General features: G+C 45.7%; 39 protein-coding genes, 2 pseudogenes and 1 CRISPR repeat array. Of the genes and pseudogenes, 20 read left to right on the forward strand and 21 right to left on the reverse strand.

The genetic code is table 11. The annotated features are described in order from the left end of the window. Positions 1-117: 117 nt before the first annotated feature. Entirely contained in the window at positions 118-1,092 is a 975-nt protein-coding gene (locus RH949_RS11775; protein ID WP_446353267.1) for an MDR/zinc-dependent alcohol dehydrogenase-like family protein, read from the reverse strand. A 58-nt stretch (positions 1,093-1,150) separates the two neighbouring features. On the opposite strand from RH949_RS11775, the gene RH949_RS11780 reads away from it, so the two are divergent. Next, complete coding sequence (locus tag RH949_RS11780) at positions 1,151-1,678, forward strand: hypothetical protein (RefSeq protein ID WP_446353269.1); 528 nt, start codon at positions 1,151-1,153, stop codon at positions 1,676-1,678. 141 nt (positions 1,679-1,819) lie between these two features. Here the strand turns inward: RH949_RS11780 and RH949_RS11785 are convergent, their stop codons facing one another. Further along, a complete protein-coding gene (locus tag RH949_RS11785) occupies positions 1,820-3,958 on the reverse strand; it encodes an EF-hand domain-containing protein (RefSeq protein WP_006105450.1) in 2,139 nt (712 codons plus the stop codon). Positions 3,959-4,176: 218 nt separating this feature from the next. On the opposite strand from RH949_RS11785, the gene gatB reads away from it, so the two are divergent. The 4 genes from gatB to RH949_RS11805 all read left to right on the forward strand — a co-directional run bounded on the left by gatB (position 4,177) and on the right by RH949_RS11805 (position 7,487). Beyond that, on the forward strand, positions 4,177-5,661 hold the full coding sequence (gene gatB, locus RH949_RS11790; protein ID WP_006105433.1) for an Asp-tRNA(Asn)/Glu-tRNA(Gln) amidotransferase subunit GatB: 1,485 nt from the start codon (positions 4,177-4,179) through the stop codon (positions 5,659-5,661). Positions 5,662-6,059: 398 nt separating this feature from the next. Then, a complete protein-coding gene (locus tag RH949_RS11795; protein ID WP_044210625.1) occupies positions 6,060-6,350 on the forward strand; it encodes a nucleotidyltransferase family protein in 291 nt (96 codons plus the stop codon). Continuing rightward, positions 6,340-6,696, forward strand: a complete 357-nt coding sequence (locus tag RH949_RS11800) for a HepT-like ribonuclease domain-containing protein (protein ID WP_446353271.1) — start codon at positions 6,340-6,342, stop codon at positions 6,694-6,696. The genes RH949_RS11795 and RH949_RS11800 overlap by 11 nt, the downstream gene beginning before the upstream one ends. A 44-nt stretch (positions 6,697-6,740) precedes the next feature. After that, positions 6,741-7,487, forward strand: coding sequence for a type IV pilin-like G/H family protein (locus RH949_RS11805; protein WP_446353273.1), 747 nt, complete (start codon positions 6,741-6,743; stop codon positions 7,485-7,487). 51 nt (positions 7,488-7,538) lie between these two features. Here the strand turns inward: RH949_RS11805 and RH949_RS11810 are convergent, their stop codons facing one another. From RH949_RS11810 to RH949_RS11820, 3 genes are read right to left on the reverse strand one after another with little or no spacing between them, the layout of a single operon-like run. Then, positions 7,539-7,904, reverse strand: coding sequence for a hypothetical protein (locus tag RH949_RS11810; protein ID WP_446353275.1), 366 nt, complete (start codon positions 7,902-7,904; stop codon positions 7,539-7,541). Between the two features lie 19 nt (positions 7,905-7,923). After that, on the reverse strand, positions 7,924-8,364 hold the full coding sequence (locus RH949_RS11815) for a hypothetical protein (protein ID WP_446353277.1): 441 nt from the start codon (positions 8,362-8,364) through the stop codon (positions 7,924-7,926). Between the two features lie 32 nt (positions 8,365-8,396). Continuing rightward, positions 8,397-10,730, reverse strand: a complete 2,334-nt coding sequence (locus RH949_RS11820) for an ATP-dependent helicase (protein WP_446353279.1) — start codon at positions 10,728-10,730, stop codon at positions 8,397-8,399. Between the two features lie 428 nt (positions 10,731-11,158). Here RH949_RS11820 and RH949_RS11825 point away from each other — a divergent pair, with 428 nt between their 5' ends. From RH949_RS11825 to RH949_RS11835, 3 genes are all read left to right on the forward strand, one after another. Beyond that, positions 11,159-12,001 carry a serine/threonine protein kinase gene (locus tag RH949_RS11825; RefSeq protein WP_446353281.1) on the forward strand — a complete coding sequence of 281 codons (843 nt, stop codon included), beginning with the start codon at positions 11,159-11,161 and terminating at the stop codon, positions 11,999-12,001. A gap of 129 nt (positions 12,002-12,130) precedes the next feature. Beyond that, complete coding sequence (locus tag RH949_RS11830) at positions 12,131-13,366, forward strand: serine/threonine protein kinase (RefSeq protein WP_446353283.1); 1,236 nt, start codon at positions 12,131-12,133, stop codon at positions 13,364-13,366. 247 nt (positions 13,367-13,613) lie between these two features. Continuing rightward, positions 13,614-13,835 carry a hypothetical protein gene (locus RH949_RS11835; protein WP_157453388.1) on the forward strand — a complete coding sequence of 74 codons (222 nt, stop codon included), beginning with the start codon at positions 13,614-13,616 and terminating at the stop codon, positions 13,833-13,835. A 53-nt stretch (positions 13,836-13,888) separates the two neighbouring features. Here the strand turns inward: RH949_RS11835 and RH949_RS11840 are convergent, their stop codons facing one another. Continuing rightward, positions 13,889-14,671, reverse strand: a complete 783-nt coding sequence (locus RH949_RS11840; RefSeq protein WP_446353285.1) for a hypothetical protein — start codon at positions 14,669-14,671, stop codon at positions 13,889-13,891. Positions 14,672-14,675: 4 nt separating this feature from the next. Then, complete coding sequence (locus RH949_RS11845; RefSeq protein WP_446353287.1) at positions 14,676-15,965, reverse strand: DUF389 domain-containing protein; 1,290 nt, start codon at positions 15,963-15,965, stop codon at positions 14,676-14,678. Between the two features lie 184 nt (positions 15,966-16,149). On the opposite strand from RH949_RS11845, the gene RH949_RS11850 reads away from it, so the two are divergent. Beyond that, entirely contained in the window at positions 16,150-17,562 is a 1,413-nt protein-coding gene (locus RH949_RS11850; RefSeq protein ID WP_446353289.1) for an adenylate/guanylate cyclase domain-containing protein, read from the forward strand. A gap of 195 nt (positions 17,563-17,757) precedes the next feature. Then, positions 17,758-23,544, forward strand: a complete 5,787-nt coding sequence (locus RH949_RS11855) for an AAA family ATPase (RefSeq protein WP_446353291.1) — start codon at positions 17,758-17,760, stop codon at positions 23,542-23,544. Positions 23,545-24,155: 611 nt separating this feature from the next. Here RH949_RS11855 and RH949_RS11860 read toward each other — a convergent pair. The 4 genes from RH949_RS11860 to RH949_RS11875 all read right to left on the reverse strand — a co-directional run bounded on the left by RH949_RS11860 (position 24,156) and on the right by RH949_RS11875 (position 26,095). Beyond that, positions 24,156-24,527 carry a hypothetical protein gene (locus RH949_RS11860; RefSeq protein WP_071777275.1) on the reverse strand — a complete coding sequence of 124 codons (372 nt, stop codon included), beginning with the start codon at positions 24,525-24,527 and terminating at the stop codon, positions 24,156-24,158. A 76-nt stretch (positions 24,528-24,603) separates the two neighbouring features. Further along, positions 24,604-25,008, reverse strand: a complete 405-nt coding sequence (locus RH949_RS11865) for a ribosomal maturation YjgA family protein (RefSeq protein WP_006105376.1) — start codon at positions 25,006-25,008, stop codon at positions 24,604-24,606. Positions 25,009-25,030: 22 nt separating this feature from the next. Then, positions 25,031-25,552, reverse strand: a complete 522-nt coding sequence (locus tag RH949_RS11870; protein WP_446353293.1) for a TM2 domain-containing protein — start codon at positions 25,550-25,552, stop codon at positions 25,031-25,033. A gap of 369 nt (positions 25,553-25,921) precedes the next feature. After that, complete coding sequence (locus tag RH949_RS11875; protein WP_446353295.1) at positions 25,922-26,095, reverse strand: hypothetical protein; 174 nt, start codon at positions 26,093-26,095, stop codon at positions 25,922-25,924. 247 nt (positions 26,096-26,342) lie between these two features. Here RH949_RS11875 and RH949_RS11880 point away from each other — a divergent pair, with 247 nt between their 5' ends. Genes RH949_RS11880 through RH949_RS11890 form a run of 3 tightly spaced genes read left to right on the forward strand, consistent with a single transcriptional unit; the run spans position 26,343 to position 31,205 of the window. Further along, a complete protein-coding gene (locus RH949_RS11880; protein ID WP_446353297.1) occupies positions 26,343-29,354 on the forward strand; it encodes a CHAT domain-containing protein in 3,012 nt (1,003 codons plus the stop codon). Positions 29,355-29,386: 32 nt separating this feature from the next. After that, on the forward strand, positions 29,387-29,740 hold the full coding sequence (locus RH949_RS11885) for a hypothetical protein (RefSeq protein WP_006105476.1): 354 nt from the start codon (positions 29,387-29,389) through the stop codon (positions 29,738-29,740). After that, the gene (locus tag RH949_RS11890) at positions 29,730-31,205 is read left to right on the forward strand and encodes a hypothetical protein (RefSeq protein ID WP_446353299.1); all 1,476 of its coding nucleotides are present in this window, start codon (positions 29,730-29,732) and stop codon (positions 31,203-31,205) included. The genes RH949_RS11885 and RH949_RS11890 overlap by 11 nt, the downstream gene beginning before the upstream one ends. Before the next feature lie 66 nt (positions 31,206-31,271). On the opposite strand, the gene RH949_RS11895 is transcribed toward RH949_RS11890, so the two are convergent. Beyond that, positions 31,272-32,000, reverse strand: a complete 729-nt coding sequence (locus RH949_RS11895) for a phosphatase PAP2 family protein (protein ID WP_446353301.1) — start codon at positions 31,998-32,000, stop codon at positions 31,272-31,274. A gap of 559 nt (positions 32,001-32,559) precedes the next feature. Then, positions 32,560-32,901, reverse strand: coding sequence for a divalent-cation tolerance protein CutA (gene cutA, locus RH949_RS11900; RefSeq protein WP_006105373.1), 342 nt, complete (start codon positions 32,899-32,901; stop codon positions 32,560-32,562). A gap of 72 nt (positions 32,902-32,973) precedes the next feature. Between cutA and RH949_RS11905 the strand changes: the two genes are divergently transcribed. The 6 genes from RH949_RS11905 to RH949_RS11930 all read left to right on the forward strand — a co-directional run bounded on the left by RH949_RS11905 (position 32,974) and on the right by RH949_RS11930 (position 38,132). Further along, positions 32,974-33,297: a hypothetical protein gene (locus RH949_RS11905; RefSeq protein ID WP_446353303.1), complete on the forward strand. Its 324-nt coding sequence runs from the start codon at positions 32,974-32,976 to the stop codon at positions 33,295-33,297. 99 nt (positions 33,298-33,396) lie between these two features. Then, entirely contained in the window at positions 33,397-33,942 is a 546-nt protein-coding gene (locus RH949_RS11910; RefSeq protein WP_446353305.1) for an RNA 2'-phosphotransferase, read from the forward strand. A 37-nt stretch (positions 33,943-33,979) separates the two neighbouring features. Beyond that, positions 33,980-35,185 carry an AAA family ATPase gene (locus RH949_RS11915; protein ID WP_006105464.1) on the forward strand — a complete coding sequence of 402 codons (1,206 nt, stop codon included), beginning with the start codon at positions 33,980-33,982 and terminating at the stop codon, positions 35,183-35,185. Between the two features lie 39 nt (positions 35,186-35,224). After that, positions 35,225-35,503: a hypothetical protein gene (locus tag RH949_RS11920; protein WP_446353307.1), complete on the forward strand. Its 279-nt coding sequence runs from the start codon at positions 35,225-35,227 to the stop codon at positions 35,501-35,503. A 175-nt stretch (positions 35,504-35,678) separates the two neighbouring features. Then, positions 35,679-36,620 (forward strand): lysophospholipid acyltransferase family protein, encoded by a 942-nt coding sequence (locus tag RH949_RS11925; protein WP_446353309.1) that lies wholly within the window; start codon positions 35,679-35,681, stop codon positions 36,618-36,620. 105 nt (positions 36,621-36,725) lie between these two features. Continuing rightward, positions 36,726-38,132: an amidase gene (locus tag RH949_RS11930; protein ID WP_446353311.1), complete on the forward strand. Its 1,407-nt coding sequence runs from the start codon at positions 36,726-36,728 to the stop codon at positions 38,130-38,132. Between the two features lie 638 nt (positions 38,133-38,770). Here RH949_RS11930 and RH949_RS11935 read toward each other — a convergent pair. Beyond that, complete coding sequence (locus tag RH949_RS11935; RefSeq protein WP_446353313.1) at positions 38,771-38,998, reverse strand: LapA family protein; 228 nt, start codon at positions 38,996-38,998, stop codon at positions 38,771-38,773. On the opposite strand from RH949_RS11935, the pseudogene cas2 reads away from it, so the two are divergent. After that, positions 38,996-39,213 (forward strand): annotated as a pseudogene (gene cas2 / locus RH949_RS11940) (CRISPR-associated endonuclease Cas2); the annotation flags it as partial. The gene RH949_RS11935 and the pseudogene cas2 sit on opposite strands and share 3 nt — an antisense overlap. A gap of 1,459 nt (positions 39,214-40,672) precedes the next feature. Next, positions 40,673-40,999: direct repeats of the CRISPR family, unit length 37 nt; unit sequence GTCGAAATCCTCTATAATCCCTATCAGGGATTGAAAC. A 165-nt stretch (positions 41,000-41,164) separates the two neighbouring features. Here the strand turns inward: cas2 and RH949_RS11945 are convergent. From RH949_RS11945 to RH949_RS11975, 7 genes and pseudogenes are all read right to left on the reverse strand, one after another. Continuing rightward, a complete protein-coding gene (locus RH949_RS11945; RefSeq protein ID WP_446353315.1) occupies positions 41,165-42,604 on the reverse strand; it encodes a phosphoglucomutase/phosphomannomutase family protein in 1,440 nt (479 codons plus the stop codon). Between the two features lie 123 nt (positions 42,605-42,727). Further along, the gene (locus RH949_RS11950) at positions 42,728-42,928 is read right to left on the reverse strand and encodes a hypothetical protein (RefSeq protein ID WP_044210598.1); all 201 of its coding nucleotides are present in this window, start codon (positions 42,926-42,928) and stop codon (positions 42,728-42,730) included. Between the two features lie 26 nt (positions 42,929-42,954). Then, positions 42,955-43,125: pseudogene (locus tag RH949_RS11955) on the reverse strand (FAD-dependent oxidoreductase); the annotation flags it as partial. 144 nt (positions 43,126-43,269) lie between these two features. Continuing rightward, a complete protein-coding gene (locus tag RH949_RS11960; RefSeq protein ID WP_006105478.1) occupies positions 43,270-45,753 on the reverse strand; it encodes an ATP-dependent Clp protease ATP-binding subunit in 2,484 nt (827 codons plus the stop codon). Positions 45,754-45,984: 231 nt separating this feature from the next. Further along, complete coding sequence (locus tag RH949_RS11965; protein ID WP_006105383.1) at positions 45,985-46,149, reverse strand: hypothetical protein; 165 nt, start codon at positions 46,147-46,149, stop codon at positions 45,985-45,987. 20 nt (positions 46,150-46,169) lie between these two features. Then, positions 46,170-47,057, reverse strand: a complete 888-nt coding sequence (locus RH949_RS11970; RefSeq protein ID WP_446353318.1) for an isocitrate lyase/PEP mutase family protein — start codon at positions 47,055-47,057, stop codon at positions 46,170-46,172. A gap of 133 nt (positions 47,058-47,190) precedes the next feature. Continuing rightward, positions 47,191-47,712, reverse strand: a complete 522-nt coding sequence (locus tag RH949_RS11975; protein ID WP_044210604.1) for a hypothetical protein — start codon at positions 47,710-47,712, stop codon at positions 47,191-47,193. Positions 47,713-48,224 lie beyond the last annotated feature (512 nt).

Below are 48,224 nucleotides of genomic sequence, written 5' to 3' on the forward strand. Positions count from 1 at the left end.
AAAGTCCCACGGTGTAATGCTTGTAGGTTGGGTTGACGAAGGAAACCCAACTAATTAAGCGATTAAGCTAGGTTTTCTTCAAATCAAGCCAATCGCTACACATATAAGGAAAATTTATCACCTTATGTACGGGAGAGCCTCACTCATATCCAATAAAACCTTTAATACGCCCTTACTTTTTGCCTGTTCAACGGCTTTAAGTCCCTCTCGTAACGGATAATGACCCTGAATCAGCGGTTCCACATCCACCCGTCCTGACGCCAGTAACTCCAAGGCGGGGGCAAAAGGACCACAACGCGACCCAATTAGGGTAATTTCGTCTACAACCAGAGATGATGCATCAAAGGTTAACTGACCCGCGTAGGTACTTTTAAGCACTAAAATACCTCGTGGACGTAAAGCGCGGCGGGCGAGTTCAAATCCAGCCGGATTCCCGGTACACTCAACCGCAATATCAAACGCTCGTTTGGCGATCGCATCGGCGAATCCCACATTAATCCCCCGTGCCGATAAATTTGCCAACTTATGCCGATGACGCCCCACCACAAACAAGTCACATCCGGTTAGGGCAAGGGTTTGGGCGACTAATTGTCCCAGTTTCCCATCGCCCACCACCAACACTCGTTCCGTCGAACTCACCATGACTTGCTGCTGAATTTCCAAGGCGGCGGCGACGGGTTCGGTAAAGGTAGCTAAATCTGTGGGTAAATTATCGGGGACTCGATGCAAATTCTCTATTGGTAAACTAAGATAGTCGGCAAACGCCCCATGGCGGTTGGCAATTCCCAATACCGTGCGGTTTTCGCAGTGGGTTGATTGTCCATGTTGACAATAGTGACATTGCCCACAGACGGCGTTAATCTCGCCAACAACTCGTTGTCCCTGTAATTCAGTCGGTCCTTGTTCAACAACACCGACGAATTCATGACCTAAAATACCCTTATAAGGATAATAGCCTCGAATTAATTCCAAATCCGTGTTACAGATACCCGCCTGGACAACTCGTACCAAGGCTTCCCCCGGTGGTGGCTGCGGAATGGGGACATCGTGGCGGAGTTGCAGTTGATTGTTTTCCAGCCAAAGTGCTTGCATTAGGATTAATTTTCGATCAAGATAACTTGACTAGCATTTTATTACGAGACGGAATCAGGTGGATATTCCAGAAGACGTGACCTTTGACGACGCGATCGCACTCACTCAGTCGCTGATGACGCAACTGTCATCCGGTGAACTCTCCCAAGTAGACGCGGCGGGTGCGATCGCCCAGTTGGTGAAAACCACAAATGGTGCTAGAGGGTTCTTTGTCACCTACCTCACCGCTGACAACAGTTTAGCGGATACTCCCTCGCCAGAGGTAATTCAAGCCCTGCAATCCTCACCGGATACCGTCGCTGAACTGTTGGTGAAAAACTTAGCCATGTCCGCTGCGATGGCGATTACCCACCGGCGGAATCAGAATGAAGACTTGGCGCAAGGATCGGATCGAGTGCGAATACGAACAATCCATTTAATTGAACAAATTAATCTACCTCAAGTGCAGGAAAAAGTAGTGGCGTTACGGGAAAGTGCCATAACTGGAGAAGGAGAGTATAAGGCGTTTCTGGAACGTTGGCAATATGATGCCCAACAACGGGAGATTATTCGCCACACTCTCGATCGGGTAATTGTGGAGGGTTGATCATTAATTTTAGCCCTGTCAGTCCAGTAGTTTGAGTTCTTTAAACGTCAGTAAATCCTTTTCAAAGAGTAACCCAACGCTATAGTTAACCTGTTGCGACTAAAGACTAAATAGAGATTACTTTGTAGTAATTGATCATAGCTAGTCTAGAAGATGCAAAATTTCCCTAAACTCCTCATAACTAATTTGGCGATCGCGGTTTGTGTCGGCTAGCTTCAGCATTGCCTCAATTTCAGCGTGAGTAACTTGGGAATTAATCTCTCGCAAACAAACTTCTAATTCTTCGCCACTAATGTAACCTGACTCATCCTTGTCCAAAAGCCGAAAATATGCCATTAGGCGCTCGTCTTCGTCTAAATGTTTGAATGAATCAAAAGTATAGCTGATCATGCGCCACAACTGATGCGGATCAGTTTGTTTAATAATCTCAGCTTCCTCCGTTGTGGTAACCCCGTAATCTTGGCGAGCCTGCTCAATGCTTTTTGATTCACGTTTCGATAATTGCTTGAGTAACGTCTCCAAATCAGTCATCGGCTTTTTACCATTAATCACTTCAGCTAACTCGGTGACTAAGTGTTGCTCTGGATGATTCTGGGAAAACTCCAGAATGAGCGTCAAGATGGCTTCACGATAACTTTCTTGACGCCACCAATCTTCACGACTCCTGTGGTTTTGCGGATCAAGCAGATTAGGAGCTTCAACTCCAAGCTCTGTTAAAATCTGCTGATGTTCCGCCTCAGAAATATCGAGTTCCCGCCGCATGGGTTGAAGAATATTCAAACTGCTTGAAATGTCAGCATACCCTTCATTAATAGCTTCTGTCAAAATTCCTTTATAAGCCTGAAGCCGTTTTTCCTTGGTAAAATTTGGCAAAATCTTAGCTAAAACATAAACTTCATCAGCATTTAGAGAATCGAGCGATCGCCCTTCTAAAAAACTTGAGATATCTAAGTTTAATTTACTGAGCTGTCGCCGCAGTCGGCTGGCTAGACTTTCTTGGCGGTAGCGGTGGGGATGGCGTTGCCATGTCCGGTAGAGCCATAGCGTACTACAGATGGCAATAAGTAGTGGAAATAAATATTGTATCGGTGCAGGTAACAACCCGATAAAATTTCGTCCGGCAAAGACAAAGAATAGATTAAAGACAAAGAACGTACAAAGGGTAAACATCCGGTGACGGATTAGTTCTTGACTTAGGGGTTGCTGCTGGCGTCGCTGAACCGCATTATAGCGTTTTTCTATACGACTTCCTATGCTAGATCCGGCAAATGCAAATGCGGCTAATGTCAGCGGAACAGCGACTAACTTAGGCAGGGGAATTGGCTGATTTACCAGATAAAATCCTGGACTCATTAATGTAGCTAGCTGATTTTCTTGATGCGCCCAAACGCCAGAGAAATAGTAGTCCCAATTCCCGGCATAAAGATAATAATAAATGAAGTAACCCAAGACCAATCCGACATAACCGTAGTAGAGCCACTGTTGTTGCGGTTGCATAATCGTTTCCCAGTAGGAACGCTCCGCATCAATATCAATACAGGGACTCTGACAAGCCACACAAGCACTCTGTTCTTCGCCTTTTTTGTTTAGGGTGCGACACATCGATTGCGTAATCTTTTGGCGCTCTTCTTCATGAGCTGTTCTTGTCAACAATCCTCTAGGTTCAGCATAAATTTTTTGCACCGGAGCCATGGGACAGAAATACTGACACCAGGATTTACCCTCATAGAGGTAGCCCACTACAATTGCCCCGACAATAGTTGTTAATAAAAAAATTGCCAAGGCTGTGCGATCGGAATTGACGAACAAAATTCTGCTACATAATCCTAGATAAAATAGTCCAAATTGGAGATACAAATGATTCCGACCTAACCAGGAATTTTGAGTCACTTTTACTCCCTGATAGCGTACTTTCCCAGTTTGAGGATGAACTAGTCGTTGTTTCCGTTGCCATCCCAAAGCGCGAGGAATTTGGGACAGAAATGACAATGGACATATCCGACGCCATAATTCATGTCCAAATACCAACAAAATGAAAATAGCGGTGGGGACAATTATGCCCCAAAAAATAGGCGCTCCCAAGGCATAAGGACTCTCTTCTATACAAGTTCCCTGAACATTGACACAAATAGTAGGGTCAATTCTTAAAGGACTAATTGTATTGTCAGGAGTGGTTAATCCAGGAGAGAAAGGGTCATAGAACAACGAAAGAATTAGTAACAACCAACCAATGGTCAGCACCCATCGAACTCGGTGCATTTGGCGTTCCGATATTTGCATCCTATTTGTTTTATAACTTAGCTAGACAAATAGTACAGTACCATCAATACTCACCTTACTCCACATCCCACCCTCGCCCACCCCTCTCTTGACCTCTGCGCTTTCCCTCTGCGCCCATCTGCGTTAAAAAACAATCCCGCCACCAACAAAAATCCCTTAACCCCTCACCCCCTCACCCCCACGCTAAAATAGACCAAAACTATGACAACGAAACACCTATGACCACCGCAGCACCCGCCAAAACCAAATACGAAGCCATCATCGGTCTAGAAACCCACTGTCAACTCAACACCGCCACCAAAATATTCTCCCACTCCTCCACAGAATTCGGCACTCCCCCCAACACCAACATTGACCCGATATGCATGGGACTTCCCGGAGTGCTACCGGTTCTCAATCAAAAAGTCCTAGAATCCGCCGTCAAAGCTGGATTATCCCTCAATTGCCAAATCGCCCCCTATAGTAAATTTGACCGCAAACAATACTTTTATCCCGACTTACCCAAAAACTATCAAATCTCTCAATATGACCTCCCCATCGCCGAACATGGCTGGTTAGAAATCGAACTCATCGATGACGACGGAAACCCCATTGACAAAAAAATTGGCATCACCCGCTTGCACATGGAAGAAGACGCCGGAAAACTCGTCCATGCGGGAAGTGATGGACTCTCCGGTTCCACCTACTCCCTCGTCGATTTCAACCGCGCAGGTATCCCCCTCCTAGAAATTGTCTCAGAACCCGACTTGCGTTCTGGCAAAGAAGCCGCCGAATATGCCCAAGAATTGCGCCGGATTATGCGTTACCTGGGTATCAGCGATGGCAATATGCAGGAAGGTTCCCTACGCTGTGACGTGAATATCTCCGTGCGCCCCGTTGGTCAAAAAGAATTTGGCGTGAAAGTTGAAATTAAAAACATGAACTCCTTTAACGCCATTCAAAAAGCCATTGACTACGAAATCGAACGGCAAATCGAAGCCATTGCAACTGGGGAACCGATAGTTCAAGAAACCCGCCTCTGGGAAGAAGGAAGTCAACGCACGATTAGTATGCGAATTAAAGAAGGGTCTAGCGATTACCGCTACTTCCCCGAACCCGACTTACCCCCGATTGAAGTCTCCAAAGAACAATTAGACCAATGGCGCAGTGAACTCCCCGAACTTCCCGCCGAAAAACGGCATCATTATGAAGAGAAATTCGGGCTTTCTGCCTATGATGCCCGCGTCTTAACTGAAGATAAACTGGTTGCCGAATATTTTGAAGCTGCTGTAACTGCAAATGCCAATCCTAAACAAGTGGCAAACTGGGTGATGGGAGATATTGCTGCTTATCTGAATACGGAGAAACTGGCGATTACCGAAATTGCGATCAAACCGTTGGTTTTGGCAGAACTAATTCAGTTGATTGAAGATGATACGATTAGCGGCAAAATCGCCAAAGAAATTCTCCCGGAACTCCTATCAAAAGGTGGTTCAGCCAAGGAAATAGCTGAAAGTCGGGGACTGATTCAAATCTCTGATGTCACCCAACTCGAAGCCATCATTGATGACGTGATTGCTGCTAATCCCAAGAAATTGGAACAGTATCGCAACGGTAAAACCAAGCTGCAAGGGTTTTTTGTCGGACAGGTGATGAAGGAAACCAATGGACGGGCAAATCCCAAATTAACCAACCAACTTTTAGGCAAAAAGTTGAAAGGATAAATTGTAGTGGCGTGACCCACCTAAAATGGTGAAATAGATTTGGTTCGTAGTGAGGGCTTTAGCCCTCTCCAGCTAGGCATTAAAGCACTAAAGTGCTTACTACAAACAAAGTCCTATTTTAACCCGGTCACGCCAGTAGGGTGCGTTAGCGGAGCGTAACGCACCATTGCTCAGGAAAAATGTACCCTTGCTCCCCCAGCTCCCAGACGTGCCATGGCACGTCTCTACCTTGGCTTCCCCAGCTTCAAGAGCTCCCCCTCACCACAACACTTATTCAGCAGCCCCTAGCTATAGTGGGCAAGCATTCGTTTAAAGAATAAGGTACAATTCCGGTTAAAGGTAAAGATGAAATGGTAATTTTTATCGGTTGTATTGGCTGAATGAGTGGGGGGATACCTGTGAAACGAGAGGATGTGTTAGCGATTGTTAAAGCTCATCAATTGAAACTTCAAGAACTTGGTGTCAAGTCGTTGGAGTTGTTTGGTTCTGTGGCGCGGGATGAAGCGAGAACCGACAGTGATGTGGATTTTCTGGTCGAATTTTCTCAACCGATAGGATTATTTGGTTTTAGTCGCATCCGGCTTTATCTAGAAGATATTTTAGGCTGTCCTGTCGATTTGGGGACTCAAGATGCGTTGCGAGAGCATTTGCGTGAACCTGTTTTGGAGGATGTGATTCGTGTCTTCTAGACGTTGGCAACTGCGAGTTCAAGATATTTTGCAGGCAATTTCGAGTATTCAGCAACGAACAGCCGGAATAACGTTTGAGGAATTTGCCGCTGATGAAATGCTGTTTGATTCGATTCTTTACAAGTTTGTGGTTATTGGTGAAGCCGCTAGAAATGTTCCGCCGGAAATCCAGAGTCGTACTCCTGATATTCCTTGGCGACTTATGACTGATATGCGAAATGTAATCACTCATGAATATTTTCAGGTTAAGTTAAGGATTGTATGGGATGGAATTCAGACGGAACTTCCTCCGTTAGTTGAACCCCTGCAACGGTTATTGGCAAGTGAAGCGGGGAATGAGTTGTAGTCGCCAGTGGGATGGTTCAAGTTTATATAGGGTGAGTCATGTAATTGCCTTCTGGAAAAATTATTACAGTGGTGTCGTTTAATAACATTGCGTTGCCCGATAAGATGTCTAAGCTGAAACAAGTCCTAAAATTTAGCCTAATAAGTTTGAACAGCATAATTTTAGCTAGCGCTATTTTTTTGCTATTCTGGCATAAAAAATTGATTTATCAGTCAATGACTGCATCTTATGAACAACAAAAAGCCATGAATTATTTGTATTCAATAATCCGCGCACAACGGGCTTATGTTCTAGAAAAACAGGAATTTTCTGATTCTTTTGAAGACTTAAGTATAGAATTTTCTAGAGATGTCAAAAATTATACCTATCATATCTATACAGGAATTCAGACTACCTTGAATGATTATCTGTTTTTGAATTTAGATAAAGGTCAAATAGAACAATTGTTAAAAATTCAAACAGAGGCAACGTTTATATCACCCAAACAACTGCCCAGAGTCTCCTCTTATATAGTAATGATTACCGCTCAACCTAAACAAGTTGGACTCAAAACTTACATCGGATTTATATTTAGTTGCGATGACCCGTCAACAGGTGGAAGTGACTGTGAACATGAATCATTAACTTTTGCTATGACTTATCAGAGCGAACAATCCTTGACTCCACCTCCGACTCGATTGAAATTGAAAGTGTCCTTACCCTTTGCTTATTGTGCTAAAAGCGGATGTCTACATCAGCAAGTTCCTACACCAGAAGGGTTCCGTCCAATTGAGGATAACAATCAAGAATAGGTGACTATCTGTAAAAAAGCTGGAAATAGGCACTATAGCCCTAATTTAAGATTACTCCCTCTGCAAGTAAGCAAAACTACTATTTTTACAGCAATCTAAGAGTTCCAAAAGTTTTTTTAATCGATACGTTCTTTCTCCTAATATTTCTTTTGAGATGGTTTTATCTAAATCTACTAACATGGCTGCTGTTTCTTTCAATATCATTTCATTGAAACAGGCAGCAAACATACTTCTTGTGGTGCTGGATAAATGAATTAGTGGTAGCTCTACTTTTTCTCCATCAAGACAAATTGTGGTCATTTTAGAACGCCCGACTTGAGCAAAGTCTGAATAGGCTAACCACTGATAAAAATCTTCTCCCATCCGAATACTTTGAGAAGATTGTCCATTTTCCCCATAGAAATTAATGTTGAACATGACTTTTTCCTATCTCATATCAGTAATTACTAAATATTGATTCAGGTATAGTTTCAGCAAAAGCAATACCCGCCTGGTTCAATTTTTGCTTACTCGGTTGGGAAATTCGGTTAGCGCTGACAATTCCGATGACAGTTCCTTGGTTAATAATTATATCCACTTCCTTGCCATAGAGATATTGAGTTTTAATTTCCAGATGGGGGTTACTGATTGACGTTACAGTCGCCGTGGAACCAATCGAGTCATCCTGATTAAAGTCCTGATGGATTTCTTGAATGAGTTGTTTGACTTTAAGGGTATCGGCTGAGTTGATAATCTTTATATCACCGTTCTCGTCGTTACCATAGGTTTCCTGACAGGGAATGTTATGGGTCGTTAATTGAACGATGACCCAGCGTTTCAAGTTCCTGTGCTTTTGGAGTATATTTATCAGTCTGTCTTCATCAGATTGTTGTTCCATACTAAATCACTGACCATCACTCCGGCTAACTCTTAATTTACCCTCGTCGCGAGAGAAACCACTGAATCGGGGAAGCGACGACTTAATACCGGTAACACGGGACAAGGCTTTTTCATCTGTAAGTTGTCTGAGGCTTGTCCACTAAAGGTATTCCAGCGAAAGGGTCCTTTTTGTGCCGCTGATATCCATAAAAGTCGTTTGGCGCGAGTCATGGCAACGTATAATAACCGATATTCTTCGGCGGTTTTGAGTTGTCCGGCTTTCTCCCAGGCTTCTAAGGCGGTGGGTAAAGGATGGTCATGCAAACTGGCGCGAATTTGCGCCCGGGCGACTTCAGCTAGGGTAAAATCGCCTAAGAATTGGGCGGCGGTGGGTATCCAAGGATTACCGGGAATGGTGTCTTCGTGGAGAAAGGGGAGAAATACGTAGTCCCAGTCTAATCCCTTGGCTTTGTGCATGGTGATAATTGTCAGTTGACGGCGACGTAGATAGCGGGAGTCGGCGTCTTCGGTTTCGACGGGTTCAAACCGTTCCGAGGAGACAATTTCACTTAAAGCGGCTAAGGTAGCAGGCATGGCGCTGCTACTATAGGTTTGTTTGACCACTCGTTCGGCGAGTTTATCGGCTGTGGCGAGTTCGGATTGGTCGTACTGTAAGGTGAGGGCTAAAAAGGAAATAAGCTGGTAATGGGGTAGTTCTAGACGCGCCCGTAATAGACTGCGACAGTATCTGGCGGCTTGACTGACTGCGGGTGTGGGATGGGGGTCAAGGGGTCCGGGATAGAGGAATTGTTCGGGATAGGTGGCGAGGGCGTTTAAGTCTTGGGTGGGAATGAGTTGGCGTTTAACTAGAACGTCTAATGCGGCTTTTAGGTAGTCGGGAGAATGGGGACGGTCGATAAATTGCAATAATGCCAGAATTTCTATGGGAATATGTGAATGGCGATCGCTCCCTTGAACATCATACACGTCAATCCCATGCTGGCGCTTGAGATAGTCGAGTTTCTGGGCGATAAAATTACCTTGGCGATTTTCTCGGACTAAGACGGCGGCGTTATGGTTTGGGTTGCGGGTGAATAGGTCTATTACCCGTTGTCCCAATAATTCTACCGTTTGATAAATATCACTGGGTTGATAAATCTCTAACCCTCTCCCCTCTGGCTGGGGATTGGCGTCGGTTTGGGGGTCATCGGGGGGTACGGGGTGGATGGTTTGGGGACGAAAGGGACGAGTGGATTCATCCTGGTTTTGCGTATAGGTTTGATTTACCCAATTGAGGATAAAGTTAGCCGCATCAATAATAATCGGTGTACTACGACCCGCTTGATCCATCGTAGCAAGGCGCTGTTGTTCCTGGCATTCGGTACAAAAGCGATTAAAGTAAATGGGGTCAGCAGGAGTAAAGGTGGAGTTAATCGCTTGATTGGGATCACCCACCCGGATTAAATTGAGGGGACTGTAAGGATTAGTCGGATCAGCGGCTAGAGTTTGTAATAAGCGATATTGGAGGGGACTGGAATCCTGTGCTTCGTCTTCAAAGACGGCAAAAAATTGCCTCTGCCAGAGTTGGCGCACGGTGTTATCCTCTAGCACTCGCAAGGCTGCCAGAATCATATCATCATAATCAATAAAGTCTCGCGATCGCGTCACTCGTTGATAGTGTTCGTATAATCCCGCCGCGATCGCTAATATGTCATAAGGGTCATTGGTTTGTTGACTGATTACCCATAAGTCTTCCGGTAATAGTCCCGAACTTTTGGCTTCGTGAATCACGGTATAGGCTAAAGACGGTAGCACTTCGGTTCGCAATACCGATTGTCGCCGCAATCGTTCCGTTTCTTCCCCATCAAAACTTACCCCTTCCAATAATAGGGAATAGCGGCGCGGATTTGATGCAATCCACTGTTCCACACAAGCGCGAATTAAGCGGTGGCTTTGATTCGGGGTGACAACGGTTAGCGTATCTAAATTAATCCCGGATAAATCGGGATGGCGGTTGGCAATATTCAGGGCTAATCCGTGCAGTGTATACACCACAAAACTATTTTGGGGTAAGCGTAGTGGCTTCAGATACTCGCGAATTTTGCCCTTAATTGAAGCCGCCGCCGATCGCGTAAACGTGACCACGACTAATTGTCGTTTACCATGAAGTTGATACCGTGCGATCGCAATAGCCGCCGCGACAGCCATTCCCGTAGACTTCCCCGCACCGGGTACCGCCGACACCGCCAGAGAACCTCCCTGCCAATCTGCCATCGGTTGTTGTCCCTGACGTAAGCTGTTGTACAGGCGCTGCAATTCCTGTTCCTGTAAAGCAGCTAGGGACAGTTGTACGGTGTCTTGAGTCGTGTTGGGATTATCTGGCATTGTTTAGAGACAAGGGCGATAGATAATTATCGGATAGTTTCAATCATGTATCGATGCATCTGTAGAGATTCAGAAAAATATTTGCGATCGGATCATCAGACATTCATTCTAATTGGGTATTAGTAGCGAGCAAGATGCTCGCACTACAAGCTGTCATGCATTTAAATTGGGTATTAGTAGCGAGCAAGATGCTCGCACTACAAGCCTGCGCGGACAAATAGAACCCGCGCTAGCGAAGCTTGCCAAAGGCTAGGCAGGTTTCGTTTGTGTAGCTGCGGTTTCAACCGCCTAGCTTGTAAAATTATAGACTTAAAATCCTCTGAAGGTGACAGAATTGGCGGCAAATTTGGGCATACTCTGAATAGAGCGAGTCATTGCCATAGCAAATATGCGACGACTCCATCAATCAGGTTACAGGTTACGCCGCGATGGAAAAACTACAAGCGTTAGAGGAGACGATCGCTAAACGTTATCGTATTTTAGCACCCTTGGCACAGGGAGAGAGCGGTATCACCTATCTGGGCGAAGACGGGGAAACCGGGGAACGAGTTATCCTGAAAGCCTTATCACTGCGCCAGATTCATGACTGGAAAGCACTTGAACGGTTTGAACGAGAAGCGCAGGTGTTGGCTCAACTGAATCATCCGGGGATTCCTCGGTATCTGGATTATTTCCATCTCGACACACCGCGCGATCGCACGTTCTATATTATCCAACAATTTGCCCCCGGATGCTCACTAGCAGAATTAGTGCAAAACGGGTGGCGGGGGAATGAAACGGAGATTCGCCAGATTGCCATTCAAGTCTTAGACATCCTGGTTTATTTACAGCAGCAAACACCCCCTGTAATTCATCGAGATATTAAACCCGATCATATCATCCGAGGCGATAATGGGCGGATAATGCTTGTGGATTTTGGTGCGGTACAAACTACCTATTACAGTACCTTAGCCAGAAGTCATACTGTGGTAGGAACGTTTGGCTATATGGCACCCGAACAATTCCTGGGACAAGCGGTTCCAGCTACCGATTTATATGGGTTAGGTGCAACGTTGTTATTTTTACTCACTCATCGTTCTCCCGCTGATTTACCTGTCAATCATCTGACGACAGATTCCCGGTGTTTTCGGATGCAGATATCGGAAGCGTTTGCTGATTGGTTGGAGACAATGCTGGAACCGGATTCAAAGCACCGCTTCGCTTGTGCTGAAACCGCCCTAGCTGAGTTACAAAATCGGCGAGTTGCGGTTAAGTTTAGGGTCAATTTGTAGGGGCGGGTTTAGGGACTCAATTAGATAGTCACCTCAAAAACAAAAACAAAACCCGCCCTCCCCACCAATCAATGAACTCTAGCTCAACTCAATCATCCCGCGATTCCCAAGTATTTAGCCTATTTTCAGGTGGATACACCAGAAACCCATGATTTTTATCTGGTACAGCAAATTGCGCCAGGAAAGTCGTTAGCTGAATTAGTGGAAATGGGCTGGAAACCCAAGGAAGCTACCGTTAAACGTTTAGCCATCGAAGTCTTAACTATACTGGTTTACTTACAACAATTTACGCCAGCGATTATTCATCGCGATATTAAGCCCCAAAATATTATTCTCAGCAAAAATGGAGAAGTATTTCTGGTTGATTTTGGTGCTGTTGCTGACACCTATTATCATACCGTAACGGGTGGTAGTACCATAGTGGGAACATTCGGGTATATGGCTCCCGAACAATATCGAGGTCAAGCGGTATTATCCACTGATTTATATGGATTAGGTGCAACATTGCTATTTTTATTAACCGGAAAATCTCCGGCTGATTTTCCTCAGCATCAGCTCAAAATTCAGTTTCGTCCTTATGTGCAAATTTCGCCCGATTTTGCCGATTGGTTAGAGCGAATTTTAGACCCTGCGATCGCGTATCGTTTTGCTAATGCGAAAGATGCCTTATCTGTCTTGCAAGGGAAACAGAAACTGAGGCAAAACATAGGACAACTTTTTTGCCAATCGCCGCAAAAGCGGATTGCCTTGATCAAGACGCCGAACAAATTAATTCTAGAACTTAAACCGATAGGGCGACAGCGCGATCGCTTCCGTTTATTAAGGGGACTGACTCGTATAATCAAACCCATTTTACCGTTACTGTTGTGGGATTTGATTGGTTTGCTTCTGGTTCAAGTTATCGCTATACCATCATTTTCTGGTAACATTGCTGAAACGATTCGATTAAATCATCATCCAGATATTATATTTGCAACAACCCTCTACAACTGGGTATTAAATGGATGTATTGGCTTCCTCGTTATTGGTCTTTTATTTATGAGTATCTATGTTATGATGGGACTGTTTAGTATCGGGAGTTTCCTAATTCGTGCCACGTCTCGCACTTGGATCGAAATTAGTCCAAAGGGCTTCCAGATAAAACGGTGGATTTTGGGTTTATGTTACTGGAACGTTCGGGGGCAATTGGCGGATATAAATCCGATAAACCTGGACAAAATAAAGTTACCGTTACTTAGAAAAACGATAACCGTGTGTTTGCTACAGTCGCATCGGCGTAAGCATTGGTTAGGTATAGCTTTAATCCGATCAGAGCAAAAGTGGCTGGTGAGAGAAATAACTGATTTTTTGGGGGCTTTATCTTAATTAAGCCTATTAATTAAGCCTAGAACTAAAGTTCTGGCTAAAAGCTAAAACCCGTTAAAACGGGTTCAAAGACTTAGCCACTAAGCTAGATTATTACTTTAATCAGATTACTTAAAGGACAAGGATTGCTGAGTTCCGTTTTCTTTGACATTAAACTTAATATTAAATATCAGAAAAGGCTTTATGATAAGGAGGAGTATTTAATTGTGTCCGACTACTGAGAAGGAGATTTTCGATGAGCAAAAAAATGAACAACAAAACCAAAATTATAAAAGAAACCTTTGGAAGTCCTGACGAAGAGGGGTACTACAGTGGGGCTTATATCTTCAGTGACGGCACAGCCGAGTTTGTCTGTGGATACCAAGCTCCGATTGGCAAGAGCAACGGTAGCGAAGAATACTATAACGTAATGCCAGCTACCCCTCAACAGGTCTACGCCAAATATGGAAAATCCGAAGACAGTGCTTGATTCGCCATCGATACGTTAAGATGGGACTCTCTTGTCCTGAATCGCCCAAAAATTTAACCCAAAATGAGTAAACCCGCATAAGCAGTTGCACCCAAAGCAAATGCCCAAAATCGACTTTGCCGTTCTTCGGGTAGTTCTTCTTTAATCACATTCAGGATAATTCCTCCACCTAGAAAGGCAAACAGTACCGCTAGGGCGGCTTCAGATATTTTCGTAGCTTGTCCAATCGCCCAACCGCACAAAATTGCGCCCGCTAAAACCCAACGCCCGATCCGGTGATAGGCGTCTTGGTGATGCTCCCGCAATCCATAGTCATTGACAAAAAAGTGCAACACCATGGCAATAAAAAAGAATAAGAGACTCTCTACTCCCGGTTCCTCGCGATGAATGAGTAGATAACCAATTAACAGGTTATAAAGGGAAAATGAGCCAATATGTAACCAAAAGATTCCTTGAGAGAGTATACCGCTAAGTTTGTGCTGATTTTGTCGATATACTTTAACCAGATGTTCTAACCCATAGAATACCGTTAATCCCAGAAGCGCGACTAAATAAACATGGCTTTCCAAAAACGCGATCGCGAATCCTTCTGTCTGTTCAATGGTTCGTTGTCCCTGATTGAGTTCTGGCAATAAATGCACAAAAACATACGCCACCGATGCTCCCCCGGCGAATGATAGCCACTGACTGCGAGGAATTACATCGAGAAAGCGCATTTGTCCACCAAATAGATGGACAAGCGCCAAGAGTATGGCGAAGATTAAGGCTAGCAGCGTAGTTAATGATACGTTCAACACTGAAGTGTCTGCGATCGCGAATAATCGTTGTACACCCATTCTCCTATTTTCTTGAAACATCTGGCAATTCCAACACAGTCACCTGAACTAAGGGGGTAACATTAAAATCCATCTCCAGTAAATGGCTTTGAATCGCTTTCGTTAACTGTGTCTGAATCGTTTCCGTAGAAGCCGTTACCTCCGGGTTACGCTGGACATAAACTATCGTCAGTAGTGTATTTTGCCCCTCAATTTTCGTCCGCGTAAACTGCACATTCGACTGCACCAGTTTTGCCAAATCACTCTCCTGCACCACCTGCTGAATCTCCGTTGAGGTACGCTGTTCGAGTGAGGTACGCTGTAAAGTGGGTTCCTGCCAAAGTTGCGCGGTTAACAACCCTGCCATGATCACCGCCCCAATTCCCAACCCCACAGGAAACAACCACCGCTTTCCCCGGTTATAGCGAGCGCCCGTGGCGGAAAGCCCCACCAGACGGAAGACAATCGCGCCAGAAAAATTAATCCCGGCTAACTGAAGCACAAGCAGGAACAGACTATTAACTACCATATCCCACCGTGCGATCGCGGCTGCCATTCCCACTAATCCGGCGGCTGGGGCTAAGGATGCAGCGACTAACACACCCACGGCGGCTCCGGAAACTAGACTACTGCGTTCAGATTGGATGAGATTCAACGCCCCTGCGGTTCCGGCAATTAAGGGGAGGAGAATCGTAACCGATGATACCTTAAAACTCGCCATCATCAGACTGGTGGGTGCTTGCTGTTGCATAATCACACTCAAAATCCCCGCCACAACCACCGTCACCGCAATCCCTGCACCATAGCGGATGACACTACGCTTGAGTAAGTATAAATCGCCTCGTGCCGTTGCGATCGCGGTATTCATCGCTGGTCCTGCAAAGGGTGCAATCAGCATCGCGGCGGTGAGTAGATAAATGGTATTGGTAAACAACCCAATCCAAACCACCACACCTGCACAAGCCGCATACCCCAAAAATCCCTTCCAAGAACCAACACTCTGCAACCCCGCTAAGAATATCTCCAGGGGGCTGCGTAGCTGCACCTCTTTCACTTGTTGCGGGGCTTCTGACGGGGGCGGTTTGAGGGGCATTATCCCTCGAGGCACTAATGTCACATATAAGTCAGGCAGAGTATCTAAGGCTTCTAGCAACTGCTCAACCTGACGATTGGGAACATAAGTAATCACAAAATCTAGCTTTCCCTCAGTATCAGACGCCTCAAACCGCGCCAGATTCGTTCCCTGATGAGCTTTAGCCATATCGAGAACCTTATCCCCTTGTCCTCGTGGTACTTGAATTAAAAGTTGGCGCACCTCATCCTCCCATAGTTACCTGTCATTAAGCGTGATACGCCCGATGCATTTTGACTTCCCTCATCAGAAAGATGTTACTGCTGTTCCCTGTTCCCTGTTCCCTAACAAAGACATTTTTTCCGAAATAAGGCTGAACAGATTGATATGAAAACTATACCTCGTCCAGAAAAAGCCGATCGCACCTATGCAACCTAACCACCCCTCCATAGAGCAGCTTATGTGGGAGAATGCCAGTCTGCGCCAGGAAATTGCCGCCCTGAAGCAGGAAAATGCGGATTTAGAAATTCTGCTGGAGACGACAACGGAACATTCAGATACCGTTACCGCCCAGTTGCATAATCAGGCAATTCAAGCCGTACTCGATAGTGAAAAACGACTGTTGCAATTTCTGGAAGCGATGCCCGTGGGTGTAGCGGTATTGGATCATCAAGGCTGTCTTTACTATATTAATCGTAAGGGAAAACAGTTAACCCGACATAGCATCCCTCTGGGAGTCAATGCGGAAAAATTAGCTAAACTTTATCATATTTATCGCAGCGGAACCAACCAACTTTATCCCTTTGATCAGTTACCGATTGTGCAAGCGCTTCAGGGTGAAACTGCCACGGCTGATGACCTAGAAATCCGCCACGGGGATCAGGTGATTCCCCTAGAGGTTTGGGGAACACCGATATTTGATCAAGACGGAACTATTATTTTTGCGATCGCGGCGTTTCAAGACATCACCGAACGCAAAAAAGCCGAAGCAGAACGCCTTCAGTTTACCACGGATCTTTTTGCCCTCAATCAAGCCCTATCCCGCTTTGTCCCCCGCCAATTCCTTCAATTGTTGGAGAAAGATAGTATTGTCGATGTGCAACTGGGTGATCAAGTCCAGAAAGAAATGTCAGTGCTATTTTCGGATATTCGCGACTTTACCAGCCTTTCAGAAAAAATGAACCCGGACGATAATTTTAAATTTATTAATTCCTATTTTAGTCGCATGGAATCAGCCATTATTGATAACCAAGGGTTTATTGATAAATATATTGGCGATGCGATTATGGCACTCTTTAGCGGTAGTGCCGATGATGCTCTCAAGGCGGGAATTACCATGTTGCATCGGCTGGCTGAGTATAATAGTCATCGTACCAAAACTGGCTATGTGCCGATTCGCATTGGCATTGGGATTAATACCGGCTCGTTGATGTTGGGTACAGTAGGCGGTGCATCGCGTATGGATAGCACGGTGATTAGTGATGCTGTTAATTTAGCGTATCGGATGGAAGGATTAACCAAAGAGTATGGCGTACCGTTGTTAATTTCTCACTACACGTTTTGCCAGCTCAATAATGCCAATGACTATAGTTTTCGCGTGATTGATAGAGTTAAGGTTAAGGGGAAATCTGAGGCGGTGAGTGTTTATGAAGTCTTTGATGCAGATGAATCGGAAATGCAACAGGCTAAGTTAGTCACAAAAACAACCTTTGAACAAGCCCTGTTATTTTATAATCTGGGTAAGCTTGACGTAGCCGCCAGTCTGTTTGAACAGTGTTTGCGCCAAAACCCTGAAGATAGCGTGGCTCTAATTTATCAGTTACGCTGTTTGAATAGGTAGAAGGCAGAGGGTTTCAAGGCAAATGGATGAAAAATCAGTATCGAGGATTTTTCATCCCTATAAAATTATTGGTTTTAACAGTTTATATACCTGATTGTGCTTCCCCATTGCCTATTGCCTATTGCCCATTGCCCATTGCCTATTGCCTATTGCCCATTGCCCATTGCCCATTCCCTGTTTCCTTAAATCACATCTATGTTTAACATTCCCGGTTATCAGATTTTATGCCAAATTCATGAAAGCACTCAATCGATTGTCTATCGAGGAATTCGCCAAGCGGATCAGCAAGCGGTTATCCTTAAACGCCTGAATACTCATTACCCTACACCGGAAGAGATTCGCCAATATAAACAGGAATATCAACTCACTCGCCGTCTCAATTTGGCAGGCGTCGTCAAAGCCTATCGCTTAGAACAGTATCAAAACAACGTAGTCATTATATTCGAGGATTTCGGTGGTGATTCTTTACAGCTATTGCTTAATCACCATCAACTGACTCTAGCTGAGTTTCTCGACATCAGCATTAAAATAACCGATAGTTTAAATCAAATCCACGCCGCTAATATTATCCATAAAGATATTAACCCCAGTAATATTGTTTACAATCCCCAAACCGGACAAATTAAACTGATTGATTTTGGCATTGCCAGTGTTTTGAGTCGGGAAAATCCGACTCTACAAAACCCCAATGTTATCGAAGGGACTTTAGCCTATATCTCCCCGGAACAAACGGGCAGAATGAACCGATATGTGGATTATCGCACAGATTTTTACTCTCTGGGTGTCACCTTTTATGAATTGTTGACCGGAAACCTCCCCTTTGAGGCTCAAGATGCGATGGAGTTAGTGCATTGCCATCTGGCAAAATATCCCACACCTCCCCATCTTTTAGACGGGAGTGAACAGATGCAGGAAGGTAAGGGAGTGGGGGAGATACCCCAGGCGGTTTCAGACATTGTGATTAAACTCCTCGCGAAAACAGCAGACGAACGCTATAAAAGTGCCTTGGGACTTCAAGCGGATTTAGTGATTTGTTTGATGCAATTAGAGGCAAATGGTTTTATCGAACCCTTTCCAGTTGGCGAAAATGATGTCGCTGAAAAGTTCCAATTTCCTCAAATAAATTATGGTCGAGACGCTGAATTAGCAATCTTATTCGCCGCTTTTAACCGTGTGGCTAATGGGAGCAAAGAATTAATGCTCGTATCGGGTTGCGCCGGGATTGGTAAATCGGTATTAGTTCAGGAACTTCATCAACCAATTGTGCAAGAACGGGGATATTTTATAGTTGGTAAATTTGACCAATTTAAACAGAATCGTCCATTCGCGTCTTTAGTGCAAGCTTTCTCTGACTTAATCGGACAAATTTTAACCGAAAGTGAAGCCAGAATTGCCGATTGGCGTTCTCAACTGTTAGAGGCATTTGGTGTTAATGGTCAAGTTATTATTGACGTTATTCCTAAACTTGAACTGATTATCGGTCAACAGCCTCCTGTACCCGAACTTCCGGCGACAGAAGCGCAAAATCGCTTTAATCGATTGTTTGCTCAGTTTATCCAGGTGTTTGCTCAAGCAGAACATCCTCTGGTTATTTTTCTGGATGATTTGCAATGGGCAGATTCGGCGTCTCTGGATTTGTTGGAACGGTTACTGACTGATGTCGATAGTCGTTATCTTTTAATTATTGCCGCGTATCGGGATAACGAAATTAACCCGCTTCATCCTTTAAATAGGTTGCTGGATAAGAGTCCTAATCTGGGTGGGGCAGTTAATCAAATTCATCTCAGCCCTTTAGAGTTAATCCACCTGAATCAGCTAATTGCCGATGCACTAGATTGTTCTTTAGAGGAGGTAAAATCTCTGGCAGAATTGGTTTGGGACAAAACTCAAGGAAATCCTTTTTTTGCTAGCCAGTTCTTAACCTCTATTTATAACCAAGGGTTACTTAAGTTTGATTTTGATTCGGGTTCGTGGGAGTGGGATATTCAAGATATTGCAGCGCAAACGGTATCCGATAATGTTGTGGAATTTATTGCCCAAAAACTGCAAACGTTATCGGAAAATACTCAAAAAAGTTTACAGCTTGCGGCTGGGATTGGTAATGTCTTTGATTTAACCACGTTAGCCGCTATTTATGATAAATCACGATTAGAAACTGCCATTGACTTATGGGAAGCGGTTCAAGCAGGACTAATTATTCCTCTGGGTGAAGATTACAAATTTATTCAATCCGCCGTACTTACCACGTCTAGCTATTTCAATGACAATGATCCGAATGACAATTCCCCTTCCCTAACGTCACCCCTTAATGTTACGATTAATCCTTCATACCGATTTATTCATGACCGAATTCAACAAGCTGCTTATTCGTTAATTCCTGAACCTGATCAACCTGCCATTCACCTGCGGATTGGTCAGTTTATGCTAAAAACAACTCCCCCAGACAAGCAGGACGAGAAACTCTTTGATATTGTTAATCAGTTAAATGTGGGTATCCCGTTAATTACGGATCAGTCTGAGAGAGATGAACTGGCTCAATTGAATCTCTTAGCTGCACAAAAAGCCAAAGCTGCCACTGCTTATGAATCTGCGGTTAATTATTTAAATACAGGACTAAATTTGTTAGCCACGGATAGCTGGCAGATTCAGTATAATTTGACAGTTAAACTCTATTATGAAGCTGCCGAAGCCGCCTATTTGCGAGGAAATTTTGCCGAGGCAAAGCAGTTGGGAACAGTTATTTTAGACCAAGCCAATGCATTGGGCGATCGCGTCAAAGTTTATGAACTAATGATGCAGAGTAGTATCGCCCAAAATCAGCTAATTCAGGCGATTGATATTGGCTTAGAAACACTGGAAATGCTGGATGTCTTTTTAGTCGAGTCTAACGGAGAAGATGGACAAGTTGAATTACCCGCGATCACCGACTTAGACGACTTTCCCAAAATGACTGATCCGCAGAAAAAAGCGGCAATGAGAATACTGGTAACCGTGGCATCGGCTACCTATTTAGCCAAGCCGGAACTCTTGTTCCAGGTAATCTTAACCATGGTCAATCTTTGTCAAACCTATGGACTTTTGCCAGAGTCTACTTACGCCTATTCAGTGTATGGATTACTTCTGTGTGGAATCTTGGGGAAAATAGAGGAAGGCTATTACGCCGGAGAATTAGCGCTGAGACTTTTAGATCAATTAGAGGCAAAGGCGCTTAAGTGCAAAGTGCTGCACCTGTTTAACGTCTATATCCACCACTGGAAAGCCCATGCTAAGGATACCTTAATTCCCTTGCGATCGGCAATTCAATCGGGATTGGAAACGGGGGATTTAGAATATGCGGGGTATTGCATGACCAATGATTGTACCTATTCGTTTTTTATTGGTACTCCCTTGGATGTTGTCGAGAAAAAACATAAACACTATATTAAATCCCTCTCTAAAATAAACCATACATTTTCCCTTTATTTAACCCAACTCTGGCGACAACTCTGCTTGAACTTAATTGGAGAAGTCGAGTCAGTAGTGCAATTGCGGGGGGATAGCTTTGATGAACAGGAAACTCTGCCCTACTTACACCAAACCAATAATCATACCTTACTCTTTTTTGCCTATTTAGCCAAAGAAATCCTCAGTTATTTATTTAAAGAGTTTAATTTAGCGATTTCCGCAACGCATCAGACTGAGGCATTTGCCGGATCAGCACAGGGATTAATCGTTTATGCGATTCATCTGTTCTACAATTCACTCATCCTCTTGGCGCAGTATCCCACTGTAGAACCCTCTGCACAAGAACAGTATTTAAATCAAGTCATTGCTAATCAAGAAAAAATGCAACATTGGGCGAATTATGCCCCGATGAACTATCAGCATAAGTATGATTTAGTGGCAGCCGAGAAAGCGCGAATTTTAGGAGACTCCCTCAAAGCAATGGACGATTACGATCACGCGATTCAGGGGGCAAGAGAACATGGATATATCCAAGAAGAAGCCTTAGCCTATGAACGCGCCGCCGAATTTTATCTCAGTCTCAATCGAGTAGAAATTGCTCAAACGTATATGACTAAAGCGCATTATTGCTATAGTCGCTGGGGGGCAAACGCTAAAGTTAGGGACTTAGAAGAACGCCATTCTCAGTTAATTGAACGGCGGGCAAATTTCCGTTCAGCCGACAGGGACACCTCCGGCGTCAATCCCTTTATTCAAACCTCTGATGGCAGTGATTCATCTCGCTTAGATTTGACCAGTGTTCTGAAAGCCTCCCAAGCGTTATCAGGAGAAATCCTTTTGGATCAATTGCTGGCAAAGTTCATGCAAATTCTGATTGAAAATGCAGGTGCAACTCAAGGCTATTTGATTTTGTCTACTCAGGGAAAACTGCTGATTGAAGCGGAGGCGGCGGTGAATCAGGAGACGGTTAAGGTGTTACAGTCTATTCCGGTAGAAAGTAGTACCGCTGTGGCAACAAGTATTATTAATTATGTGGCGCGTACCCACGAAACAGTGGTCTTACATGATGCCATGAATCAGGGTAAATTTACTCAGGATGTCTATGTGATCCAAAATCAGTCTAAGTCTATTTTGTGTAGTCCATTGCTGAATCAAGGCAAACTATCGGGACTGATTTATTTGGAAAATCATTTAACCACGGGGGCTTTTACCTCAGACCGACTAGAACTGCTGAAACTCTTATCCTCTCAAGCCACAATCTCAATTGATAATGCTAAACTCTACGCCGAAATTCGCAGCAATGAAAGTCGATTAAGTCAACTTTTAGAAGCCGTTCCTGTGGGAGTCGCGGTTATCGATAAGCGGGGCAAAAGTAACTACTTGAATCAACGGGCGCAGGAGTTACTCGGCAAAGGAATTCTACCCGATCTAAACTATGATAAAATTGCTGAAATTTATCAAAACTATGTCGCTGGAACAAAGCAGCTTTATCCTAATGATAAATTACCCATGGTAAAAGCCTTACGTGGTGAATATGCGACGGCGGATGATATTGAAATCCACCAGGGCGATAGAATTGTTCCCATCGAAGCGTGGGGAACACCTATTTTTGATGAACAGGGGAATGTTATCTATGCGATTGTCGCCTTTCAAGATATTACAGAACGTCGCCACGCTGAGGCTGAACACGAACGATTTACCCAAAAACTCTCTCAACTGAATCTGGCATTTTCCCGGTTTGTGCCGCGTCAATTTCTCCAGTTTTTGGATAAGGACAGTATTGTGGAGGTACAAGTTGGGGATCAGGTGCAGAAGGAAATGTCGGTGTTATTTTCTGATATTCGGGATTTTACCCAACTCTCGGAAACAATCACACCGGATGATACTTTCAAATTGATTAATTCTTATTTACAATGTATGGAACCGACGATTGTGGATAATCAAGGGTTTATCGATAAGTATATTGGCGATGGGATTATGGCACTCTTTGGCGGTGAGGTTAATGATGCGGTGAACGCCGGAATTGCCATGTTGCATCGACTGAGAGAGTATAATCAAGAACGCCGGAATCAGGGTGATAGTCCCCTGAAAATCGGTATAGGGATTAATACGGGTTCCTTGATGTTGGGGACAGTTGGCGGATGCAATCGCATGGATACGACGGTAATCAGTGATGCGGTGAATTTGGCGTCTCGTGTGGAAGGATTGACGAAAGAGTATGGTGTGTCGTTGTTAATTTCCCATCATACGTTCTTAGGGTTACAGCAACCGACTGACTATGCGATTCGTTTAATTGGTCAGGTACAGGTTAAGGGAAAAGCGGAATTAGTCACAGTTTATGAAGTCTTTGATGCGGATTCTCCGGAGATAAAAGCTGGGAAGTTGGCGACATTGCAACTGTTTACTGAGGCGTTATCGTTCTATCATCTCCAGGCTGTTGAGCAAGCCGCACAAGGATTTGAAGAGGTTTTACGGTTGAGTCCTAGGGATAGAGTGGCTCAACTGTATCTGAATCGGATTCGGGGGTGTGGGGTTTAAATAAAGGGTACACATCATTAAATAAAGGGCGCACTAAGGTTATGCGTTTTAAGTTAAAGAAACCCCTCACCCCCAACCCCTCTCCCACTCTGGGGAGAGGGGTTGGGGGTGAGGGGGCGGGTTTAGGGACTAAATTGGGTGGCTTAACGATAACTGAACAACAAAACCCGCCCTTTATTTAATGGCGCTTTTGAACTCAATTTGTCCCAGGGTTCTGTAATTTAAGTAAAGATAGGCTCGCATCCCTTACGACAAACTACAAACTTTAAAAATTTTCCCACCTGAACATCGGTGGGTTAGGTTGGACACTTAATTGAATGGTTATTCGCTTCTATTAAATGCCGCCTAACCCACCCTACGGCACTAATGTAAAAAATATCAATCTATTGTAGGGGCGGGTTTAGGGACTAAATTGGGTGGCTTAACGATAACTGCATAACAAAACCCGCCCTTGATTTAATGGCGATTTTGAACTCAATTTGCCCGTGCAGACGTGCATTGGTGTCAACTTAAAGAAAACTCAAGGTATTGCGTTCTGGCAAGAGCTTAAGTTGACACCAATGGTGGGGGTGTAGAAACGCGCCATGGCGCGTCTGGGAACGAGAGCCGGACTATTCCCAGGCGTCGAGGTCTATGGCTTTTGAGCCGCCTCGTTCTAGCTGTCCTAAAAGTTTACCCAACTGATACCACACTAACCAACCAATGAATAGAGTTAGGGGTAGGGAAATGGTGTAAGCCAGGAATGTGGGAAAGCTAAAAATTTCTAGCCCAGCCGCCAAAAATACGCAAATTCCGGCGGAAATTCCTAGAAATGGGATGAATAATGGCAATCCTTGCATTTGAGCCAGACTGCGAGAGGAACGGTTTTTTGACCATTCCTGTACCTTTTGTTTCAGTGTGGCTTCAAACGCCGCACCGCAGGTAATCCCAGCCAATAAACCCATCACTAACAATAAATAAGGCGGTTCGTGAAGATAATACACAAAGCACTCCCAGCATATAAGTCCGATACAGCCAGATTGTACACTGTCTCCAGCCTTTAAGCGGTGACGTATTGAGTTATGATTTACTGTGGCGATGTGACTGACGTGAGTAGACCCAAGCCGATCGCATCCAGACCCAACCCAGAAAACTCCCGATAAAATAAGCGGGAAAATCTGACCAGGTAAAGGTATTCCCCAAGATAACCCGACCCAGTAACGTGGCTCGGATTGCCTGCAAAAATGGAGGTTGCCATAGTTGCAGAACCTCCAACAGACAAGTAACAATACAAACCCCTATTGCTGTCCACAGGGGTGACGCTTGCGGAAAGAAAAGCCCAACCAAGAGAATCCAGAAAATCTCATAAGCAAAGCTACCCAGTCGGTCATTCAGCCATTCCGGTGCAGGTGCGTAAAACCGTACTGCATATCCCAAAGGAGCAATCAGGATAATGCTGATGAGTAGGATAATGCGATATTTCAAAATAGGATAGTGGTCAACCTCCCTACACCCATCGCTTTAACTCAGGATTAGCACTCAACTCTAATTCTGGAAACGCATAAACGACAACGCCTGTATCGGGGTCATTGTCAATATTCACATAACCGGACTTGACCAAATCGTTCAACGTCGCTTCTATCTCCGCAAACCCTCGTCCCGTATCGACAACCCCCTGAGTCACGGACAATTTACCGCCTCTAGCTTCAGCCGCTTTTACTAATTGGACAACAAAGGAGTCCTGGTTTAAAGTCGCAGGAGCATGATAAGGCTGGACTAATGTGGGTGAACCAGAAACCGTTGCTTCTCCAGCGATGCGATCGCGCTTCCCATATTTGAGATAATGTTCTTCTACCATGCCGGGAATCAGAAACAAGTCAACGAATTGACCAACGCCAAATAATCCCCCCGTACAAAACCACAACAAACCTGTGCCAATCTTACCATTGTAGAAACGGTGCAATCCGGCAAATCCAAACAGAAAGCCGAACCACAACAAATAACTCCCCTCACGTCTATTTATATCCATTGCCAATCCTCCTCTTGGTTTGGTTTAGCTAAAGCGCTCTTTCCCGGTCACAGGCTGCATCGGCTTAAACTCCAGCGTGATTAACGTAAAGCCAGCCACTGTAAGTTGTCCTGTGGTTCTTTACACGCTTTCTTTCATTATCGCCAAACTTTGAGCGAAACGTTTTAAGAATTGAGAAATGTAGGGACGGGTTTCACTATATCGGGGTTGCGTGAACAAGTGTTGTGGTGAGGATAGGGAACACCTCGACCCTTCGACAGGACTTCGGCTGACCCTTTGCCGAAGGAATGCAGGCAAAAAATATTGTTATAGACGATGACCTAGTTTAATCAAATGTCCCGGACTGAAACTAGGTTCGTAGTAGGCACTTTAGTGCCATAAGCGACTATGTTGTCCCCTCAATCCCTGAGATTTAAGTTTTGCCACCGGGCGCATATCTAAAATAGGGGGTGTAGCAAAATCGGCGTCGGGGTGGATTGAGTCCAATCGGGGTGCAACCGCAAAGATAGTCGTGAAACCCGCTTCTACCCAGTCATCCGCCATGCCATCGAACGACGCGAAGGGTCAAACACTATACCAATTCTCTAGGCGGAACCTCTCTACCCGGTAAGGATTGACTCAGACAATTGCCCCAGTCGCGGCTAATGCGTCATCATAAGAAAATGGCATCAACTGGGGACTTGGCGACTGCATTGCAAAAGGCTTTGGACAATCAACCAGTAAGGGGAAAACGGGGCGTCAGCTTTTTGAGAGGCTGTGGGATGCATCTGAGGAGGGAAACCGGGAGCAGGTGTATCGACTGCTGGAGGAGAATCCTGACACGCTGACGGATAACTTTGCTCAACTGGTGCGCGAAGATGCTGAGTTGAAGCTGAGGAGAGCGAACGAAAGACAGCGAGGAAAGTTGGTAACAAAACTTTCTCAGTTTAGCAAATTTATTTACGAGTTTCCTAGGGGAAACAGAGCAAGTCATATTGAAATTGCGATCGCCTGTTGCCAAGTCTTAACTAAGTTTTCTCCCCGCCGCGCCTTTCCAGTGCAGTGGGCGGCGCTCCAAAATAGTCTGGGTGCTTGCTATAGAAATCGGATACGGGGCGATCGCGCAGAAAATCTCAAGGTGGCGATATCCTACTATGAGGCGGCATTGCAAGTCCGCACCCGCGAGGCGTTTCCGGAATCTTGGGCAAATACCCAAAATAGTCTGGGTATTGCCTATACAGACACCAAGCAATTTACTGAGGCGATCGCAACTTACCAAAACGCCTTAGAAATTTGCACCCGCAAGGCGTTTCCTCAATATTGGGCAATGACTCAAATGAATCTGGGTGTTGCCTATAAAGAAACCAAGCAGTTTGCTGAGGCGATCGCAGCTTACCAAAACGCCTTAGAAATTCGCACCCGCGAGGCTTTTCCGGAATATTGGGCAATGACGCAAAACAATCTGGGTAATGCGTACCGGGACGCCGGACAGAGTGAACTAGCGATTCCCTGTTTACAAGCGGCATTGGAAGTTTGGACTCGTGAGGCGTTTCCGGAAGATTGGGCAATTACTCAATACAATCTAGGGACTGCCTACAGCGACTTGGGACAAATTGACGCCGCAATTACCTATTTCCGCTCATCCCTAGAAATTTTCCAACCCGCCGCTTTTCCTGTTAAATGCCTGAAAGCTGGACGAGATTTCGGTAATACTGCCTTTAATGCCCAGAAATGGCAAACCGCGATTGAGGGTTATGCCGCCGCGATTGAAGCGGTAGAAATTAGCTGTAGTTGGGCAAGTACCAACCAACGACGACAAGAAATCTTAGCAGAGGCGATGGATGTCTATACCCAAATCGTGCAAGCTTGCCTAAATAATCATCAACCCAAATTAGCCCTAGAATACGTCGAGCGCAGCAAAGCCCGCAACCTCGTCCAACTCTTTGCCGATGCGGAGAGTACCCTCCACCCCAAAGGCGATCAACTTGACCGAAACATTCGCCAGCGCATCGAACGCCTGAAAGCCCAAATTACGGATAAACACAAACAACTGGATAATCTGGGGGAAGAGGCGGGATTGAAAGCCAACCCGATGCAGTTTAGATTCAGTGATGAACTCTGGGAGGGAGAAGCCATTGACGAGACTGCCAACCCAACCCCCCAGCCTGCTTTAGATTCCCCTCCCGCCTCCCTTATAGATCCCCCTCCCGTCCCCCTTGTCGATCCCCCTCCCGTCCCCCTTCAAAAGGGGGAAGCCAAAGGATGCTTCGCTTTTGGTTCCATGGGGGAAGATTTTTCTTCACAGGAAAATTCAAAGCCTCTCTCCTCGCAGGAGAGAGGTTTGGAGAGAGGTTTAAAAACGTCCGCCACTGAGGACAGTGAAACTAGCAATCCCAATCAACTGTATGCCCAGCGATTGCGCCAAGAGTTAGCGGAATTACAAGCAAAATTCGATCAGATTCTCGATCAAATCCTGGACGCTGACCCCGCCTACGCCCTCACCCAAGCGGTTCAACCCATCCGTTTTGCGGAGATTATGCACCTGTTAGACGAGAAAACGGCAATCATTGAGTGGTATATTACCGAGGAACGATTCTTTACCTTTGTCATCACCCACAACCAAGAACCCTACGTCTGGCAATCTCAACCCGACGACCTAACCCAGTTAAACCAATGGCAGCAGGACTATCTTAACGACTATCAACACGATAATCGTCAATGGTGCAATGATCTCTCCTCTCGCCTAGAAACACTCGCCCAGATTCTGCATCTCGACCACATTCTGACTCAATCTCCCCTTCCCAAAGACTGTCAGCAACTAATTCTGATTCCCCATCGCTACCTGCACCTATTCCCCCTCCATGCTTTGCCTGTTTTGTCCTCTTCAGTTGACAACCCACAGGATACAGGAAACACCACCGCCGTTCTCCTAGATCAATTCCCTGACGGTGTGCGCTATGCACCCAGTTGCCAACTCCTCCAACTTAGCCAAAAACGCTGTGATGAACCCCAGTTTTCCCAGACAACCGCATCAAAGCATCTATTTGCCATGCAAAACCCGACGGAAGATTTAAACTTCGCCGATGTGGAAGTAGAAGCGATTAGCAGATATTTCCACCCCGCCGATATCCTACCCAGTCAACGCGCCACCAAAGATGTCTGGACTCAAGCCACGACTCAAAACCAGTTACGCTTGGCGAATTTCATCCATTTTTCCGGTCACGCTTATTTTAATTTTGAATCACCCCTGCGTTCTGCCTTAGTATTATCGGGTGCGACTCTATCCGAAAAACTCGAAGCCGATGAAAGTCGCTATATCCAGTCACCCGACAAACAGCAGATTGACCTAGAAAAATGCTTACTCCTCGAAGAGATTTTCGCCCTGGATTTACGTCCCTGTCGTCTCGTCACCCTCTCCGCCTGCGAAACCAGTTTAACTGACCCAAAAAGCCTCAGTGATGAATATATCAGCTTACCCAGTGGTTTCCTGGTGGCGGGAAGTCCCAGCATTGTTGGAAGTCAATGGACAGTCTGCGACGTGGCAACAGCATTTTTGATGATTAAATTTTACCGTAATCTGGTGGGGCAGAGTCAAAACCCCTCTGAACTATCGCCAACACCAATATCTGTCGCCAAAGCCCTGAAAACTGCCCAATCTTGGCTGCGCGATGTAACCAAGGAACAATTGCGAGACTGGTTAAAACCGCTCAATTTAAGCCCAGAACGCCAGCAAGAAGTAGAACGCGAATTAAAGTTATCATTGAACGAACGACCCTTTTCTCAGCCTGCGTATTGGGCTGCATTCTGTGCCATTGGACAATAGAAACCACTCGTTTATTTTAGGACAAGACTCTGATGAACTACGCCCAAATTATCGCCGGATTTCGCGAATTACTGGAAGAATCCAACAATTTTGACCGCCAAGCTTGGCAAGACTTACCCCAGTTAGCCCAAACTCTGGATCAATTCAGTGATGATGACTTTAACCCCGTTGCTGATGCGATTGTTGACTGGTGCGCCGCCCATCAGCCCCTGGGCGAAAATTTACGCATGGTGGCTGTGCGCTGGACACCGCAAAAAGCTAACCCGGCTGACGAAGAAGGAATTAAAAAGAATATCTCGGTGATCCGGGAAACCGTGAAACAGAAAGCCGCCAACCCGCAACCCCCCGCCCCCAATTCTAATCAGACGGTATCGAATGACGACTAAACTCTATGCCCCGAAAGTTTACCTGTTTGCGTTCCATCTTTTCAAGACACCAGATGTTGATGGCAATGTGTCGATAAAAGACCCGGACTTGTTGTGGGATAAATGTCATGATATTTTTGCCAAATTCCATATCAAGGAACAACTAAACCTGCATCCGCCCCAAACTCATAATGATCGGTTTGATTTACTCGATGGTGCAAAACCTAATGATTTTTTCTTGCCAATTCACACCGAACTTTCCTATAAAAACGCCGATTTAAAACTAGAAGGCTTTGCCTATCCCCTACAACTCTATGATAGCTATGGCTTAGGATTAAATCTTGGCTGTCCCGATCCTCCCCTGAACAATGGTCAGAAAATACAGCCCGTCGATTCCTCAGTTTTAGAGGCGTTGAATCCTGATTATTGTTTTCTCCCGGATACCATCCAAAGTTATTTTGGACAAACGGTAATTCTTACAGCTTTGCTAAGCGATAACCAAAAACGCCAAGGCGATAAATTCCTAGAAGACTTAGCCAATGAATGCATCCGAGAATTTGCCTATGACCCGCACAAACGCCCGGAACTTTACCGGAAAGGACAATTATTTGGTAGTCCTATTTTTGAATATGGTTTAATCACCACGCCTGATACCTACCGCCATATTTTAGTTTGGTTATTTTCTGACCCAGTAACGGACACTAAATTCCAAGAAGGCTACCAGTTATTACTTGATTTATTTTTCTACAGAAATAAAGTGATCACCGAATTTCGCCATAGCCGAGACACCTATACCGATGCATATCAAGCCTATAAACACATTCAACACCTGATTCGTCAGACCTTCAACCAACTCCCCCAAACCACCGATACGCTGGATGAAGAGAGTTTAAAGTATCTCAAGGGTCAGTTGAAAGAAATGGCAAAGCAAACGGTCGAATATTCTGACTTGTTACGCGATTTAGAGTCTCGCCGGAACAGTATTGCAATTAATGCGGATAACTATAAAACTAAGCTGCAACTGATTCGCAATAAGTTTACATTAGACAAAGATAAAGATATCAGTTTCTTAGCCAGCTTTTATCGGGAAAATTGTCAAGTCTTTCAAGAACAGATTCAAGGCGACTTAGGTTATTTTGTCCCCGGTGCAAACTTACTCGAGAAAGCCATCTCCTCAATTCGGGGTATTGTTGAAATCGATCAAGCCCAACGCGATCGCATCCGGGAAGACCAAGATAAAACCCGCGAACAAGAAGAAAAAGACCGCGATTATCGCCTAGAACGAACCATCCAAGTTTTGGGTATTGGGTTAGGGACAGGCGGACTGGTGGCGTCCAGTTTTAATCATATTGACAAGCCCCTCTTACCGCCCTTTTCAACTAACAAACCTCACCCTGTTATTTCCACATTCTTCTGGAGTGTTTTAGCCGCCCTACTCGCTGGCTTAGCGACGTGGTGGATTACCAAAAAGAAAACAAAGACGTGATCAATTAGTGATGACAGAATATTAAGCTGAAGCTTTCCAGACGCGCCATGGCGCGTCTCTACATGGTTAAGACGTTTCTGTAGCTGCTTCCTCCTCTTTCTCCAGTCGTCGCTGACTCCGATGGGGTCTAATCACCAAACAGACGCCAACCGCCCAAGCAATGGATGCCATCCAACCTGCAATAATATCACTGGGGTAGTGAACCCCTAAATACATCCGCGTCCAACTAATCGCGATCGCAAAAACGATACCTCCAATCACCGTCACCCAACGCCAACGGGTATTCCAGGTCAAAATTATTAATACAATCGCAAACGTTACGCTTCCCATCGCGTGTCCACTGGGAAACGCAAAATCCGATTCTGGCGCAGGGGATTCCCACAAACTCGGACGTACTCGCTGGAAAGTTAACTTAGCAGCACGATTAATTAGAAGACTACCTAAAAAGGTTATCAGCGCATAGGTGAGGAATCGCCACTGGCGTCGGAATGCCAATAGGAGTACTATCGCCACAGATACAGGAAACACCCCCCAATATGCACCCAAGTTCGTCAGGGTTATCACAAACCCATCGAGTTGAGGGGAAGTTGTTGAGTGAATCGCTAATAAAATTGGCACATCCCAGGGAAAACCCCCTTCCTTTTCCCAAATTTCTTCGGCTAATTCTCCGAAGATTTGCAGGGGGATATAGACACCCAGAAATAATAGAACCAGAGAACGCCAATGTCTGGTTAATAATTTGACCAGAAATTTCCAGAAGGATTGGATACGCTTTGAGAGTTCATAAGTAGACATTAAACAGAACGAAATGTGACGGTGTACAACTTTAAAAAATGGCGACTTCCTCAAAAGTCTGATTATCCCGCATCTGAGGACAAAGGACATAAATTATTTATCCCTCATCCCTATACATTGAAAAATAGGTCAGGGCGGGTTTTGATTCAATGTTATCATCGATGGCGAAACAAAAGTCCCTAAACCCGCCCCTACAACTGGACGGGTTTTGATTCAACGTTATCATCGATGGCGAAACGAAAGTCCCTAAATTCGCCCCTACAACTGGGCGGGTTTTGATTCAACGTTATCATCGATGGCGAAACAAAAGTCCCTAAATTCGCCCCTACAACTGGGCGGGTTTTGATTCAATGTTATCATCGATGGCGAAACGAAAGTCCCTAAATTCGCCCCTACAACTGGGCGGGTTTTGATTCAACGTTATCATCAACGGCGAAACGAAAGTCCCTAAATTCGCCCCTACAACTGGGCGGGTTTTGATTCAACGTTATCATCAACGGCAAAACGAAAGTCCCTAAACCCGCCCCTACCAATTATGGACTATTCCCGAAGCAAAAGGTCACAATTTTTTCACAGATACATTCTCCGAAATCCACTGTAAATAAGCCTCAGATCCAGCAATGATCGGCAAACCAATAATTTCAGGAACGTCGTAACTATGCAACTCCTGAATTTTGGCAGCTAACTGGTCAAATTGAGATAAATCTGTTTTTATCACTAATTGCCACTCTTGGTCACGATTCACCTTTCCATCCCAGGTATAAATCGATTGTACAGGCGTAATACTGACACAAGCTGCCATTCGCGCTTCCACTAAGGATGAAGCGATCGCGTCGGCTTCTTCAGGAGATGTTGCCGTTACTAAGACTACACCATAACTAGAGGTTGATGTCTTTTCCATAGAACCCTTCCTGTGTTCCTACGCCTGGTTCATTGTATCAACTCACCCGAAAAAAACATATAGTTACACGAGATGATCGTGCGATCGCGGAGTATCTATATCAGAAGTCGGAATAGTACCTCCTGGATAACTCATCCTTTAGCAGGTGGCGTTAATTCCACGTTTTCTGCTAACGAAACAGGCGTTCCTCATTTCCTCTTCTCTCTGACTAAGGGAATTCTCAAAAGCATTATGCTGTTGGCAAAAGCCTGTAACCTCAGAAAACGCCAAACCTGTTACCGCTACGGTTTAAGCGGCGCGAGAATGGATTCAATTGCGACAGAAGAGTTAACAGGTAGACAATTTTTAGTAATTGTAGTATTGTATAATACAAGCGACCATAGTCCTCACCCCTGAGTGTGAACCCATTGATCTGACTCAGACTCAAGCCAACGTTATCCAACCATTGTTTAGGGTTAACGAAACCCTTCTTAAAAGCTATTGATTCAATCAACCATGAACTCTACCCGCCTGGTTAAAATTAGTAAATATCTGAGTAAACATCTGCGGCATCAACCCGAACGGATTGGGTTAACCTTAGAACCAGGGGGCTGGGTCAACGTTGATCAACTGCTATCCGCCTGTAAACACTATTCCTTTCCCCTTACTCTCAATGAACTTAAAGAAGTCGTTGCCAAAAATGATAAACAACGCTTTTCCTTTGATGGGACAGAAACACGGATTCGCGCCAATCAAGGGCATAGTGTCACGGTTGATTTACAGTTAGAACCAACCCTTCCACCAGAGGTACTCTACCACGGTACAGGTCACAAAACTGTTGAATCGATTCGGCGTCAAGGCTTATGCAAAATGTCACGGCATCACGTCCACTTATCCCAGGATATCGCCACCGCCAAAAAAGTAGGACAGCGTCATGGTCGCCCCGTCATTTTTGCCATTGATGCTAAAGCCATGTCCGAGAACGGTCATACATTCTACTGTTCCGAAAATGGCGTGTGGTTAGTGGATTCTGTTCCCCCTAACTATCTACAACAACTCTAATTCACCAAGAGTCTCAAACGCAGCAGGAAAAATAGCGATGACTTCAGAAAAAGTTTGGCATCAAGACAATCCTCATCAGAACAATCGGCAAGCGAAAGGACTATTAGGCTTAGGCTGGCGTCCTTTATCCCGGCAGTTTGCTTGGGATTTTGTTTGGCATTTGCTGCAAAATGATACATCAGAGTTATTGCAAAAGGGTCTAGATTTTACCAGTGATGTCGCTGATGCATTAGGGCGAAATCACTATAATATATTCGCCAATGTTTTGAGCTTATTTTCCGAAAACATGCGTTATGAGTGGGATGAGTTCTGGGAGTATATTACCCCTGACCCACCAACGCCTAATCATTGCCAGCGGGAGACGATATTTGTCAATACACCCGTCACCCAAACGGTTACCCGTGAGAGTATTCCAATTGAGTATGTCCTGAATCGACTACAAGAAGTCACTTTATTTAAAGTGTTGGATATTCTCGGCAGTCCCGATTTAATTACTCAAGATTATATGGATCGCCGCTTTTATTATCCTCTAGAAAAGTTCGCTAATTGGCAACGCTTAGACGTGTTTGGTACAGTCTATGGCTACTGGTCGAATCCAGAGATTTGGTTACAAATTACTAACCAGGGTCAAGGACGGCGCTGCTACAGTTTAATGGCGGATGAGATTCGCCCTTTAGTAAATAAAGCCACGTATAATGTCGCTGTGATGCTGAGTGGCTATCAAAGTCGAGTGGGACAGGTTCACAGTCAGTTTCAGATTAGAGACTTTCCCAGTGATATTCAACGGTTTACGGATACCGTTCAGCAGTCAATTCTGGATCAAAACCAGTTAGCGATTGTGGTGCATGGTGAACCGGGAACTGGGAAAACGGTATGGACACAAGCGCTGGCAAAAGAAGTTCTTGTACCGTTAGGGTATACGATTTTTATTCTGGATCATGATGCGGTAGAAAATTTTGTACCGCCGAGTTATTTGGAACGAGTTGCGCTAATTATTAACGAAGCGGATAACCTAGCCAAAAATCGAGCTAGTGAAGTGGCGCAATGGAATAATAAAACGGAGCATATTCTCAGTTTGCTAGATGGAACGTTGTATCAGAGTGTGATTGATGACACCGGGATTAAAGCGCAGCAAAAATTAGTGGTTTTAATGACTTGTAATACCACAGAACGATTCGATCCGGCGATGTTACGTAAAGGGCGAGTGGATTTGACCTACGAGTTTATGCATCGATTTGTCTAAGGCTGAGTAGATTTGACGATAAGCTGTCATGCATTTAAATTGGGTATTAGTAGCGAGCAAGATGCTCAATCTAGCGAGCAAGATGCTCAATTTAGCGAGCAAGATGCTCAATTTAGCGAGCAAGATGCTCAATTTAGCGAGCAAGATGCTCAATTTAGCGAGCAAGATGCTCAATTTAGCGAGCAAGATGCTCGCACTACGGCAAGGATTTCGCCATTATTGACATTAAGGTTTAAATGCCGAACAGTTTATAATAACCTGAAAAAACTGGTATATAATGGTATGCCAGTTTTTGAATTGTCTATACTACCGTTGTGACTTGAACTGTTGCGACTCCAAGCCATTCAGGATGGTGTAATCAAAGCAACGAAGTGGAGATGGTGACAAAGGAAAAACTGGGCTATTGCATTTCCTATCGAGGACAGACGTTATCAAAGATGAATGATGAAGTCTATTCCGGCTACCTCGGTGTTCCCTGTTTCCCTAATTGCCTATGAGTTCCTCCGTAGAGAATCAGCAAACCCAACAAACCCCACCGCCACCCCTGACACCTGCAATGATTCAACGGGTGAAAGAAGGATTAAGTGCAGCCCGCGATCGCAGAGTGCGTAATGCTGTCGAAAATGCTAGAAATAATCTGGACGCGATCGCGAATGGGGAGTCAGATCAGCGAGTCAGGGGAAAAGTAAGGCGTTTCATTCTGCGATCGTTCATTCATCTGCTGTTCCCCGTGCGAATCGAAAACCCGGAACATATCCCCACTCAACCTGCATTACTCGCCGCCAACCATCTCAATCACATTGATCCATTATTGATTCTCGCCGAAGTCCCCGGACATCCCTACTACTATACTCCGGCTGATGCTCGTACTCTCTATAACCATTGGTGGAAACGCCGGATTTTGGGTTGGGCTGGGGGTGTCATTCCCCTAGAACGGCGCTGGAAAGAAGAAAAAGCGGTTATTGAAGCCGCCCAAGCAGGGCGTGAAGATTTAGCCGACTTAGCCGCCGCCATTGAAGAGGATGTACCCAGCAACGCCGGATTAGGTACGATGCGACAGCTAGAACGGGCAGTAAAAGCAATTTTTGCCCGTGGGGATGGCGTTTTAATCTTTCCAGAGGGGAGACTGGGTGAGGTTGAAGGTGAATTACAATTACCCTTAGCGCGAGGTGGGATTATGTATGCGTTGCGGACGGGCGTACCCATTGTACCCCTAGCCTTGATTGGCACTCATGACCTTTATTTTCGCAAGCGATTAACCCTGCGATTTGGCGAACCTTTGCACTTTCCTCAATCCAAACGCCCCAAACCGAAGGAAGTCCAAAAGGCGATGGAAACGTTAGAAGAGGGGCTGATTAAACTATTACCGAATAATTATCAAGAACCCAACCAACCTAAACCTCTGCGTCATTGGCTCAATTGCCTATTGTTATAGGGTTTCACGACTATCGTTTGAAATGGTGCGTTACGCTTTGCTAACGCACCCTACACCCGCTAAACCTACCTCGACAGACAGCAAGCAGTCTTCAACAAATGACAAATGACTAACACTGATTTAGCCTTCACACCTGCCTTAGAACAAGCGCAATTAATTCGCCAAGGTCAAGTATCTCCCTTAGAATTAGTTGAACTGTATTTAGCCCGCATTCAACAGTTTAATCCTCAATTAGGCAGTTATTTTAGTGTCGCCACTGATATGGCGCTAGCGGATGCCAAAGCCAAGACTGAACAGTTGACGCAGGTAAGAGATAGTGCCGAACTGCCCCCTTTTTTTGGCGTACCCATTGCTATAAAAGACCTCACCGCTGTCCAGGGATTGCCTTGTAGCTACGGCACACCCATTCTCAAAGATAAAATAGCGCCCTATGATGATGGCGTCGTCGCCCGGATCAAACAAGCCGGATTCGTCATTTTAGGCAAAACAGCTACCTCAGAAGTGGGTTCTCTTCCCTACACAGAACCCCCAGGATTTCCTCCCGCCCGTAATCCCTGGAATTTAGAATACACCCCAGGCGGATCAAGTGGGGGGTCTGCTGCGGCTGTCGCTGCTGGATTATGCCCGATCGCCCAAGGTTCTGATGGGGGCGGTTCAGTGCGTGGACCTGCCTCCTGCTGCGGCGTGGTGGGCATTAAACCCGCACGGGGTCGAGTATCCTTTGCCCCGGTAGGCGATCGCCAAAATGGAATTGCAACGAATGGTTCTTTAGCCCGCACGGTTGCGGATGCGGCGGCGTTGCTGGATGTAATGTCAGGCTATATTCCCGGTGATCCCTATTGGTTACCGGAACCAGAGGTATCGTTTCTGGAAGCTACTCGTCAACCGCTAGGTCAATTGCGAATTGCTTTTTCTACAGCAATACCCCCTCTAGGGGATGCCGCAGAGGTTTGTCAGCAGGCGGTGCATGAAACGGCGCGACGCTTGGAAGAGATGGGGCATCAGGTGGAACCGGGTTGTCCCGATTTTAGGGCTTTAATTGAACCCTTTCAAAAGGTGTGGCAAGCCGGGGTAACAGCGACAGGGATTCCCGTGGCGGCGTTAAGTCCGATGAATCAATGGATTGCTGCCCAATCGGGTTCGGCTGGGGAGTATTTGCAAGCCGTTGCCCAGATGCAGATTATATCGCGACAGATTGTCGGATTTTTTGAGAATTTTCAGGTGCTGGTACTTCCGGTGTATATGCACCCAACGATTCGGGTGGGGGAATGGGCGGATTTGAGTCCAGAGGAAACGTTGCAAAATATTATTCGTTGGATTGCGCCTTGTCCCCCATTTAATGCCAGTGGATTACCCGCGATCGCACTTCCGACGGGATTTGATTCAAGGGGTTTACCTGTGGGGGTTCAGCTTGTAGGACGCCCTGCGGCTGAAGCGACGCTGATTGCCTTGGCGACTCGGTTAGAAGCAACAAATCCGGGGATTCACCAGCGTCCAGCGTTGGTGGCGTAAAGAATTATAAACCTTGCAATCCCCATACTATCGTTGGTTATTCCAATTTCCCATGTAGGGGCGGGTTTAGGGACAAAATTAATGAAGTCACCAATCACCTTTCTACAAAACCCGCCCTGCCTCACCCTATCACCCCGACATTTTTGATATGCGATCGCGGTTGGGAATTCAGGGGGTTTTGTTGTTCCGTTATCGGTGAGATAGGGCGGGTTTTGTTGTTCCGTTATTGGTGAGATAGGGCGGGTTTTGTTGTTCCGTTATCGGTGAGATAGGGCGGGTTTTGTTGTTCCGTTATCGGTGAGATAGGGCGGGTTTTGTTGTTCCGTTATTGGTGAGATAGGGCGGGTTTTGTTGTTCCGTTATTGGTGAGATAGGGCGGGTTTTGTTGTTCCGTTATTGGTGAATAGCTGAATTTATTCCCTAAACCCGCCCCTACAATTGATTTCCTAAACCCGCCCCTACAATTGATTCCCTAAACCCGCCCCTACAATTGATTCCCTAAACCTGCCCCTACAGATTACCTAAAAAGAAAACGGCACCGTACTAAGTTTTGTAAACAAACCTCAAACCCTTACAAATGACATAAGACGAATGACGAATGACTATCTTCACCGTTCACGTTAATTATGTCCACCTACTTATAATCGCCTTCTGCCTTCAATGTGCCACACCCAGGGAATAATTGCCCCAACAATCACGCCTATTCCCACGCTAAACGCCAAGACAATTCCCACAGGGAGTTTAATGGACTCAACATTGAGAAATCTCAGGGATACAAGTGTGGCGTTTTGTACCGATAAGATGGCAATTGCGGCAATCCAAGCGGCGACAATCACAGATGTGAGTAGATTAGTTAAGGCTTTCATCTCAAGCTTAGGTCTTCAGGGCAGTGGATGCAGTATAGTGTATATGAATGCAGTTTGACGATATCCAGTATGCTAAGTGGCGATCGCATCTGGGCAAAGTTATTAAGCTAGACCAGGATAGCATTCGGTCTTACTGCCTCTGGGGGTGTTGTCAATGGAAGGTTGAGCGCATCGGTGGTGAAGTTATTCGGGATGATTCGATTTTTTGGGCTTAAATCCGAGAAGGGATAGGTGTTTTCAAAGGCTGTGGTGATTTTGCGGCTGTATCCCTTATGGGTTCTGGCTTTGAGTACACTAGCAGAAAAATGAGGGTCTCGGAAATCGTGAAACGTTTACTGGTACTGGATTCTGGATGTTTTTTTTAGATGCTTCTTGTCTGCTGAAGTCTGAAATGGTATATTAAAGAGAGTCTCTCGGAACTGAACCTTGAAAACTATATACAGCAAGCGTTTCAGAGGTCGGCAGTCGAAATCCTCTATAATCCCTATCAGGGATTGGGGCGACTCGTTCACCTATAACTATTAGATTTTGCGCTAAAAAAAAATACTAATAGGAAAAGGTGGCAAGGTGCAGCCCTAGTTTAACTAAAATTGCACCTTGACAACTAAGTAATCTATGTGGGTTAAATTCCCATCCCCTTAGCATCGGGGTGAATCCATCTCCTACCTTAAACAAGATAGCAACTTGTCCTGGAACAGCTTAGGAGAAAACCGGATAAGCTGGTAGCCTCAACTGGTGAAGCTGGGAGGGAAGATGCTCAAGGTTAACGTAAAGTAAATTGAGTAAGACCCGTCGTTAGATAGGAGCCAAAGAAAGAGGCTGTTTACGGGAATTCTCTCCCGAAAGGGGAGAAAACCTAGATTCTTTCTGTAAAGGAACGGTGGTAACAAAGGAGGGGGATAACAGTGACCAGCCCCAAAGGGACAGCGACTGGTATCCATATTATCCTTTGTCTATCTCCATACTTGGTGCAATGGGTAAAGAGCTTGTTGGGTGCAATCCACCAACAAGAGATGTTGTCGATAATTACCCCGGCGGATACTCGGAACCTAAAGGTATCAAGAAATAGCTACTTGGAACGAGGTAAATCATCAGGTTCTCTTGCTGGATAATTCTGGTTAGAGGTGATAGGTTAAACCGCAAATCCATCCACAGGAAACATGAGCTGTTATTGAAACAAGATAACATAACTTGTTTACCTGATTGGATAAGGAAATCCGGGAACAAGTAGGGTGAGCTAACTCCGGATGAACCTGATTGAATACGATGTCATAAGAAGCAAAAGCTTAAGGTAATGCTTAAGATAAGCTGACGTATGGCAGTCACTGCCTTGGTCACGACTGAGTAAGTTCTTAAAATGCCCAAAACGTAGGAGGCAATAACTAACTAACCAGTAGGCGCTGGTTCAACAAATGCCCTCGCACAAATCTCCGATAAGGGGCAGCGAAAATGGTTAAAACCTCAGAACGTGGGATAAAAAGGGACAACAAAAGCGTTAAATAGACCAGACCCCCAACTGGAAACGGGAAAGGGTTCCACTAATTATCGGAGGCACACTAGGAGCCGAATGCTTGGAAACTTGCTCGTTCGGTTTTGAATGGGAGCTGAGAAAGATAAATCTTTCCTTCGACCCTATGAAACGTTCTAGAAAACTATAGATCAAGTCTATTTCTTGTCGAAATCCTCTATAATCCCTATCAGGGATTGAAACATTTTCCGGTATCTTTCCCCTGGCGAACTTCCGCAAGGGTCGAAATCCTCTATAATCCCTATCAGGGATTGAAACTCAGTATTGAGCTGATTCACGCTTCCCAAAATCGAGTCGAAATCCTCTATAATCCCTATCAGGGATTGAAACATCGAAGTCGGGGATGGAGCGGAAGGCTTAGATGTCGAAATCCTCTATAATCCCTATCAGGGATTGAAACTACGTAAACACCAGGGTATTAGATCCAGACACTGGCGTCGAAATCCTCTATAATCCCTATCAGGGATTGAAACAACTTAATTTCAGATTCTTGCTTTACAATTTCAGTGTTGAAATCTTCTGTAATCCAGTCCGCGCAGGCGGACTTTGTTTGTGTAGCAGCGATTTCAATCGCCTCCTCTTGCTGTGTAGAGACGTTGCATGCAACGTCTCTACAACCCTGATTCAGCAAGCTTTAGTTATACCGTTGCTGGTTCCATCTGCTGAATCATCTGCTTCATCGCCTCTGCAATTTGATTTTGCTTTTCGGGAGAATCCGCTTCCATATACACCCGCATCAGAGGTTCGGTACCGGAGGGACGCAATAACACCCAACTTCCTTCTGATAAATAGAGTTTAATCCCGTCTTTGCGCCCCACTTCTTTAACTTTAATCCCAGCCACTTCTTTAGGAGGATTTTTGGTACAAGTGTCTAGAACAGCAGCTTTATGATCCTCGTCTAAATGCAAATCTAGACGCTGATTATAAACTGGACCATCAGCTTCTTTGATTGCTTCTTCGACTAACTGACTGAGGGGTTTACCTTCGTATGCAATGGCTTCAGCCACCAGCATATTGGCTAAAATCCCGTCTTTTTCCGGAATATGTCCAATCACACTCAATCCGCCGGATTCTTCACCGCCAATCAGCACCTCGGTTTCCCGCATTTTCTGACCAATGTATTTGAAACCGACGGCTGTCTCGTAAGTTTCTAGACCATGTTTTACGGCAAAGTTATCCAATAGGTGAGTTGTGGCAACGGTACGGACGATCGCACCTTTTTTACCTTTATTCTTAATCAGGTGACGTGCCAGTAACAATAGCACAGTATTGGGGGTTAGCACATTCCCCTGCTCATCTACGATACCAAAGCGATCGCTATCTCCATCAGTGGCTAGACCTAAATCCGCCTGATCTCGCGTCACGGCTTCTCTTAACCCCACCAGATACTCGCCTTTTGGTTCGGGCATTCCGCCACCAAATAAGACATCGCGGGTAGTGTTAAAGCTTTCCGTCTGACAGCCGCAGTGTTCCAGAACATCATCCAGATAACCGCGAGAGGTGGAATAGAGAGCGTCGTATTTTACGTTGAGTTGCGCCCGCCGAATCCGTTCTACGTCTAGTAGCGTGTAAATAAACTGTAAATAATCCGGTTTCGGATCAAAGGTAGAAATTTTATCACCCGACTTACCACTCGGCGGCGCATCATCGGCACCAGCAATATTGGAAACAATCGTATCCGTAATTTCCGGGGTAGCAGGACCTGCATAATCCGGAATATATTTAATCCCGCAATAGGCAGCGGGATTGTGGGATGCTGTAAACATCAGCGCTCCGGCTGAGTTGAGTTGACGCGCTTGATAAGCAATCACTGGCGTCGGACAATCCCGGTTGACAATTTTTACCGTCCAGCCCAAATCTGCCAAAACCTCAGCAGCGGTGCGGGCAAACTCATCAGCCAAGAAGCGGGTATCGTAGGCTACCAAGACGGGGCGGTCTTTGCCGTAGGCTGTATCCAGATAATTCGCGATCGCACGAGTTACCTTACAGACATTGGCGAAGGTAAAATCATCAGCGATGATTCCCCGCCAGCCATCGGTACCGAATTTTATTTTTTTAGCGCTATTTGTTGCACTCATTTGGGCTACTTTGCTCTTGATTTTCCTCAATTATAGGGGGATGAGTCTTGTCATTTGTAATTTGTCTGAGTGTACCAATGTGTGCCTGAATACAATTTGCCGAAAATAGAATTGGCTTCCCCATTAATCCCGCGTGAGAACCTCTTCTCCAATCGTGGGATGGATACAAATCGTCGCATCTAGCTCTTGCTTGTTGATACCCTGGCGAATCGCCACGGCGAGAAAGCCCTTTTGCACAGACATACGGATATCCTGATCAAACCCAGGTAAGATTGACTCTTCGACATCCATCAGCGTGACCTCAGATCCCAAAGCATCCATCATACTGGCAAATTCTACACCAATATAGCCGCCGCATAAACCATTAATTTTTTGGGAATGCAGCCGCGATTGACACAAGTACCACCCAGGGATTCTTTTTCCACCACAGCCACGTTGATATCGTAAGCAGCGGCTCGTTTCGCTGCTGCTAGTCCGCCAGACCCTGCACCAATGATTAAGAGTTCGTAATTATAAGACATATTACGGAACAACAAAACCCGCCATCCTCACCAATAAATGCAAAACAAAACCCGCCCTAATTAATCTGAATTCTCACAAAAAAAGACGTAGCATGTTACGTCTAGAACAAGTTACATGCTACGTCTGGAAGAGGTTGCTAAATTTTAACCAACAGGTTGCAACAATCGCGCTGGCGATTCACCCGGTAAAACCTTCACCTCACCATTCTCATCTACATCAACCACAGCGGTTTCTCCCTCCAGAATCTCACTCGCTAACATGGCTTCAGCTAAACTATCTTCTAATAGCCGCATAATCGTCCGACGTAAAGGTCGCGCCCCATAACTGGGATCATACCCTTCTTCGACTAAACGATCTTTGAACCGTTCGGTCACTTCTAGGGTAATTCCCTGTTCAACTAAGCGAGTTGAAACTTCTACCAGGAGGAGATCAGCAATTTGCTTAATCTCATCTCGGTTTAACTGACGGAAGACGATAATATCGTCAAGGCGATTGAGGAATTCTGGACGGAAATAATCCTTGAGTTCATCATTTACACGGCTACGAATCCGGTTATATTGAGACTCAGCCAGATTATCTGAGTCTTCAAATCCGAAACCACCGCCACCTTTTTCAATCACCCGCGAACCGATGTTCGAGGTCATGATAATCAGGGTGTTCTTGAAGTCTACGGTACGACCCTTGGCATCTGTCAACCGACCATCATCCAACAGTTGTAAGAGACTATTGAAGACATCGGGGTGTGCTTTCTCGATTTCGTCAAACAGGAGTACCGTGTAGGGTTGACGCCGGACGGCTTCTGTGAGTTGACCGCCTTCGTCATAGCCGACAAATCCGGGAGGCGAACCGATTAGCTTAGAGACGGTGTGCGGGTCCATGTATTCGGACATATCCAAGCGAATCATCGCCTCTTCTGACCCGAAGAAGTAAGCCGCTAACGCTTTCGCCAGTTCCGTCTTACCCACTCCCGTCGGTCCAGAGAAGATAAAGCTAGCGATGGGTCGATTCGGGTCTTTTAACCCCACCCGCGCCCGTCGAATCGCTTTGGAGACGGCTGTAACGGCTTCTTCTTGACCAATTAAGCGTTGGTGCAAGGTATCTTCTATATGTAGCAGCAGGGCTGATTCAGATTCGGTCAGCTTGTTGACGGGTACACCTGTCCAGGAGGAGACAATGTGGGCAATATCTTCCTCATTCACCAGAGGTGTCTGTACGGGGGTATCTTCATCGGTTTCCGCTTGCAGAATCGCTTGTAGCTGCGTTTCCAGTTCCTGTTCGCGATCGCGCAATTGGGCGGCTTTCTCAAAGTCTTGGAGACGAACAGCTTCTTCTTTTTCTTTGGTCACCTGACGCATTTGACGCTTGATGTCTCGTGTCGCGGGAGACGGCTGACAATGAATCAGATGCACACGGCTTCCGGCTTCGTCAATCAAGTCAATGGCTTTGTCCGGTAAGAAGCGATCGCTAATATAACGATCGGACAGTTTCGCCGCTGCATCTAACGCATGATCAGAGATTTCGACTCGGTGATGTTGCTCATAAGCATCCCGCAACCCCTGCAAAATTTCAATGGTTTCCTCAACCGAGGGTTCACCCACCATAATCGGTTGGAAACGGCGTTCTAGGGCGGCGTCTCGCTCAATATGCTTGCGGTATTCATCCAACGTTGTCGCCCCGACACACTGGAGTTCGCCTCGTGCTAAAGCGGGTTTGAGGATATTTGCTGCATCTAATCCGCCTTCTAGCGCCCCAGCACCGACTAAGGTATGGATTTCGTCAATCACCAGGATAATATTTCCGGCTTCACGCACTTCCGCCATTATATTCTTGATGCGTTCCTCGAAGTCACCCCGGAAGCGAGTACCGGAAATCAGTGATCCAATATCCAGGCTGATTACCTGCTTATTTTCCAACAGTTCTGGCACCTGACTATCGGAAATCCGTTGCGCCAATCCTTCTGCGATCGCGGTTTTACCCACGCCAGGTTCTCCCAATAATACGGGATTATTCTTGGTTCGGCGTCCTAAAATCTGGATAATCCGTTCGATTTCCTTGACACGACCCACCACAGGGTCTAACTTACCTTCTGAGGCTAACTGGGTCAGATTCCTGCCAAATTCTTCCAAGGTGGCGGACTTTGATGTGCGACCCATCATTGAAGTACCCGGTCCTCTAGCGGTTGCAGCAGCAGCCACTTCACCGATGGCTTGAATCAGCTTAGTGCGGGCGGTGGATGGGTTGACGCCTAAACTTTGTAACACTTTACCCGCAACGCTGTCGGTGTCTTGGAGGATGGCAAGTAACAAATGTTCTGGACCGATATAATTATGTCCCAGTTGTCGAGCTTCTTTGAAGGATTGCTCAAACAGGCGTTTAGCTTTAGGTGTGAAGGGAATTTCAGCCGGAACAAACCCAGATCCGCGACCAATGATTTTCTCGACGACTTTCCGGGTTGATTCCAGGGTGACATCCATCTCTTTCAGGACAATCGCCGCGACACTGGTTCCTTCTCGCAGCAATCCCAAGAGAATTTGCTCTGTTCCCACGAGGTTATGTCCCAGGCGACGGGCTTCCTCTTGAGCGAGCATAATGGATTTGATAGCTCTGTCTGTAAAATGTTCAAACATGGTTGGTTTCCTTTGCCGAGCGGTATATGATTGGCTGAAGGGGTAAACGATTTACCCTTATTTGTAAATTTTTATGTACTTTCTACTAACACTTTACCTCTGTATGATGGACTCTATCAGTGGGCAGAACCGTAATGGTTAGGTGTAGTTGCCGTCTACAGGGGATTTCAGGGGATTCCGGTTAAGTTTTGAAGATGGCGTCCCTTTCTACCCATGTATACTGACATTCTTCTATTGGTCAACCGGATCAATCAGGGAAGCCGGGGGAGCTGGGGGAGCAATGTAGAGACGTGCCATGGCACGTCTGGAAGCTGGGGAAGCTGAGGGAGAAAGCTTATCCGAGCAGTATTGCCTCTCGCCTGACCAAGTGCAATAATGTTCAATTAACTTCCCCATCACTTCATCACCCCATCATCTCATCCCGTTTCCCCCGGTGGTGATGCGTCTGATACAGTGAACTGCTGTTCGAGTTGGCGATAGTGCGGTACGTCAATAAGCTGCTCAAATTCTGGGAAGGAGACGAGATTGGAAAAGCCTGCGGTAGTCCCTTGTTGGCGCAAATGACTCAAACAGTCCATCATGGCTTTAGTCGCGGCAAATAAGCCAGAGAGGGGATAAACAACGATTTTGAAGCCTAACGCCTGTAGTTTTTGACCCGACAGCACCGGAGTTTTGCCCCCTTCTATCATATTGGCAAACAGAGGCACATTAGGAAGTGCTGATGCGATCGCCTGTAAATCTTCAAGAGACTGGGGGGCTTCTATAAAGATGATATCTGCCCCAGCTTCATAATAGGCACGTCCGCGATTAATCGCTTCGTCGAGTCCCAAGGGCGCACGGGCGTCAGTACGGGCAATAATCACTAATTCACTTTTACCACGGGCGTGAACAGCGGCGCGGATTTTCTGGATATGATCGGCGGCGGGAATTACTCGTTTTCCGGCAAAATGACCGCATTTCTTGGGCAACTCTTGATCTTCTAAGATAATTCCGGCAATACCGAGTCTAACGATATCGGTGACGGTACGAATGACATTGAGGGGATTTCCGTACCCGGTATCAATATCAGCGATAAGGGGAATGGTGACGGATTCAGCAATTTTTCCGGCGCTATTCAGCATTTCGGTAGCGGTGAGAAAACCGTAATCGGGTTTACCGAGAGTGGAACCGGAAATGCCAAAGCCACTGGTAAAGATAGCTTCAAAGCCAATTCTTTCGGCGAGTTTGGCGCTGATGCAATCATAGACGCCGGGAAGAATTAGGGTTTCGGGTTGTTGGAGGAGTTGGCGAAATTTTTGGGTCATTTGTCATTCGTCATTCGTCATTTGTCATTTGGTAGGGGCTGGTTTTGCAGCTAAGCTAGGGATAGCCATCAATATTATTCCCTAAACCCGCCCCTACACACAGACGTGTCATGGCATATCTCCCTCATCTCCCTCAATCCGACTGTTTAACCACTTGCTTTAATCCTTTCTTCCAATCGGCGGCTCTCTGGGCGTTGGGATAGGTGCCAATTAGCTCTCTTAATTCGGTTTGGTGTTTCTGTTTCAGTTCGGATTTAGTGCGATTTCCCAGAAGACAGATGGCACGTTGTAGGCTATCTTTATCGCCAGGAACTTTTGGCGGTAAGTCTACCGGAAAGGTGGGATGGGGTTTTTGGGACGATGATTTGATGCTGGTTATAGCAGGTAAATTGGCGGGGAGAGGGGAAAGATCAACAGGATTAATATAACCATACCCGCCTTTTTTGTCGGTGAAACAAAGTCGAGGAATTCCTTTGCGTTGGGTTCCATCCAGTCTGCCAATTCTACCTCTGTATTTGTGTTTTTTGGAATTGGCGGGATCAACAATACACATATCACCGGGATACAAGATATGGTTCTCGGTGGTGGTTCTGCCGTTATCGGAGCTTCCGGTACAGTGTTTTCCGTGGTTGAGATAAACTGTAACTTGCTTCATGTCACTGATGATAGACGTAGCCTGCTGCGTCTCTACATAATCTACGACGTATGAATCAGGGCGGGTTTTGTGGTTTAGTTTTTGGGAACCAGTTGGTAACCAGCTAGGGCGGGTTTTGTTGTTCAGTTTTTGATGCCAAGTAGTTTGAGTGGCTAAACCATCCGTGTCAACTTAAGGTAGAAAATCCATGCTGGTAAGGTTTTAAGCTGTGTCTATCTACTTCTCGACATTTCCCCCTCATCCCCTAACCCCAACTCCGGACCGTGGGGAGAAGGGGAATCGGATTCTCTTGCTCCCCTCTCCCCTGCCATAAAAGCGAAGCATCCTTAGTCATCCCCCCTCTTGTAGGGGGGAACGAGGGGGGTTGGGAGAGCTCACAAGGGTAGGTTTTTTAAGATTGCGGTTCAGGTTAGACTTGGAAGACAGGTAGACCATCACTTCGACTTCGCTCAGCGACCGTAGACAAGGAAGAGTGAGAACGAAAAATAGGGCGTTTCGGCTTTTAGAAGTTA

Origin of the sequence: Coleofasciculus sp. A1-SPW-01, assembly GCF_040217205.1 — a bacterium.
GTDB lineage: Bacteria > Cyanobacteriota > Cyanobacteriia > Cyanobacteriales > Coleofasciculaceae > Coleofasciculus > Coleofasciculus chthonoplastes_A.

Excerpts from the sequence above, each read along its gene's own strand:
- RH949_RS11950 (WP_044210598.1), bottom strand. The coding sequence starts at position 42,928 with ATGATGGATGCTTTGGGATCTGAGGTCACGCTGATGGATGTCGAAGAG.
- RH949_RS11815 (WP_446353277.1), bottom strand. The coding sequence starts at position 8,364 with ATGGAACAACAATCTGATGAAGACAGACTGATAAATATACTCCAAAAG.
- RH949_RS11915 (WP_006105464.1), top strand. The coding sequence starts at position 33,980 with ATGACTTCAGAAAAAGTTTGGCATCAAGACAATCCTCATCAGAACAAT.
- RH949_RS11945 (WP_446353315.1), bottom strand. The coding sequence starts at position 42,604 with ATGAGTGCAACAAATAGCGCTAAAAAAATAAAATTCGGTACCGATGGC.
- RH949_RS11840 (WP_446353285.1), bottom strand. The coding sequence starts at position 14,671 with ATGGGTGTACAACGATTATTCGCGATCGCAGACACTTCAGTGTTGAAC.
- RH949_RS11785 (WP_006105450.1), bottom strand. The coding sequence starts at position 3,958 with ATGCAAATATCGGAACGCCAAATGCACCGAGTTCGATGGGTGCTGACC.
- RH949_RS11930 (WP_446353311.1), top strand. The coding sequence starts at position 36,726 with ATGACTAACACTGATTTAGCCTTCACACCTGCCTTAGAACAAGCGCAA.
- RH949_RS11975 (WP_044210604.1), bottom strand. The coding sequence starts at position 47,712 with ATGAAGCAAGTTACAGTTTATCTCAACCACGGAAAACACTGTACCGGA.
- RH949_RS11970 (WP_446353318.1), bottom strand. The coding sequence starts at position 47,057 with ATGACCCAAAAATTTCGCCAACTCCTCCAACAACCCGAAACCCTAATT.
- RH949_RS11885 (WP_006105476.1), top strand. The coding sequence starts at position 29,387 with ATGAACTACGCCCAAATTATCGCCGGATTTCGCGAATTACTGGAAGAA.
- RH949_RS11925 (WP_446353309.1), top strand. The coding sequence starts at position 35,679 with ATGAGTTCCTCCGTAGAGAATCAGCAAACCCAACAAACCCCACCGCCA.
- cutA (WP_006105373.1), bottom strand. The coding sequence starts at position 32,901 with ATGGAAAAGACATCAACCTCTAGTTATGGTGTAGTCTTAGTAACGGCA.
- RH949_RS11870 (WP_446353293.1), bottom strand. The coding sequence starts at position 25,552 with ATGGATATAAATAGACGTGAGGGGAGTTATTTGTTGTGGTTCGGCTTT.
- RH949_RS11960 (WP_006105478.1), bottom strand. The coding sequence starts at position 45,753 with ATGTTTGAACATTTTACAGACAGAGCTATCAAATCCATTATGCTCGCT.
- RH949_RS11855 (WP_446353291.1), top strand. The coding sequence starts at position 17,758 with ATGTTTAACATTCCCGGTTATCAGATTTTATGCCAAATTCATGAAAGC.
- RH949_RS11875 (WP_446353295.1), bottom strand. The coding sequence starts at position 26,095 with ATGGCGGATGACTGGGTAGAAGCGGGTTTCACGACTATCTTTGCGGTT.
- RH949_RS11835 (WP_157453388.1), top strand. The coding sequence starts at position 13,614 with ATGAACAACAAAACCAAAATTATAAAAGAAACCTTTGGAAGTCCTGAC.
- RH949_RS11775 (WP_446353267.1), bottom strand. The coding sequence starts at position 1,092 with ATGCAAGCACTTTGGCTGGAAAACAATCAACTGCAACTCCGCCACGAT.
- RH949_RS11850 (WP_446353289.1), top strand. The coding sequence starts at position 16,150 with ATGCAACCTAACCACCCCTCCATAGAGCAGCTTATGTGGGAGAATGCC.
- RH949_RS11910 (WP_446353305.1), top strand. The coding sequence starts at position 33,397 with ATGAACTCTACCCGCCTGGTTAAAATTAGTAAATATCTGAGTAAACAT.
- RH949_RS11820 (WP_446353279.1), bottom strand. The coding sequence starts at position 10,730 with ATGCCAGATAATCCCAACACGACTCAAGACACCGTACAACTGTCCCTA.
- RH949_RS11965 (WP_006105383.1), bottom strand. The coding sequence starts at position 46,149 with ATGGGGAAGTTAATTGAACATTATTGCACTTGGTCAGGCGAGAGGCAA.
- RH949_RS11935 (WP_446353313.1), bottom strand. The coding sequence starts at position 38,998 with ATGAAAGCCTTAACTAATCTACTCACATCTGTGATTGTCGCCGCTTGG.
- gatB (WP_006105433.1), top strand. The coding sequence starts at position 4,177 with ATGACCACCGCAGCACCCGCCAAAACCAAATACGAAGCCATCATCGGT.
- RH949_RS11895 (WP_446353301.1), bottom strand. The coding sequence starts at position 32,000 with ATGTCTACTTATGAACTCTCAAAGCGTATCCAATCCTTCTGGAAATTT.
- RH949_RS11890 (WP_446353299.1), top strand. The coding sequence starts at position 29,730 with ATGACGACTAAACTCTATGCCCCGAAAGTTTACCTGTTTGCGTTCCAT.
- RH949_RS11825 (WP_446353281.1), top strand. The coding sequence starts at position 11,159 with ATGGAAAAACTACAAGCGTTAGAGGAGACGATCGCTAAACGTTATCGT.
- RH949_RS11810 (WP_446353275.1), bottom strand. The coding sequence starts at position 7,904 with ATGTTCAACATTAATTTCTATGGGGAAAATGGACAATCTTCTCAAAGT.
- RH949_RS11905 (WP_446353303.1), top strand. The coding sequence starts at position 32,974 with ATGATCGTGCGATCGCGGAGTATCTATATCAGAAGTCGGAATAGTACC.